At 71.1% G+C, this 57,671-nt stretch carries 46 protein-coding genes (1 of these 46 running past the window's edge); 27 read left to right on the top strand and 19 right to left on the bottom strand.

Annotation, left to right across the window (positions count from 1 at the left end; genetic code table 11):
* The 4 genes in view from tsaB to ACZ60E_RS29265 are tightly spaced (at most 20 nt apart) and all read left to right on the top strand, a layout consistent with a single transcriptional unit that may run on beyond the window.
* Positions 1–24, top strand: the end of a protein-coding gene (tsaB, locus tag ACZ60E_RS29280; protein ID WP_385832589.1) for a tRNA (adenosine(37)-N6)-threonylcarbamoyltransferase complex dimerization subunit type 1 TsaB. The gene continues 636 nt to the left of window position 1, outside the view; 24 of the gene's 660 nt are visible here — the last part of the coding sequence; the start codon falls outside the window, past its left edge; the stop codon is at positions 22–24.
* A gap of 20 nt (positions 25–44) precedes the next feature.
* Complete coding sequence (gene rimI, locus ACZ60E_RS29275; protein WP_469444638.1) at positions 45–518, top strand: ribosomal protein S18-alanine N-acetyltransferase; 474 nt, start codon at positions 45–47, stop codon at positions 516–518.
* Complete coding sequence (gene tsaD / locus ACZ60E_RS29270) at positions 511–1,638, top strand: tRNA (adenosine(37)-N6)-threonylcarbamoyltransferase complex transferase subunit TsaD (protein WP_469444342.1); 1,128 nt, start codon at positions 511–513, stop codon at positions 1,636–1,638. Before rimI ends, tsaD begins: the two co-directional genes overlap by 8 nt.
* Entirely contained in the window at positions 1,635–1,889 is a 255-nt protein-coding gene (locus ACZ60E_RS29265) for a hypothetical protein (RefSeq protein ID WP_385832591.1), read from the top strand. Before tsaD ends, ACZ60E_RS29265 begins: the two co-directional genes overlap by 4 nt.
* Before the next feature lie 123 nt (positions 1,890–2,012).
* Here ACZ60E_RS29265 and ACZ60E_RS29260 read toward each other — a convergent pair whose 3' ends face one another.
* The 4 genes from ACZ60E_RS29260 to ACZ60E_RS29245 all read right to left on the bottom strand — a co-directional run bounded on the left by ACZ60E_RS29260 (position 2,013) and on the right by ACZ60E_RS29245 (position 7,582).
* Positions 2,013–4,310, bottom strand: coding sequence for a beta-xylosidase/alpha-l-arabinosidase (locus ACZ60E_RS29260; protein WP_469444340.1), 2,298 nt, complete (start codon positions 4,308–4,310; stop codon positions 2,013–2,015).
* A 26-nt stretch (positions 4,311–4,336) separates the two neighbouring features.
* A complete protein-coding gene (locus ACZ60E_RS29255; RefSeq protein ID WP_469444338.1) occupies positions 4,337–5,242 on the bottom strand; it encodes a carbohydrate ABC transporter permease in 906 nt (301 codons plus the stop codon).
* A gap of 4 nt (positions 5,243–5,246) precedes the next feature.
* Positions 5,247–6,062, bottom strand: a complete 816-nt coding sequence (locus ACZ60E_RS29250; protein WP_384801407.1) for a carbohydrate ABC transporter permease — start codon at positions 6,060–6,062, stop codon at positions 5,247–5,249.
* A 128-nt stretch (positions 6,063–6,190) separates the two neighbouring features.
* Positions 6,191–7,582 (bottom strand): ABC transporter substrate-binding protein, encoded by a 1,392-nt coding sequence (locus ACZ60E_RS29245; protein WP_469444336.1) that lies wholly within the window; start codon positions 7,580–7,582, stop codon positions 6,191–6,193.
* Between the two features lie 163 nt (positions 7,583–7,745).
* On the opposite strand from ACZ60E_RS29245, the gene ACZ60E_RS29240 reads away from it, so the two are divergent.
* The 5 genes from ACZ60E_RS29240 to ACZ60E_RS29220 all read left to right on the top strand — a co-directional run bounded on the left by ACZ60E_RS29240 (position 7,746) and on the right by ACZ60E_RS29220 (position 13,697).
* Positions 7,746–8,774 carry a LacI family DNA-binding transcriptional regulator gene (locus tag ACZ60E_RS29240; protein WP_210882078.1) on the top strand — a complete coding sequence of 343 codons (1,029 nt, stop codon included), beginning with the start codon at positions 7,746–7,748 and terminating at the stop codon, positions 8,772–8,774.
* Between the two features lie 205 nt (positions 8,775–8,979).
* Entirely contained in the window at positions 8,980–10,101 is a 1,122-nt protein-coding gene (locus ACZ60E_RS29235) for an LCP family protein (protein ID WP_469444333.1), read from the top strand.
* A gap of 173 nt (positions 10,102–10,274) precedes the next feature.
* A complete protein-coding gene (locus tag ACZ60E_RS29230; RefSeq protein WP_384801344.1) occupies positions 10,275–10,631 on the top strand; it encodes a YciI family protein in 357 nt (118 codons plus the stop codon).
* Positions 10,632–10,746: 115 nt separating this feature from the next.
* A complete protein-coding gene (locus tag ACZ60E_RS29225) occupies positions 10,747–11,973 on the top strand; it encodes an RNA polymerase sigma factor (protein WP_469444636.1) in 1,227 nt (408 codons plus the stop codon).
* Positions 11,974–12,557: 584 nt separating this feature from the next.
* The gene (locus tag ACZ60E_RS29220; RefSeq protein WP_469444330.1) at positions 12,558–13,697 is read left to right on the top strand and encodes a dipeptidase; all 1,140 of its coding nucleotides are present in this window, start codon (positions 12,558–12,560) and stop codon (positions 13,695–13,697) included.
* 46 nt (positions 13,698–13,743) lie between these two features.
* Here ACZ60E_RS29220 and ACZ60E_RS29215 read toward each other — a convergent pair whose 3' ends face one another.
* Entirely contained in the window at positions 13,744–15,087 is a 1,344-nt protein-coding gene (locus ACZ60E_RS29215) for a UDP-glucose dehydrogenase family protein (RefSeq protein ID WP_453791327.1), read from the bottom strand.
* 187 nt (positions 15,088–15,274) lie between these two features.
* On the opposite strand from ACZ60E_RS29215, the gene ACZ60E_RS29210 reads away from it, so the two are divergent.
* The gene (locus ACZ60E_RS29210) at positions 15,275–16,447 is read left to right on the top strand and encodes an acyl-CoA dehydrogenase family protein (RefSeq protein WP_453791326.1); all 1,173 of its coding nucleotides are present in this window, start codon (positions 15,275–15,277) and stop codon (positions 16,445–16,447) included.
* A 75-nt stretch (positions 16,448–16,522) separates the two neighbouring features.
* Here the strand turns inward: ACZ60E_RS29210 and ACZ60E_RS29205 are convergent, their stop codons facing one another.
* Positions 16,523–17,794: an LCP family protein gene (locus ACZ60E_RS29205; RefSeq protein WP_384801356.1), complete on the bottom strand. Its 1,272-nt coding sequence runs from the start codon at positions 17,792–17,794 to the stop codon at positions 16,523–16,525.
* 119 nt (positions 17,795–17,913) lie between these two features.
* On the opposite strand from ACZ60E_RS29205, the gene ACZ60E_RS29200 reads away from it, so the two are divergent.
* Entirely contained in the window at positions 17,914–18,459 is a 546-nt protein-coding gene (locus tag ACZ60E_RS29200; protein ID WP_384801359.1) for an acyl-CoA thioesterase, read from the top strand.
* 340 nt (positions 18,460–18,799) lie between these two features.
* On the opposite strand, the gene ACZ60E_RS29195 is transcribed toward ACZ60E_RS29200, so the two are convergent.
* On the bottom strand, positions 18,800–20,254 hold the full coding sequence (locus ACZ60E_RS29195; RefSeq protein WP_469444326.1) for an LCP family protein: 1,455 nt from the start codon (positions 20,252–20,254) through the stop codon (positions 18,800–18,802).
* 127 nt (positions 20,255–20,381) lie between these two features.
* Here ACZ60E_RS29195 and ACZ60E_RS29190 point away from each other — a divergent pair, with 127 nt between their 5' ends.
* The gene (locus tag ACZ60E_RS29190; protein WP_469444324.1) at positions 20,382–21,410 is read left to right on the top strand and encodes a glycosyltransferase family 2 protein; all 1,029 of its coding nucleotides are present in this window, start codon (positions 20,382–20,384) and stop codon (positions 21,408–21,410) included.
* A gap of 102 nt (positions 21,411–21,512) precedes the next feature.
* Here the strand turns inward: ACZ60E_RS29190 and ACZ60E_RS29185 are convergent, their stop codons facing one another.
* The 4 genes from ACZ60E_RS29185 to ACZ60E_RS29170 form a co-directional block, all read right to left on the bottom strand.
* Complete coding sequence (locus ACZ60E_RS29185; RefSeq protein ID WP_469444322.1) at positions 21,513–23,246, bottom strand: LCP family protein; 1,734 nt, start codon at positions 23,244–23,246, stop codon at positions 21,513–21,515.
* A 74-nt stretch (positions 23,247–23,320) separates the two neighbouring features.
* A complete protein-coding gene (locus tag ACZ60E_RS29180; RefSeq protein WP_469444320.1) occupies positions 23,321–25,066 on the bottom strand; it encodes an LCP family protein in 1,746 nt (581 codons plus the stop codon).
* Positions 25,067–25,326: 260 nt separating this feature from the next.
* Positions 25,327–26,655, bottom strand: coding sequence for an LCP family protein (locus ACZ60E_RS29175; RefSeq protein WP_384801375.1), 1,329 nt, complete (start codon positions 26,653–26,655; stop codon positions 25,327–25,329).
* A 240-nt stretch (positions 26,656–26,895) separates the two neighbouring features.
* Complete coding sequence (locus ACZ60E_RS29170) at positions 26,896–27,651, bottom strand: TIGR03089 family protein (RefSeq protein ID WP_469444318.1); 756 nt, start codon at positions 27,649–27,651, stop codon at positions 26,896–26,898.
* A gap of 110 nt (positions 27,652–27,761) precedes the next feature.
* Here ACZ60E_RS29170 and ACZ60E_RS29165 point away from each other — a divergent pair, with 110 nt between their 5' ends.
* A complete protein-coding gene (locus tag ACZ60E_RS29165) occupies positions 27,762–29,294 on the top strand; it encodes a peptidoglycan recognition protein family protein (protein ID WP_469444316.1) in 1,533 nt (510 codons plus the stop codon).
* A 165-nt stretch (positions 29,295–29,459) separates the two neighbouring features.
* Positions 29,460–30,542 (top strand): mannose-1-phosphate guanylyltransferase, encoded by a 1,083-nt coding sequence (gene manB / locus ACZ60E_RS29160; RefSeq protein ID WP_469444314.1) that lies wholly within the window; start codon positions 29,460–29,462, stop codon positions 30,540–30,542.
* 146 nt (positions 30,543–30,688) lie between these two features.
* Here the strand turns inward: manB and ACZ60E_RS29155 are convergent, their stop codons facing one another.
* The 4 genes from ACZ60E_RS29155 to ACZ60E_RS29140 form a co-directional block, all read right to left on the bottom strand.
* Positions 30,689–31,705 (bottom strand): DNA-3-methyladenine glycosylase family protein, encoded by a 1,017-nt coding sequence (locus ACZ60E_RS29155; protein WP_469444311.1) that lies wholly within the window; start codon positions 31,703–31,705, stop codon positions 30,689–30,691.
* A gap of 94 nt (positions 31,706–31,799) precedes the next feature.
* Positions 31,800–33,188, bottom strand: a complete 1,389-nt coding sequence (locus ACZ60E_RS29150; RefSeq protein ID WP_469444635.1) for a coenzyme F420-0:L-glutamate ligase — start codon at positions 33,186–33,188, stop codon at positions 31,800–31,802.
* Positions 33,189–33,202: 14 nt separating this feature from the next.
* Positions 33,203–34,162, bottom strand: a complete 960-nt coding sequence (cofD, locus tag ACZ60E_RS29145; RefSeq protein WP_469444309.1) for a 2-phospho-L-lactate transferase — start codon at positions 34,160–34,162, stop codon at positions 33,203–33,205.
* Positions 34,163–34,290: 128 nt separating this feature from the next.
* Positions 34,291–34,815, bottom strand: a complete 525-nt coding sequence (locus ACZ60E_RS29140; RefSeq protein ID WP_384815125.1) for a cysteine dioxygenase — start codon at positions 34,813–34,815, stop codon at positions 34,291–34,293.
* 749 nt (positions 34,816–35,564) lie between these two features.
* On the opposite strand from ACZ60E_RS29140, the gene ACZ60E_RS29135 reads away from it, so the two are divergent.
* The 3 genes from ACZ60E_RS29135 (at position 35,565) to ACZ60E_RS29125 (ending at position 41,380) form a co-directional block, all read left to right on the top strand.
* Positions 35,565–35,828: a WhiB family transcriptional regulator gene (locus ACZ60E_RS29135; protein ID WP_107022476.1), complete on the top strand. Its 264-nt coding sequence runs from the start codon at positions 35,565–35,567 to the stop codon at positions 35,826–35,828.
* A 258-nt stretch (positions 35,829–36,086) separates the two neighbouring features.
* A complete protein-coding gene (locus tag ACZ60E_RS29130) occupies positions 36,087–39,845 on the top strand; it encodes a glycosyltransferase family 2 protein (protein WP_469444307.1) in 3,759 nt (1,252 codons plus the stop codon).
* A complete protein-coding gene (locus tag ACZ60E_RS29125; RefSeq protein ID WP_469444305.1) occupies positions 39,842–41,380 on the top strand; it encodes a DUF5719 family protein in 1,539 nt (512 codons plus the stop codon). The genes ACZ60E_RS29130 and ACZ60E_RS29125 overlap by 4 nt, the downstream gene beginning before the upstream one ends.
* A 41-nt stretch (positions 41,381–41,421) precedes the next feature.
* On the opposite strand, the gene ACZ60E_RS29120 is transcribed toward ACZ60E_RS29125, so the two are convergent.
* The gene (locus ACZ60E_RS29120; RefSeq protein WP_210890115.1) at positions 41,422–41,874 is read right to left on the bottom strand and encodes a metallopeptidase family protein; all 453 of its coding nucleotides are present in this window, start codon (positions 41,872–41,874) and stop codon (positions 41,422–41,424) included.
* Positions 41,875–42,254: 380 nt separating this feature from the next.
* Here ACZ60E_RS29120 and ACZ60E_RS29115 point away from each other — a divergent pair, with 380 nt between their 5' ends.
* From ACZ60E_RS29115 to ACZ60E_RS29085, 7 genes are all read left to right on the top strand, one after another.
* Positions 42,255–42,632 carry a DUF3499 domain-containing protein gene (locus tag ACZ60E_RS29115; protein ID WP_199855081.1) on the top strand — a complete coding sequence of 126 codons (378 nt, stop codon included), beginning with the start codon at positions 42,255–42,257 and terminating at the stop codon, positions 42,630–42,632.
* A gap of 179 nt (positions 42,633–42,811) precedes the next feature.
* Positions 42,812–44,428, top strand: coding sequence for an L-lactate permease (locus tag ACZ60E_RS29110; protein WP_469444303.1), 1,617 nt, complete (start codon positions 42,812–42,814; stop codon positions 44,426–44,428).
* A 102-nt stretch (positions 44,429–44,530) separates the two neighbouring features.
* The gene (locus ACZ60E_RS29105) at positions 44,531–45,940 is read left to right on the top strand and encodes a phosphomannomutase/phosphoglucomutase (RefSeq protein ID WP_469444300.1); all 1,410 of its coding nucleotides are present in this window, start codon (positions 44,531–44,533) and stop codon (positions 45,938–45,940) included.
* Positions 45,941–46,167: 227 nt separating this feature from the next.
* The gene (locus ACZ60E_RS29100) at positions 46,168–46,353 is read left to right on the top strand and encodes a Trm112 family protein (RefSeq protein WP_107022483.1); all 186 of its coding nucleotides are present in this window, start codon (positions 46,168–46,170) and stop codon (positions 46,351–46,353) included.
* A gap of 80 nt (positions 46,354–46,433) precedes the next feature.
* Complete coding sequence (locus ACZ60E_RS29095) at positions 46,434–47,561, top strand: SIS domain-containing protein (protein ID WP_384815113.1); 1,128 nt, start codon at positions 46,434–46,436, stop codon at positions 47,559–47,561.
* A 106-nt stretch (positions 47,562–47,667) separates the two neighbouring features.
* Positions 47,668–48,819, top strand: coding sequence for a mannose-6-phosphate isomerase, class I (manA, locus tag ACZ60E_RS29090; RefSeq protein WP_469444298.1), 1,152 nt, complete (start codon positions 47,668–47,670; stop codon positions 48,817–48,819).
* A gap of 189 nt (positions 48,820–49,008) precedes the next feature.
* A complete protein-coding gene (locus tag ACZ60E_RS29085; RefSeq protein ID WP_469444296.1) occupies positions 49,009–49,986 on the top strand; it encodes a cation diffusion facilitator family transporter in 978 nt (325 codons plus the stop codon).
* Positions 49,987–50,096: 110 nt separating this feature from the next.
* On the opposite strand, the gene ACZ60E_RS29080 is transcribed toward ACZ60E_RS29085, so the two are convergent.
* Positions 50,097–52,214 (bottom strand): fructose-specific PTS transporter subunit EIIC, encoded by a 2,118-nt coding sequence (locus ACZ60E_RS29080; RefSeq protein WP_469444294.1) that lies wholly within the window; start codon positions 52,212–52,214, stop codon positions 50,097–50,099.
* A gap of 492 nt (positions 52,215–52,706) precedes the next feature.
* On the opposite strand from ACZ60E_RS29080, the gene ahcY reads away from it, so the two are divergent.
* Together ahcY and ACZ60E_RS29070 are read left to right on the top strand one after the other, a co-directional pair.
* Entirely contained in the window at positions 52,707–54,164 is a 1,458-nt protein-coding gene (gene ahcY / locus ACZ60E_RS29075; RefSeq protein WP_398291626.1) for an adenosylhomocysteinase, read from the top strand.
* A gap of 97 nt (positions 54,165–54,261) precedes the next feature.
* Positions 54,262–54,921, top strand: coding sequence for a hypothetical protein (locus ACZ60E_RS29070; protein WP_469444292.1), 660 nt, complete (start codon positions 54,262–54,264; stop codon positions 54,919–54,921).
* Positions 54,922–54,946: 25 nt separating this feature from the next.
* Here the strand turns inward: ACZ60E_RS29070 and ACZ60E_RS29065 are convergent, their stop codons facing one another.
* Complete coding sequence (locus tag ACZ60E_RS29065; protein WP_469444290.1) at positions 54,947–56,098, bottom strand: RDD family protein; 1,152 nt, start codon at positions 56,096–56,098, stop codon at positions 54,947–54,949.
* 127 nt (positions 56,099–56,225) lie between these two features.
* Between ACZ60E_RS29065 and ACZ60E_RS29060 the strand changes: the two genes are divergently transcribed.
* Positions 56,226–57,233, top strand: a complete 1,008-nt coding sequence (locus tag ACZ60E_RS29060) for a stage II sporulation protein M (protein ID WP_469444289.1) — start codon at positions 56,226–56,228, stop codon at positions 57,231–57,233.
* A 195-nt stretch (positions 57,234–57,428) separates the two neighbouring features.
* On the opposite strand, the gene ACZ60E_RS29055 is transcribed toward ACZ60E_RS29060, so the two are convergent.
* The coding region (locus ACZ60E_RS29055) for a hypothetical protein (RefSeq protein ID WP_469444286.1) at positions 57,429–57,671 on the bottom strand (243 nt) is incomplete at its 5' end.

The raw sequence follows: 57,671 nt of genomic DNA, 5'->3' as shown, positions 1-57,671 counted from the left end.
TACAAGGTGGTCACACCCAAGTGACGACCGCGGTGCTGCGTGAGATGCGCTGGTGGGACATCGAGCCCGTACTGGATCTTGAGAAGGACCTCTTCCCCGAGGACGCCTGGTCACGGGGCATGTTCTGGTCCGACCTCGCCCACGCGCGGGGACCCGAGGCGACCCGGCGGTACGTGGTGGCGGAGGACGGCGGGGTGATCGTCGGGTACGGGGGTCTGGCCGCCGCCGGTGACGCCGGTGAGGTACAGACCATCGCCGTCGCCCGCGAGCACTGGGGCACCGGGCTCGGCGCGCTGCTCCTGACCGAACTGCTGCGGGCCGCGACCGCCTTCGAGTGCGCCGAGGTGCTGCTCGAATGCCGGGTCGACAACATCCGCGCCCAGAAGCTCTACGAGCGCTTCGGCTTCGAGGCGATCGGCTTCCGGCGCGGCTACTACCAGCCGGGGAACGTGGACGCTCTCGTGATGCGCCTCAACGACCCGTCAACTTCCGTACAAGGAACCGAGATCAATGGCTGACGAACCTCTCGTCCTCGGCATCGAGACCTCCTGCGACGAGACCGGCGTCGGCATCGTCCGCGGGACGACCCTCCTCGCGGACGCGATCGCCTCCAGCGTCGACGAGCACGCGCGCTTCGGCGGGGTCGTGCCCGAGGTCGCCTCCCGCGCGCACCTGGAGGCGATGGTGCCGACCATCGAGCGGGCGCTGAAGGAGGCCGGGGTCAGCGCGCGCGACCTCGACGGCATCTCCGTCACCGCCGGTCCCGGACTCGCGGGCGCGCTGCTCGTCGGGGTCTCGGCGGCGAAGGCGTACGCGTACGCGCTGGGGAAGCCGCTGTACGGGGTGAACCATCTGGCGTCCCACATCTGTGTGGACCAGCTGGAGCACGGGCCGCTGCCCGAGCCGACGATGGCCCTCCTCGTCTCCGGCGGCCACTCCTCGCTGCTGCTGTCCTCGGACATCACCAGTGACGTACGGCCGATGGGCGCGACGATCGACGACGCGGCGGGCGAGGCCTTCGACAAGATCGCCCGGGTTCTCAACCTCGGGTTCCCGGGCGGGCCCGTCATCGACCGGTACGCGAAGGAGGGCGACCCGAACGCGATCTCCTTCCCGCGCGGGCTCACCGGGCCGCGCGACGCCGCGTACGACTTCTCCTTCTCCGGGCTGAAGACCGCCGTGGCCCGGTGGATCGAGGCGAAGCGGGCGGCCGGCGAGGACGTGCCCGTGCGGGACGTGTCCGCGTCCTTCCAGGAGGCCGTGGTGGACGTGCTGACCCGCAAGGCCGTACGGGCCTGTCGTGACGAGGGCGTCGACCATCTGATGATCGGTGGCGGCGTCGCGGCGAACTCGCGGTTGCGGGCGCTCGCGCAGGAGCGGTGCGAGGCCGCGGGGATCACGCTGCGGGTGCCGCGGCCGAAGCTGTGCACGGACAACGGGGCGATGGTCGCCGCGCTAGGGGCGGAGATGGTGGCTCGGGGGCGGGCCGCCTCCGACTGGGATCTGTCGGCGGATTCGTCGTTGCCCGTGACCGATCCGCATGTGCCGGGGCGTTCCCACGCGCAGGGGCATGCGCACGGTCACTCTCACTCGCACGATCATGTGCATGAGGTCAGCAAGGGCAATCTGTACTCATGAGCGTCGCGTTGATGTGGGAGGCGCGGGCCGCCGAGGGGCGGGGCGAGGAACTGCTCGCGTGGGTGCGGGAGCAGGACCTCCCGGCGCGGCCCCTTCGGCGGGAGGTCCTGCGGGCTCCGGGGGAGCGGGTGCTTGTCATCACGTGGTGGGATGCCGCGTATGACGACGCGCTTCCTGAGCTTCCGGAGCCGGCTGGTGGGTTGGTTGCTCGGGCCGTTCATCGGTGGCGGTTCGAGTCCGTCGAGGGGTAGGGGTTGCCTCCGGCGTGTGTTCTTCGGGTGCGGGTCCGGTGGGGGCTGGTCGCGCAGTTCCCCGCGCCCCTTCAGGGGCTGCGCCCCTCCGAAGACACAAGATTGCGCCGTTCCCCGCGCCCCTTAGAGGGCCGTTGTCCTGCATGTCAGTTGGCGGGTCGGGCCCGGTTGGCGTTCTGGGCCTGTCAGGGTCAGGTGGGTGGTGTGGACCACGTCCGTGCTGGACCTGGACACGCGGAGTTCCAGGGCGCCTGGTTCGACCACGCGTCGGCCCTTGCCGTTCGTGAACGCCGACAGGTCCGGGTGGAAGTGGAACGTGACCTGCCGGGTCTCTCCGGGGGACAGGGACAGGCGGTGGTAGCCGATCAGGCGGACGTCGGGGCGGGTCACGGACGCCACCGGGTCGTGCAGGTACAGCTGGACGACCTCCGTGCCCTCCCGCGCGCCCGTGTTGCGGACCGTGACCGAGACGTCGTGCCCCTCGTCCGTGGTGGTCTGCGCGTGCGCGTCGGCCGTGTTTTCCCACGTGAAGTCCGTGTAGCCCAGGCCGTGGCCGAAGGGGTGGAGCGGGGTCGGGTCCAGGTTGCTGACCTCGCCCGCCAGGCCCAGCGGGGGCTGGAGGTAGGTCCACGGCTGGCCGCCGGGGGTCTGCGGGACGCTGACCGGGAGCCTGCCCGAGGGGTTCACCCGGCCCGACAGGACGCCCGCCACCGCCGGGCCGCCCTCCTCGCCCGGGAAGAACGCCTGGACCGTGGCGGCCAGCCGGTCGTGCCAGCGGCCCAGCGCGTACGGCCGGCCGGTGAGCAGGATCAGGACGACGGGGGTGTCGGCGGCGGTCAGGGCGTCCAGCAACTGCGCCTGGACCCCCGGTAGTTGCAGGTCCGCCACGTCGCAGCCCTCGCCCGACGTGCCCCGGCCGAAGAGGCCCGCCCGGTCACCGAGCACCGCCACGCAGACGTCCGCCTCCGTGGAGCGTGCGACGGCCTCCTCGAAGCCGGACGTGTCCGGGTCGGTCGTGTCGCAGCCCTCGGTGAACGTGATCTTCGCGTCGGGGAGTTCCGTGCGCAGGGACTCCAGGAGCGTGGGGATCTCGACGCCCATCGGCAGGGCCGGGTGGTTGACGCCCACATGCGACGGGAACGAGTAGCAGCCCAGCATCGCCAGGGCGTCCGCAGCCCGCGGGCCCACCACGGAGATACGGGTGTCGGGGGCCAGCGGGAGCAGGCCCTCCGGGTTGGAGAGCAGGACCACGGACTCCTCGGCCAGGCGGCGGGCCAGGACGCGGTTCGCGGTCGAGTCCAGGTCGACGGGGCCGGTCGGCTCGGGGGACCAGGTCTCGTCCAGCAGGCCCAGTTCGCACTTCTGGCGGAGCACCCGCGCCGCCGCCCGGTCCACCAGGGACTCGGGGACGTCACCGGCCCGTACCGCCTCGGCCAGCGGGTCGCCGTTGCAGTGGACCGTCGGCAGTTCGACGTCCACGCCCGCCGCGAGGGCCGCGTGGGCGGCCTGGGCCTCGGTGCCCGCGACCCGGTGCAGGGTCTTCAGGAAGCCGATGCCGAAGTAGTCGCTGACGACCGTGCCGGTGAACCCCCATTGCTCACGCAGGAGTTCGGTCAGCAGGTACGGGTCCGCGGTCGCGGGCACGCCGTCCGTGTCCGTGTACGCGGCCATCACCGAACGGGCCCCGCCCTCGCGCAGCGCGAACTCGAACGGCGGCAGCGTGATGTCGGCGAACTCGCGCACACCGGCCCGTACGGGGGCGAGGTTGCGGGCGCCCGCGGAGGACGCGTACCCGGCGAAGTGCTTGAGCGTGGCGACGATTCCGGCGGACTCGAGCCCGCGGACGTACGCCGCGCCGATCGTGCCGACGAGGTACGGGTCCTCGCCGATCGTCTCCTCGACCCTGCCCCACCGCGGGTCCCGTACGACGTCCAGGACCGGGGCGAGGCCCTGGTGGACGCCGACGGAGGCGAGGTCCCGGCCGATGCGGTGGGCCATCTCCTCGACCAGCGCCGCGTCGAACGAGGCACCCCAGGCGAGCGGGACCGGATACGCGGTGGCGCCCCAGGCCGTGAAGCCCGCCAGGCACTCCTCGTGCGCCACGGCCGGGATGCCGAAGCGGCCCGCCCCGCTGATCCTGCGCTGGGCGCGGGCCAGTGCCTGCGCGCCCAGCGCGGGGTCCACGGGGGCCGTACCGAACGAGCGGGTGAGCTGGCCCAGACCGTGGGTGATCAGCTCGTCCCAGTCGAAGTCCGAGGTCATCTCGTCCTGGTGCGGGGCCACTCCGTCGCCGTCCGTGGCGGCTCCCACCCACACGCCGTACAGCTGGGCGGTCTTCTCCTCCAGGGTCATCCGGGCGAGCAGGTCGTCGACCCGGGCCTCGGCGGGCAGCGCGGGATCACGCCACGGGGCGTTGGTCATGGAACTCCTGTCAGAGTCGAGTGGGTTCACTTTCCGCCCACGCCCATCAGGCCGCCGACCAGCGCGCGGCGGGCCACCAGGTAGACGGCGAAGATCGGGACGCCGGAGAGGACGACCGAGGCCAGCAGGGCGGGGATGTTGACGCCGAACTGGCTGACGTAGTTGAAGAGGCCGAGGGTCAGGACACGCGGTTCGTCGGACTGGGTGAAGATCAGTGGGAAGAGGAAGCCGTTCCAGGCCTGCAGCGCCGCGTAGATGACGACCGTGCTGATACCGCCCTTGGCCATCGGGACCGCCAGCTGGAACAGCATCCGCTGCGGTGAGGCGCCGTCCAGGGCCATCGCCTCGTACAGCTCCTCCGAGACGTCCCGCAGGGTGCCCACGAGGACGAGGACGGAGACCGGCATCGCGAAGGCCGCCGTCGGCAGGATGACCGCGAGCAGGCTGTCGTACAGGTCGAGCTTGGCGATCAGGAGGTAGAGGGGGACCACGACCGCCTGGGCCGGGATCGCGACGCCGAGCAGGAACAGCCGGAAGGCCAGGCCCGACCAGCGGTCGCGGGTGCGGACGGCCACGTACGCGAGCGGGACCGAGAGGCCGAGGACGATCGCGACGACCGCGACGGCCACGATCGCCGTGTTGGCCAACAGATGACCGAAGCCGCTGTTCAGCACGGTGTTGTAGTTGTCGAGCGTCGGACTCGTGGGCGGGGTCAGCGGGTTGCCGGTGAGTGCCTTGTCCTGGCTGGTGAGCGAGGCCGACAGCATCGCGTAGATCGGGACGACGACGATCACGAGCCAGACGACCGCGCCGAGCCCGGCGACGGGGTTGGCGCGCTTCGTCCAGTGCCGGCGGCGGCGGGACGGGGACGGTCGCGTGTCGCGCTCCTCGGTCTTCACGGGACGCGGACGCGGCAAGGTGTCGTGTGACACTGCGTCACATCCCTTCGCGGGTACTGCGCATGCCGCCGAAGCCGGTCAGCCGCACGAGGATCAGGGACAGGCCGGTGGCGACCAGCACCAGGAAGGACGCGATGGCGCTCGCGTAACCGAAGTCGTAGCTCTTGAAGCCCGCCTCGTACATCAGGTACGGCAGGATCGCGGTGTCCGTGCCCGGACCGCCCTTGGTGAGGATCAGCACGGTCTCGAAGTACGTGAGCGAGCCGACGACCATCAGGACCGTGGACGTCGTGACGGTGTGGCGCAGCTGCGGCAGCGTGATCGAGAAGAACTGGCGGTAGCGGCCCGCCCCGTCGATCGCCGCGGCCTGGTAGAGGACTTCGGGTATCTGGCGGGCGCCGCCCTGGTAGATCAGCGTGTGGAAGGGGATGAACTGCCAGCCGCCGACGAACACGATCGCCAGGAACGCGCCGCCGGACGAGCCGAGGATGTTCTCCCGGATGATGCCGAAGTTCGGGTCGAGCAGGGCGTAGAAGAGCAGCGCGATCGCCGTCGAGGACAGCAGGAACGGGACGAAGAAGATCGCGGACAGCACCGCCCGGTTGCGCTGGCGGCCCGCCGCCCAGACACCGAGCAGCAGCGCGATCACCGTCTGGAAGACCCAGCTCGCGGCCGTCAGCAGGACCGTGAGCCACAGCGACTGGACCATCCGGTCGTCGTCGATCAGCTTCCGCCAGTTGTCGAGGCCGACGGGCGTCGGGTCGCCCAGGCCGTCCCAGCTGGTGAAGGAGAGATAGAAGGCGAGTCCCATCGGGACCACGGCGAAGAACGCGAAGAACAGCACACCGGGCAGTGCCCAGACGGCGTGCGGCCGGCCGGCCGTCGAGGCCCCGGACCGCTTGTGCGGCCCGCGGGGCACCTCGGGCCCGCCGCGCTCGGCGACCGGGCGTCCCACCGGGGCCTCGGTGGGGGTGGGTGCGCTCACTTCAGCTCCTTGAGCGCCGACACGAACGCGCTCGGCGAGGACTTCCCGACGAACAGCTTGTTGATCTCGGTGAGCATCGGGGTCGCGATGTCCGCGTCGACCGCCTGGTCCCAGGAGAGCGTGAAGGCCGGCGCCTTCTCGACCATCTCGTACTGGAACTTCGCGAACTCCGGATTGGGCGAGGCGTCCAGCAGCTTCGCCGCGTTGGAGGTCGTCGGGATGTCACCGTTGGCGACCAGCGCCTTCGCGTACGTCTCGGAGGCGCAGTCCTTCAGGAAGGCGATCGCCGCGTCCTTGTTGCCCGCCCGGGAGTTGACCGACCAGTAGTTGGTGGGGTTGCCGACGACGTTGCGGATGTCGCCGGTGCCGCCCTCGACCGTGGGGAACGGACACCAGCCCAGGTCGTTCTTCGCGAACGACGGGAACTTGCCGAGCTGCGTCGAGTACTCCCACGAACCCATCAGGTGCATCGCCGCCTTGCCCTTGGCGAAGACCGCGGGCGCGCCGCCGTTGACGTACGACACCGAGCTGAACTTCGACCCGAACGCGCCGTCGTCGATGAGTTCCTTCACCCTCTCCGCGGCCTTGAGGACGGCCGGGTCGCCCCAGGCGGACGCGTCGCCGCCCTGGATCTTCGCGAAGACCTCCGGGCCGCCGATCCGGTCGACCAGGTACTCCAGCCACATCAGCTCGGTCCAGGTGTCCGCCCCGCCGAGCGCGAACGGGGTGATCTTCGCGGCCTTCAGCTTGGCGTTGACGTCCTTCAGCTCCGCCCAGGTGGCGGGCGGCTGGAGCTTGTGCTCGGCGAAGACCGACTTGTTGTAGAAGAGGATCACCGGCTGCATGCCGCGCATCGGTATCCCGTAGTTGCGGCCGCCGAGCGCGCCCGCCGCGAGCACCGCGGGCAGGAACCCCGACTTCAGGACCGGGTCGCCCGCGATGGTGTCGGTCAGGTCGACGAGCTGCTTCGCCTCCTGGTAGGCCCTGATCGAGCCGCCGCCCCAGTTGAAGAAGACGTCCGGGGCGCTCGGCGAACCCATCGCCGTACGGAGCTTGGAGGTGTAGTCCGCGCCCGGGACCTTGACCAGCTTCACCGTGCCCTTGGCCGACTTGCTCGCGGCGGACTTGTTGAAGCGTTCGACGGCCGTCTGCTGGACCTTCACCGCGTCGTCCCCGTACACGAAGGCGTCGATCGTGCCGCCGCCCCCGCCGGGGCCGTCGTCGGAGCCGCAGGCGGTGAGGCCGGTGGTGAGCAGGGTGGTGGCACCGGCGCCCAGCACCCAGCGCCTGCTGAACGCGCGGCCGCTCAGGCTGCTGCCGCCCGCACTTCCGCCCGGGCCCGCGCCCGTGGGCCGCCCGCTGTTGGACCGCCCGCTGATCGACTCCATGACAGCACCTCTTCTTGTCCGGCTCGTCCGCTCACCAGCGCGCTCGCGGCACGCATACGCATCGAACATGCACGAATGTTTCGGGTGGTACTTCGAATGTTCCGGGAACGTATGGCGGTCGAAGGTCTTCGTCAAGAGGTTGCGCAGGGATACGATCCCGTTCATGACTCGCCCGAATCCCGCCGTAGCCCAGTCAGCGACGCTCGCCGAGATCGCCCGCGAGGCGGGAGTCTCGGCCCCGACTGTTTCGAAGGTGCTCAACGGCCGCGCCGATGTGGCCCCCTCGACCCGCACCCGGGTCGAGGAACTGCTGCGCAACCACGGCTACCGGCGCCGCCGGGCCGAGGCGTCCCGGTCGCCGCTCATCGACCTCGTCTTCCACGAACTGGAGAGCGCGTGGGCGATGGAGGTCATCCGGGGCGTGGAGAACGTGGCGCGGGACGAGGGGCTGAGCGTCGTCCTGTCCGAGAGCGCGGGACGGCTCACCCCCGGGCGCACCTGGGCCGACCAGGTCGCCGCCCGCCGCCCGCACGGCGTCGTGCTCGTCCTCAACGGGCTCGACGAGTCCCAGCGGGCACTGCTGACCAGCCGTTCCATCCCGTTCGTGGTGGTCGACCCGGCCGGCGACCCCGGTGACGACGTGCCCTCGGTGGGCGCCACCAACTGGCAGGGCGGGCTCGCCGCGACCCGGCACCTGGCCGACCTCGGCCACCGACGCATCGGCGTGATCAGCGGGCCCTCGCGGATGATGTGCAGCCGGGCCCGGCTCGACGGGTACCGGGCGGCACTCGACACGGCCGGGCTGCCGGTCGACCCGGCGCTCGTGCGCACCGGCGACTTCCACCACGACAGCGGCTACCGCGCCGGGCTCGAACTGCTCAAGCTCCCCGACCGCCCGACGGCCGTCTTCGCGGGCAACGACCTCCAGGCCCTCGGCCTGTACGAGGCGGCCCGCGAGCTGGGCCTGCGGGTGCCGGAGGACCTCAGCATCGTCGGCTTCGACGACCTGCCGGTGGCCCGCTGGGTCGGCCCGCCGCTCACCACCGTGCGCCAGCCGCTCACGGAGATGGCCGAGGCGGCGGCCCGGCTCGTCCTGGACCTCGGCCGCTCGGAGCGGCCCTCGACCGCCACGAGGGTGGAGCTCGCGACGAGCCTGGTGGTCAGGAGCAGTACGGCGCCGCCGTCGGCGTGATCGACGCCACGGTCGTGCCACGGTCGCCGTGAGCGGTATCGGCACGTCGAAAGTTTCGAGGACTTTCCGGGTGCCCGCCGACCCGGGCGCGGGCGGTGTCTGAGAAAACTCAACGAAACCTGAGAGTTTCCGAAGGAAAGCCGGGAAGTGGTTCCTTGTTGAAATAATTCGGACTTATGTTCTTCCTGTGAGCGGGAGTGTGGGCGTGAGCGGAGAAGACGGGTCCGGGGGCGAGGACGCCGCGATACCCGACGGCGGCGGTGACGGCGGTAACGGTGAGGGCGCAGGCGTCGCAGGTGCCGGGGGACGGTCGTGGTGGTCCGGCCGGTCACGGCTGTTCAAGGTGACGGGCATCGCCCTCAGCTGCGTACTCGTCGCCTCGATGGCCGGGGCCGCGTGGGTGTACTGGCACCTGAACCACAACATCAAGAGCGTCGACATCGACAGCGCGCTCGGCGACAACCGGCCGGCGCGGGCCGTGACGACCCCGACGGGCCCCGAGTCCGCCACCCCGCTGCCCAGCAGCGCGCTCAACATCCTGGTCCTCGGCTCGGACTCGCGCAGCGGCAAGCGCAACAAAGCGCTCGGCGGCGGCAGCAGCGAGGGCGCCCGCTCCGACACGGCGATGATCATCCATGTCGACGAGGGCCGCTCGGAGGCGACCGTCGTGAGCATCCCGCGCGACACCCTCGTCACCCGCCCCTCCTGCCCGCTGGAGTCGGGCGGCTCGACGGCGGAGGCGTACGGCGTGATGTTCAACAGCGCGTACTCGCTCGGCGGGCCCGTCTGCGCGGTCAAGACCGTGGAGACCCTGACGAACGTCCGCATGGACCACTACATCGAGATCGACTTCGCCGGCTTCGCCGATCTGGTGGACGCGCTCGGCGGGGTCACGGTGACGACCGACGACGACATCTCCGACGAGGACAGCCACCTCGAACTGGAGGCGGGCACCCACCACCTCGACGGCGCGGACGCCCTGGCCCTGGCCCGTACCCGGCACGGCATAGGCGACGGCAGCGACCTCGGTCGCATCGGCCTCCAGCAGAAACTGGTGAAAGGGCTCCTCGACCAGGTCTCCACCAGCAACCTCCTCACCAACCCCACCCGGCTGTACAGCGTCGCCGACGCCCTCACCGGCAGCCTCACCACCGACACGGGGCTGAACTCCCTCACCGAACTCATGAGCCTCGGCCAGAGCCTGAAATCCCTCTCCTCCACGTACACCGAGACCGTGACGATGCCGGTGGTGCCCGCGCCCTCCAACCCCAACCGGGTGGTGGCGGAGGAGCCGGAGGCGGGGAAGCTGTGGGAGTCACTGAAGTGACCTGAGCGACTTGAGCGACCGGACGTGGCTGAGGTCGCCGAGGCCGGTTGAAGAAATTTCTGAGAAGTCCGGCGGGTGTGTCGATCCCCGTGCCGGTCGTTCGACGCATGGGTGAGAGGCGATGAGAGACGGGGACCGGCCCCGGCTCCGCGCCGAGGACTCAGGGAGTCACCATGCCGCGCTACCTGTCCATGATCCGTATCGACGAGCAGACCGCCCCCGCCGAGGGACCGAGCGACGCGCTCATGGAACGCATGGGTGAGCTGATCGAGGAGATGACGAAGGCCGGCGTACTGCTGGACACCTCCGGGCTGACGCCGACCGCGCAGGGCACACGGGTGCGCTGGGAGGGCGGCGAACTGTCCGTCACCGACGGGCCGTTCACCGAGGCCAAAGAGGTCGTCGGCGGGTACGCGATGCTCCAGGCCAAGGACCGGGCCGAGGCGGTCGAATGGACCAAGCGGTTCCTGCAGATCCACGAGGCCCACTGGACGGTGACCTGCGAGGTGCGGGAGATCGTCGAAGGCTGAGCCTTGGCCGTACGGGTCCGGGGGTGTCTGATGGTGGACCGTGACACCAGACACCCCCGCCCACGGCCAGGCCTCCCCCCAGGCTCCTGACCGCACCATCGAAACCGTCTTCCGCATGGAGTCGCCCCGCATCATCGCCGGGGTCGCACGCATCGTGCGGGACGTCGGGATCGCGGAGGAACTGGCGCAGGACGCGCTGGTCGCCGCACTGGAACAGTGGCCCCGGGACGGAGTGCCGGGCAACCCCGGGGCCTGGCTCATGGCCACCGCCAAGCACCGGGCGATCGACCTCGTACGGCGGCGCGAGCGGTACGCCCGCAAGCTGGTGGAGATGGGGCGCGACCTGGAGATGTCCGGGCCGCAGAGCCATCTCGACGAGCCCGCCGACCCCGACGACATCGACGACGATCTGCTGCGGCTCGTCTTCACCGCCTGCCACCCCGTCCTGTCCGCCGAGGCCCGGATCGCCCTCACCCTGCGGCTGCTCGGCGGGCTGACCACCGCCGAGATCGCCCGCGCCTTCCTCACGCCCGAGAAGACCCTCGCCCAGCGCATCGTGCGCGCCAAGCGGACGCTCGCCGCGAAGGGCGTTCCCTTCGAGGTGCCGTACGGGCCCGAACGCGAGGCCCGGCTCGGTTCCGTACTGGAGGTCATCTACCTGATCTTCAACGAGGGGTACGCCGCCACGGCCGGGGACGACTGGCTGCGGCCCGCGCTCTGTGAGGACGCGCTGCGGCTCGCGCGGGTGCTCGCCGAGCTGATGCCCAAGGAACCCGAAGTGCACGGGCTGGCCGCGCTGCTGGAACTGCAGGCGTCGCGGTCGGCCGCGCGGACCGGGCCCGCGGGGGAGCCCGTGCTGCTCAAGGACCAGAGCCGGGCGCGGTGGAACCGGGTGCTCATCCGGCGCGGGTTCGCCGCGCTGGCGCGGGCGGAGGCCGTGTCCTCCGGGGGTGGGCCGGGGCCGTACGTGCTGCAGGCCGCCATCGCCGCGTGCCACGCGCACGCGCTCACGTACGCCGAGACCGACTGGGGGCGGATCGTCACGCTCTACGGGATGCTCGCCGTGCGGGTGCCGTCGCCGGTCGTCGAACTGAACCGGGCCGTCGCCGTGTCCATGGCCGAGGGGCCGGGGGCGGCGCTGGTCCTGGTGGACGCGCTGGTGGGGGAGCCTGCGTTGCGCGAATACCACTTGCTGCCGAGTGTCCGGGGGGACCTGTTGGTGCGGCTCGGTCGTACGGAGGAAGCGGCGCGGGAGTTCACCCGGGCGGCTGGCCTCGCCGGCAACGAGCGGGAACGGACGCTCCTGCTGACCCGAGCGCAAGAGTGCGCTCCGCCGCACTGAGACCACGGCTCCCGTCCGGTCCGGCTCGCACGAGTGCGCAGTTCCCCGCGCCCCTGGGGAAGCAGGGCCGTCTTGCGGGTGCGGCCCGGTGGGGGCTTGCCGCGCAGTTCCCCGCGCCCCTTAAGGGGTGGGGGTCTGCCGTGTACGTCGGGTGGCCGGCCGGTGGGGGTTGCCCGCGCAGTTCCCCGCGCCCCTAAGGGCTCGGCTGCGCCCTCGCCCCCTAAGGGGCGCGAGGAACGGCGCGATCAGCCACGACGCACCCGCACTCACAAGACGCCCGGTCCCCCTCCCCCCTCAGGGGCGCGGGGAACGGCGCGATCAGCCACGACGCTCCCGCACTCACAAGACGGCGGGTCCCCCTTCCCCCTCAGGGGCGCGGGGAACGGCGCGATCAGCCACGGCGTGCCCGCACCCGCGAGACGGACCGCGTGGGCAACCCCCGCCGGGCCGCACCCGCGAGACGGACGGTGCAGGCGGCCCCGACGGGCCCCGGGTCGCCCGAACGGCTCTTCTGTCGTGAAGGTGGGCCCGGGGCGTGGCACGGTGGAGCCACCTGTTGGCACCACCGGACCCCGGAGCCTCACATGGCTGATCTGCAGGACGAACTGCACTCCACCGCAGAGGTCGGGGAACTGGACCTGGATCACCCCGAGCCGCTGAGCGCGTTCGAGCCCCCGGCCGTCGAGCCAGGGCCCGGCGCGGAGAGCGAGCGCGGTACCGACCCCCTGGCCCGCGCCCACACCCTCCTCGCCGCCCACCCCGTCGCGGACGGCTACAGCGGCCTCCCCTGGGCCCTGCGCCGCCTGTCCTGGTACGACCTCGAACTGGGCGAGAGCGCGGTCGACACGGACGTGCCCCGGCTCCGCGAGGGACACGTGGGAGCGTTGTTCTGGTCGCTGCACCTGCCCGGAGGCCTCGCCGGCGAACGGGCCGTCGGCGCCACGCTGGAACAGCTCGACCTCGTGCAGACCGTGGTCGCCGCGCATCCGGAGGGCCTGCGCATGGCCCACAGCGCGGCCCAGGTCACGGATGCCAGGAACTGCGGGCGGGTCGCCGTGCTGCTCGGCCCCGCGGGCGCCGCCGCACTGGACGACTCGCTGGGCATCCTGCGGGCGCTGCACGCCCTCGGCCTGCGCGTCCTCACCCTCTCGGGCGCCTCCTGGGCCGGCGAGAACGGGCTGACCCGGTTCGGCGAGGAGGTCGTGCGCGAGATGAACCGCCTCGGCGTGCTCGCCGACCTCTCAGGCGCCTCGGACGCCACCGTCCGCCGTGCCCTGACCATCTCCAAGGCGCCGGTGATGTGCACCCGCTCCGCGGCCCGCGCCCTGCGCCCGCACCCGTCGAACCTCCCCGACGACGTGCTCGTCGAACTCGGCGCCAACGACGGCCTGTGCCTGGTTCCGCTGACCGCCGAGCAGACCGGCCCGACGGTCCGGGACGTCGCCGACCACCTGGACCACGTACGGGATCTCGCGGGGCCCGAGTGTGTGGGCCTCTCGGGGACGTACGACTCCGGGGCCGCGCACCCGCAGGACCTCTCCGACGCCTCGGGTTATCCGCGGCTGGTCGCCGAACTCCTCGGCCGCGGCTGGTCCGAGACCGATCTGGCCCTGCTCACCTGGGGCAATGTCCAACGCGTCCTGCGTACCGCGGACTTCACCTCCCGCGCCGCCCGGCAGCGCCGCGAGCCGTCCATGGCACGGATCGCCGAACTCGACGGCTGACCCGGCGGGCGCGGAGGCAGAACGGGAGGGAGCCGCCGCGGGGGTCTCAGGCCGTCGGACGGCCCATCGCGCGGTACGTCCAGCCCGCCGCCCGCCACACCGCCGGGTCGAGCGCGTTGCGGCCGTCCAGTACGACCCGGTCCGTGGCGACCTCGCCCAGCGCCGCCGGGTCCAGCTCGCGGAACTCGCGCCACTCGGTGAGGTGCAGGACGGCGTGCGCCCCGCGGACGGCGTCCACGGCCGTCTCCGCGTAGCCGAGGGTCGGGAAGAGGCGGCGGGCGTTGTCCATACCCTTGGGGTCGTAGACCGTGACCTGGCCGCCCTGGAGGTGGATCTGGCCCGCGACGTTCAGCGCGGGGGAGTCCCGGACGTCGTCCGAGTCGGGCTTGAAGGTCGCGCCGAGCACCGCGATCCGCTTGCCGAGGAAGGAGCTGCCGCCCAGCGCCTCCCGCGTCATCTCCACCATCTGGCCGCGGCGCCGCATGTTGATGGAGTCGATCTCGCGCAGGAAGGTGAGCGCCTGGTCGGCGCCCAGCTCGCCGGCGCGGGCCATGAACGCGCGGATGTCCTTGGGCAGGCAGCCGCCGCCGAAGCCGATGCCCGCGCGCAGGAACTTCTTGCCGATCCGGTCGTCGTGCCCGATCGCCTCGGCGAGCTTGACGACGTCGCCGCCGCCGGCCTCGCAGACCTCGGCCATCGCGTTGATGAACGAGATCTTGGTGGCGAGGAAGGAGTTCGCGGCGGTCTTCACCAGTTCGGCGGTCGGGAAGTCGGTCACCACGAAGGGCGTGCCCTCGGACAGCGGTGTCGCGTACACCTCGCGCAGCAGCTTCTCGGCGCGCTCGCTGCGGATTCCGGCGACGATCCGGTCGGGGTGCAGGGTGTCCTGGACGGCGAAGCCCTCGCGCAGGAACTCCGGGTTCCAGGCCAGTTCGACCTCCTCGCCCGCGGGTGCCAGTTCGGTGAGTATGCGGGCCAGCCGGTCGGCCGATCCGACGGGCACGGTGGACTTGCCGACGACCAGGGCGGGCCCGGTGAGGTGCGGGGCGAGCGAGGCGAAGGCGGCGTCGACGTACGACATGTCGCAGGCGTACTCGCCGTGCTTCTGCGGGGTGTTCACGCAGACGAAGTGGATGTCGCCGAACTCCGCGACCTCGGCGAAGTCCATGGTGAACCGCAGCCGCCCGCTGGACCCCTCGATCCCGGCGACATGCTTGCGCAGCAGTTCCTCAAGACCGGGCTCGTACATCGGGACCTCGCCCCGCTGGAGCATCTCGATCTTCTCGGGCACCACGTCCAGACCCAGCACCTCGAAACCGAGCTCGGCCATGGCGGCGGCATGCGTGGCGCCGAGATAGCCGGTACCGATCACGGTGATCTTGAGGGCCATGGGTGCTCCAGGAGGTAGCCGTCAGGTGCGCGGACAGAGCATAGTCGGGGCGTGCCGGAGCCCTTCACCGGGCAGATCCCCCCTGTCGGCAAGCTCACGTATCACTCACGAGGGCGGGCGCATAAAATTTGGGTTACTTAACGGTAGTTAGCTCGGCGTCACTGCATCTTTGGGAGCGTGAGAGACCTTGGCCGGATCGGCTGATTTCGACCTGTACCGCCCGTCCGAGGAGCACGACATGCTCCGGGACGCGATCCGCTCACTGGCCGAGGCGAAGATCGCGCCGCATGCCGCGGCGGTGGACGAGGAGGCCCGCTTCCCCCGGGAGGCCCTGGACGCGCTGGTCGCGGCCGACCTGCACGCCGTGCACGTACCGGAGTCGTACGGCGGCACCGGCGCGGACGCGCTGGCCACGGTCATCGTGATCGAGGAGGTGGCGCGGGTCTGCGCGTCCTCGTCCCTGATCCCCGCGGTGAACAAGCTCGGCTCGCTGCCCGTCATCCTCTCGGGCTCCGAGGACCTGAAGAAGAAGTACATGACACCGCTGGCCAAGGGCGACGCGATGTTCTCGTACGCCCTCTCCGAGCCGGACGCGGGCTCCGACGCGGCCGGTATGAAGACGAAGGCGGTCCGTGACGGCGACTTCTACGTCCTGGACGGCGTGAAGCGCTGGATCACCAACGCCGGCGAGTCCGAGTACTACACGGTGATGGCCGTGACCGACCCCACCAAGCGCTCGAAGGGCATTTCCGCCTTCGTCGTCGAGAAGTCCGACGAGGGCGTCTCCTTCGGCGCGCCGGAGCGCAAGCTCGGCATCAAGGGCAGCCCGACCCGCGAGGTCTACCTCGACAACGTCCGCATCCCCGCCGACCGCATGATCGGCGAGGAGGGCACGGGCTTCGCCACCGCGATGAAGACCCTGGACCACACCCGCATCACGATCGCCGCGCAGGCGCTCGGCATCGCCCAGGGCGCGCTCGACTACGCCAAGGGGTACGTCCAGGAGCGCAAGCAGTTCGGCAAGCCGATCGCCGACTTCCAGGGCATCCAGTTCATGCTCGCCGACATGGCCATGAAGATCGAGGCGGCCCGCCAGCTCACGTACGCGGCCGCCGCCAAGTCCGAGCGCGTCTCCGCCGGCGGTGGAGAAAGAGGCCTCACCTTCCAGGGCGCGGCGGCCAAGTGCTTCGCCTCCGACGTCGCCATGGAGGTCACCACGGACGCCGTCCAGCTCCTCGGCGGCTACGGCTACACCCGTGACTACCCGGTCGAGCGCATGATGCGCGACGCCAAGATCACGCAGATCTACGAGGGCACGAACCAGGTCCAGCGGATCGTGATGGCCCGCAACCTGCCGTAGGCCGCCTCCAGGACGTGTACGAGGGCCCCGGCAGCCACTGGCTGCCGGGGCCCTCGTACATGTGTCAGGTGTGGCCTACCGGTCGCTCGTCACCGTGACCTTCTCGTCGTTCTTCAGCTGCTCGACCAGCTGCTTGACCTTGGCGGTGTCCCACTGGAGGTTGCCGTTTCCGGTGTTGCCCGAGATCGGCATGTTCATGGACTTGCCGTCGCCGCTGGTGACGCCCTTCATGGCCAGGAACATCGAGCCGAGGTCCCACAGCGACATGTCCTTGTCGACGGTGAGGGTGTCGAGGCCGGAGCTGAGCGTCGGGTACAGCTTGAAGGGGTTCAGGACCGTGGACGGGGTCGCCGTCTGGTTGGCGAGCGCCGAGAGGAACTTCTGCTGGTTCTTCGTACGGTCCAGGTCGCTGCCCGCGAGCGCGTACCGGGTCCGGACGAACGCCAGGGACTGCTCGCCGTTGAGGGTCTGCTTGCCCGCCTCGAAGTCGGCACCGGACTTGGTGTCCTTCATGCCGCCCTTGGGGATCTCGATCTCCACGCCGCCGACGGAGTCGACGATCTTGGCGAAGCCGGCGAAGCCGATCTCCGCGTAGTGGTCGATGCGCAGTCCCGTGTTGGCCTCGACGGTCCGTACGAGCAGCTCGGGGCCGTCCTCCGCGTACGCCGCGTTCAGCTTCACCTGGCGGCCGGTGCCCTGGAACGTCTTGCCGGACTCGGAGCCCTTGAAGGTGGGGATCGTCACGTTCGAGTCGCGGGGGAGCGACACCATCGTGTTCCCGTTGTCACCGACGTGCAGGATCATCATCGAGTCCGTGCGCTTGCCGTCGGCGGAGCCCGTGTGGAGCTTCTTCTTCTCCTCGGCGGACATGCCCTCGCGGCTGTCGGAGCCGACGATCAGGTAGTTCGTGCCCTCGCCCCCGTCGGGACGGTCGATGACCTTCGACAGGTCGACGTCCCGGTTGAGCTTGGAGTCGGCCCAGAAGTACGTGCCCACGGTCACCACGACGAGCACGGTGACCACGGAGATCGAGATCCACTTGATCCGCTTGCGCCAGTTCGGCGCGGGGCGGCCGGGCCGGCCGTCGGGGCCGGGGCCCTGCGGACCGCCGCCGCCCCCGTAGACCTGCCCCGTGTTGTATCCGTCGTAGCCGTTGTCACCGTGACCGTCGGTGTACGACTGCTGCGGCGGGACCCCGTGAGGAGGCGCCGAGGAGTGCGGGGCGCCTGCGGGGCCGCGCTGCACCTGTCGCATCACGCGGGCACCCTCGGGCTGGGCGCTCGCGCTGCCACGGCCTTGGCGGTCGCCGCCGTTGTTTCCGGACCATCCCTGGGGCCAATCGTTCATGCGACCCAGTGTGCAGTGCCCGAGGGTGTGGCATACAAGGGTCTTCGGAAAATCGGATCAGGGCTGTTGCCAAGCTGATGCAAAGCGACCCTTGCGCGCCCCGGCATAGGGTGGGCGGCATGACAGACCAGGCCACCACCCCGGAATCCGATATTCCGGGCAAGCCGACCTCGGCGTCCCGGACCACGCTCAGCCACATCATGAGCCACAACGACACCAACCTGCTGGGGACGGTGCACGGTGGGGTGATCATGAAACTGGTCGACGACGCGGCGGGGGCCGTGGCGGGGCGGCACTCGGGTGGGCCCGCCGTCACCGCGTCCATGGACGAGATGGCGTTCCTGGAACCCGTACGCGTAGGTGACCTGGTCCATGTGAAGGCACAGGTCAACTGGACCGGGCGTACGTCCATGGAGGTCGGCGTCCGGGTGCTCGCCGAGCGGTGGAACGAGTCGACGCCGCCGCAGCAGGTGGGGTCCGCGTATCTCGTGTTCGCGGCGGTGGACTCCGACGGGAAGCCGCGGCCGGTGCCGCCTGTGTGTCCGGAGACCGAGCGGGACGAGCGGCGGTATCAGGAGGCGCAGATCCGGCGCCAGCACCGGCTGGCTCGCCGCCGCGCGATCCTGGACCTCCGCGAACGCCGCGCAGCGGAGGGCTTGGACTGACGCCCCGTCCCACGCGGACGCACCCAAAAGACTGCGCAGTTCCCCGCGCCCCTGAAAACCGTCCGGCCGTCTCGCACCTGCGGGTCCACGGTGGCCGGCCGCGCAGTTCCCCGCGCCCCTTAAGGGCTCGGCTGCGCCCTCGCCCCCTCAGGGGCGCGGGGAACTGCGCAATCTTTTGTCTTTGGCATGAGGGGCGCGGGGAACGGCGCAGTCTTTTGGCTTTTGAGGGGCGCGGGGAACTGCGCGGCCAGCCACGGCGGACCCGCAGGTGTCGTCTTCAGGGGCGCGGGGAACTGCGCGATCTTTTGGGCGCGCCCCCTCGGGGCCGCAGGCGGCGGCGCTAGGACGGGGGGCAGATCACCTGGTCGCCGGTGACCGCGTCGAACTCCCCCTGCGTCGGATCGTCCGCACGGACCTTGCGGACCCCCGAGAAGTCCGCCCCCGCCACCACCTTCATCAACGGCCCCTGCCCCGTCACGGCATGCAGTTCACTGCCGGGCAACGCCGCCGCGAGCGACTTCGCGGACCGGTCCCAGCGCGGGTCGTACCGCACGACGGTCCGCCGCAGCGTCCGGTCCTGCGCGTTCACCGGCGCCCGGGTGGTCCGGAACCCCGTCCCCGCAAGGCCGCTGTCGACCCGCAGCCCCAGCCCGGAGGTCATGGTCCCGTTCTCCACCTGCACCCGGATCTGCTGCGGAGCCACGTCGACGCTCAGCACCTTGGACCGCACCCGGTGCGGAGCGAGCGGCTTGTCGTCGCGCAGGGTGGCGAAGAGCCGCCCCGCTTTCTTCGCGTCCCACTTCAGCGTCGAGCCGATGCCCTTGACGGCGTACCCCATCTGTCCGATCGGGACGGTCGTGAACTCCGAGGACGACGGGGAGAAGCCCCGCATCGCCCGCCCCAGGTCGATGAGTTCGTTGGTTCCGAAGCCCTTGTCCGCCCGCACGGAGCCGAGCACGGACTGTGTCACGTCGCGGAACCTGATCGGGTTGAGCAGCACCCCGGACGACGTGGCCCGTGCGATCAGCGCCGCCAGGAACCGCTGCTGACGCTGCATCCGGCCGAGGTCGGAGGCTCCGTCGACGTGCCGCGAACGCACGTACTGCAGTGCCTGTCCGCCGTTGAGGTCGTGCGTCCCGGTCGCGAGGTCGAGGCCGGTGACCGTGTCCTTCAGCGGCCGGACCGTGCAGATCCGCACCCCGCCGAGCACGTCCACGGTCTTCATGAAGCTGATGAAGTCGACCTCCAGATAGTGGTCGATCTTGACGTCGGTCATCTTCTCGACGGTGCGCACGGTCAGCTGCGGCCCGCCCTCCGCGTACGCGGCGTTCAGCTTGACCGGGTGCGCCTTGTGCCGGTCGCCGGTGGTCCGGTCGATGTGCGGGGGCGTCTCGGCGTACGAGTCGCGGGGCAGGCTCACCACGCTGGCCCGCCGCCGGTCCTCGGAGACGTGCACGATCATGACCGTGTCCGTGCAGTGGCAGGGGGCGCCGCCGAGCCGGTACTCCTCCTTCTCCCGCGCCGTGATCCGGTCCCGTCCGTCGGTGCCGACCAGGAGCACGTTCATGCCGTGGCCGCGGGCGGGCCGGTTCTTCATGTCCTTGAAGGGGTCGATCCGGTGGATGTCGGAGTCGAGACCGGTGACCACCGCGTGTCCGACGCCGGCCGCCGCGAGCACCGCGACGGACAGCGCGGTCGCCACCCGCGTGGCCCACTGCGGCCGGCCGCCCCGTACGGGCTGCCGTACCGGACGCTGTCGCGGGGGAGGAGCGGGAGAGCTGGGCGGGGTGGGCAAAGCGGACACCTCCGCGTAGGCCGGGTGTGGGGGTCCGTGAGCACCGTAGGCCCATACGATCTGCTGCCCGGTGCAGGGGCCGGGCGGCGCGCGTCGGTGTCCCCCGTTCGCGGTAACGTAATCCGCGATGAACGCCGAACCCGCCGTGCAGCTTCCCGCCGTGTCCGTGATCATGCCCGTCCTCAATGAGGAACGGCATCTGCGCGGAGCCGTCCAAGCGATCCTCGCCCAGGAGTACGGGGGCGAGATGGAGGTCGTGATCGCCATCGGTCCCTCGACGGACCGTACGGAGGAGATCGCGGCCGAACTCGTACGCGAGGACCCCCGGGTGCACACGGTCCCGAACCCGACCGGCCGCACCCCCGCCGCACTGAACGCCGCGATCAAGGCGTCCCGCCACCCGGTCGTCGTACGCGTCGACGGGCACGGCATGCTCTCGCCGAACTACATCGCGACCGCCGTACGGCTCCTGGAGGAGACCGGCGCGCAGAACGTCGGCGGCATCATGCACGCCGAGGGCGAGAACGACTGGGAGCACGCGGTCGCCGCCGCCATGACCTCGAAGATCGGCGTGGGCAACGCGGCCTTCCACACGGGAGGCCAGGCCGGTCCCGCGGACACGGTCTACCTCGGCGTCTTCCGGCGGGCGGCGCTGGAGCAACAGGGCGGCTACAACGAGGAGTTCATACGCGCCCAGGACTGGGAGCTGAACTTCCGGATCAGGGAGGCGGGCGGCCTCATCTGGTTCTCGCCCGAGCTGCGGGTCTCGTACCGTCCGCGCCCCTCGATGCAGGCCCTGGCCAAGCAGTACAAGGACTACGGCCGTTGGCGTCATGTCGTGGCCCGCTACCACTCCGGCTCGATCAACCTGCGCTATCTGGCGCCGCCGACGGCGGTCGTCGCGATCGTCCTCGGTCTCGTGGTGGGCGCGGCGGTGACCCCCTGGGGCTTCCTGGTCCCCCTCGGCTACCTCGTCGCCATCGCGCTGGGCTCGCTGCCCGCGGGCAAGGGGCTGCCCCTGAAGGCGCGGCTGCGGATCCCGGTGGCGCTGGCGACCATGCACATGTCGTGGGGCTGGGGCTTCCTCACCAGCCCGAAGGCGCTGGCCAGGAAGGTCATCGCGTCCCGCCGTCCCGCGGTGCCGAGCGAGACCTGAGCGCCGGGAGCCCGAACGGCCGAGGGGCCGGAACCACTGTCGTCGTGACAGCGGTTCCGGCCCCTCACCGGTTGGTGGCCCCTCGCCGGTCCGGCGCCGGACTCAGTACCGGTACGGCTTGTACACGGGCATGCAGGCGTCCTCCTTGGAGCCGCTGAGGGCGTCCGCGCTCTCGGGCAGGTCACCCGCGTCCGGAGTGGACTGCTTCGGGTAGGCGTTGCCCTCCCGCCAGTCACTGCCGACGGTCAGCGTGGTGGTGACGGCGTCGGCCGTGGCGCGTACCTGACCGCTCGGCACACCGACGGCCTCGGCCACGGACAGCGCGTTCGCCCGGCCCTGCGCCCCCGAGGTCTTCGGGTACGTGATCTGCGTCCGCGAGCTGGGATCGGCCTGCGCGCTCGCGGTGGCCTTGGTGAACCCCTTGCCCTGCAGGGCGCCCGCTATCGCCGTGGCCCGGCTGCCCACCGGCGCCAGTTCGCTGTCGTCGCCCGCCGTGCCGTTGACGACCGTGACGGCCAGCCCCTCGGCGGGCGCGGCGGCAGGCCCGGTCGCCGCCGGGCTCGCGGACGCACCGCTCTTGCCCTTTCCGTCCTTGCCGCTCCTGCCGCCCTTGTCGAAGGAGACGTCGCTGCGGATCATCGACCACACCTTGTCCGCGTCCGTGGGCTTGGGGACCAGGTGGTTGGCGTTCAGCGGGTCCGGCACCGTGGGCATGGTCGTCATCGTGAACCGGTCCATCGGCACGGACTTGAGCTTCATCCCCAGGTCGTACAGCTTCTTGACCGTACCGATCTCCTCGGAGACCTCGAGGGAGTCGGTGGCCGCCTCGGCCAGACCCATCAGCCTGCCGCTGTCGGTGAAGACGTTCTGGCCCTTCAGCGTGCGGATCATCGAGTTCATGTACATGTGCTGGGCCTTGGCGCGGCCCAGGTCGCTCTCGAAGGCGTGCCGGGTGCGCAGCCACTGAAGGGCCTGCTTCCCCTTGACCTTGTGGCTGCCCGCCTTCAGCTTCAGACCGGAACCGCCCGGGACGCCCGGCAGCGGACGGTCCCACACGTTCTGCTCCACGCACACCTCGACACCGCCGATGGCGTCCGCCATCTTCACCACACCGCCGAAGTCGACCATCATCCAGTGGTCGATGTAGACACCGGTGAGGTTCTGCCAGGTCGCCAGCGTGCAGCCGGCCCCGCCGCGCTGCAGCGACATGTTGATGATGTTGTTCGTCTCCGGGTACGTCTCCCCGGTCTCGGGGTCCTCGCACTCGGGGATCTTCACCCGGGTGTCGCGCGGGATGCTCACGACGGAGGCGCTCTTGCGGTCCGCGGAGACGTGCACCAGCATCTGGACGTCGGCCAGCGGCTTGCTGCCCACCTGGTCCTTGCTGCCGCCGAGCTTCACGTTCTCTTTCGAGTTGCGGCTGTCGGAGCCGAGCAACAGGATGTTCAGCGGCGTCTGACCGGCCGCGTTGGGCTCCGTCTTCTTGACGTCGGACTCACCGTTGTTGCGCTTGCCCTTGGATATGTTGCCGTTCAGATGGCGGTAGTAGAGGTATCCGGCGCCGGCCGTCCCGAGTATCAGCACCGCGAGGACCAGCGCGAACCACCGGAGTATGCGCCGGGGTTTGCCGCCCTGCCGTCTCGCCCGTCTGCCGCCGTCCCCGCCGTCGTCGCCGTTCCCGCCCGTCGCGGTCCGCGCCCGCGGTACCCGCGACGCCTGCGCGGTGCCGCCGCCACCTGCTTCCCCCGTCTGCGAGGAGCCGTCACCGCGACCGCCTTCCTCCGCATGCGAGGCGCGTGGACGAGCCCCCTCCCCACGCACACTGCTCTGCGCCATGTTCCTGCCTCCCCACCCTGCGCCTGACACAGGTCCGTCCTACGCCCTGTGAGACGTAGGACGGACCTGTTAGGTCACTTGGCGCACTCGACCTTGTCCGCCGTGGACTTCTCGACGTCCTCCGGCGCCGTCGACGGAGTGGTCAGAGAGACCCCGGCCCCCTTGAAGTCCTCACCGAGGGTCAGCGTGATCGCAGGGAGACCCTGGGAGTTGGTCACGCTCTTGCCCGGCTTCATGGCCGATCCGGACAGGCCCATGAGATCGGCGAGCCTGCGTGCCTGATCGGCCTGGTCGGGAGCGTACTCGACGGTTGTCTTCTTCAGCGTCGCCCCGGCGTTGCCCGCGTTCTCGGACTTCGTGACGCCCTCTTCGAGCTGCAGCCAGTTGAGGGTCTCCTGCGCGGAACCGGCGACCGCGCCGCCGTTGAGGACCCGCACACGGACCTCGGCGGGGTCGGCCTTGCTGCCCTTGAGGCGGGCGGCCTCGGCGGCCTTCTCCTTCTTCTTCTCCTGCTTGACCGCGGTGAGCGAGACGTCGTCCTTGATCAGGGCGAACATCTCCTTGGCCTTGGCCTCCTGGAGGACCACCGTGGCCTTGACCTTCTCAGTGGGGTTGTCGGCCACCGGCACGGTGGTGAAGGACAGGTTCTTGGTGGGGAACTTGCCCAACTCGGTGCCCAGGTCGCGCAGTTTGGTGATGCTGCTGATCTTCGAGTCGACGGTCAGCGCCTTGGTGCCCGCCTCCGCCAGCTTGAGCAGCTTGGTGGGGCTGGTGAGCGTGTCGTTCGACTTCAGCTTGCGCATCAGGGAGCTGAGGAACTGCTGCTGGATCTCGATCCGGCTGAGGTCGCCGCCGAAGCCCACCGAGTGGCGGGTACGGACGAAGGCGAGTGCCTCCTCGCCCTGGATGCTGTGCTCGCCCTTGGACAGCTTGAGCTTGGAGTCCGGGTCGTCGATGTCCTTGGCGAGACACACGTCCACGCCGTCGACCGCCGTCGTCAGTGTCTTGACCGCGTTGAAGTCGGCGATCATGAAGTGGTCCATCTTGACGCCGGTGAGCGCGGTGACGGTCCGCATCGTGCAGCTCGGCGTCCGGCCCTCCTGGCCCAGGCTCTCGTTGAAGCGCGTGTTCAGCGTGCCCGGGATGACCTTGGTGGAGCCGTCCTCCTGCGTCGTCGGGCAGTCCGGGATGTCGGTGATCAGGTCACGCGGGATGCTCATCGCGGTGGCGTTCGTACGGTCCCTGGAGACATGCAGCAACACCGTGGTGTCGGCATGGCCGGGACTGTCCGAGTCGCCGTAGCCGTCGTTCCCGTCACCGGTGCGCTTGTCCGTGCCCACCAGGAGGACGTTGATCGCCCGGTCCTTGCTGAAGCCGCCGGTACCCGCGCCGTCGTCGGAGACGGACGTGATGTTGCCGTTTAGATGCTTCCAATAGAGGTACCCGGCGGTACTGGTACCGACGAGCAGGAAGGCCATCGTGCCGCCCGTCCAGAGCAGTATTTTCTTGCCCCGCGACTTCTTGGGCCGGCCCTTGCGCCGGCCGGCCGGCGGCGGGCTCTCGGGCGCACGGCGTCTGCGCGGCCCGGGCACGCCGGGCTCCGGCGCCTCCTCCGGTGTCCCCTTCCGCTCCCGGCCGGGAGCGGTGCGCCCGGCCGGCGGCGCGGCGGCGCCCGCCGCTCTGCGGGAACGGGGACCTGGGACCGCCGACTGCGGTGCGGAATTCTGCAGTCGCAGTTCGTAGTCGCCTGTGTTCGGGTTGAGTACCCACTGGTCTGCGGGGTCGATATCGTCCGCCCGCCCACGGCCTTGCGCGTCCACGGTTGCTTGAGTCCTCCGTCGGGGCCACGCGGCGTCTTTTCCCCCTCAAAAAGACGCTCGGTCAGTCGGTCCAACCAGTGCGCGACTCCCAGGACAGGCCTCGGGCCGGGTGCACCGGATCGCTCACACTATCCGGCCGGATCAGCCACGAGCGACGACGGTGACGAATTCCACGTCCCTACAACCGGGCAATCCGCCCAATTCCTTGAACGTACGTTCCCGCTCTTGGTTTGCCCTTTACTCGGAGGGCTGTTCGGGCGTTAACCGCACACGTCCTCGGCGGCGGTGTTTCCCCGGAAAGTCGGCGCGGGGCTCGGTGTGGACGAAGTCCCGTCGGCCCGCTTTCCGCCCGATTTGCCGTCGTCCGCACCCGACTCGGCCCCGAAGTGCCCGTCCTCGCCCCCGTCACCCGGCCGATAGCGCTCGAAGTCGTACGAATAGCCGCGCCTGGCCGGCTCGTCGACCGGCTCGGGTGTACTCCTCTTTGCACCGGAATCCTCCGGAACTTCCTTCGCGACCTCCAGCGGCGCGTCCCTGCGCAGCCGCTCGAAAAGCTTCTGCGCCTCGGGTTCCACCAGCTGGTCGCGATTGGCGTCGAGGGCGTACGACTCCCTCGGCACGGTAAGGAATTGCACCCGTTCGGTGGGGATGTTGCGCATACCGCGGACCAGGTCGTACAGCCCCCGCAGGTTCGCCAGCCCGGGGTCGGTCGTGAGGGACGACGTCGCCGCGTCCAGCACGGGATAGAGCTTCGCGGGATTCAGCAGTACGTCGTTGCTGCGCACCTTGTTGACGAGCGCGCCCAGGAAACGCTGCTGGCGGTCCATCCGGTCGGTGTCGCTGCCGTCGCCGATGGTCTTGCGGGCCCGCACATAGCCGAGGGCCTGCTCGCCGTCGAGCCGCACCTTGCCCGCGGGCAGCCGCAGTTTCGCGGCGGGGTCGTCGATCGGCTCCTTCAGACACACCTCGACGCCGTCGACCGCCTCGACCATGTCCTTGAACCCGTGGAAGTCCACCACCATGTGATGGTCCACGCGCACCCCGGTCAGCTTCTCGACGGTACGGATCGTGCAGGCCGGACCGCCCTTCTGGAAGGCGTAGTTGAACATCGAGAACACGGGTGCGCCGCGGGAGCCGTCCGACCGCAGGCAGCTCGGTATGTCGACCATGAGGTCGCGCGGGAGCGAGACGGCGGTCGCGCTGCGCCGGTTCGCCGCGAGGTGCAGCAGGATCGTGGTGTCGGAGCGCTCGGTGCCGGAGTCCCTGCCGTACTTGCGGTTCCCGTCCCCGGAACGCGAGTCCGAGCCGATCAGCAGGATGTTCTGCGCGGCGCGTACGAGCGCGGTGGGCCGTTCCTTCTCGTAGCGGGCGAGTTCGGCGGCCGTGTCGTCGTCCGAGGTGATGTTGGCGTTCAGCTTCTCGTACACCGCCCAGCCGGCTCCCGCGGCGCCGACGAGGGTCACGGCGACGCCGATGCCCGTCCACCGCAGCCATCGTCTGCGGCGCCGGGCGACGCCGGTTCCCGTGGCGGCGGAGCCCACACCGGGCCCGACCGCCCCGTCACGACGCGTCCCTCCGGTGCCGCTCACCACCCTGTACGCCTCCTCCCACCGGCCGTGCGTGCCCTCTACGACCATGACTGGTCTTGGGGCGCGGGGGCCTCGGGTAGTGGGCCGAACGGGGGATGGGGGCGGGCCCAAAGGATTGCGCAGTTCCCCGCGCCCCTATAGGTACCTAGGGGCGCGGGGAACTGCGCAAAGGGGGGCGAGGGGGCGGAGCCCCCCTGCGTGGACGGGAATGGGAAGGGGCGGCGGGGGCGAGGAAACGCCTCAGCGGGCCGTGGACGTGACCCGTTCGCTCTCGATCCGCTTCGCGAGCGCGTCCTCCCCGAGCTGATCAAGATGACGGCACAACACCACGGACCCCCCGGCGGCCAACGCGCCGTACAACCCCGCGCTCAACCCCTCCCACGTGTCGTACGACAACCCGGACAACACCCGCCCCCCGGGCCCCGCCAGCCCGAGCACCCCCGCATCCCCCCGAGCCCGCTCGACAACCTCCGCCCCCGAAAACTCCGCCCCCGCGACCACCAGCGCAGCGGACTCCGGGTCCACGGGCCCGTACGGCCGGAACACGTCCCCCTGCCCGGGCACCTCGACCGCGTAGTCCGCGTACCCGGCCGGCACCTGCGCGAAGCGACGCCCCAGCGGCGCGAGCGACAGTGCCACCCGCTCCCCGGAACACGCGAGCCCGGCCTCGAACTGCCCGGGCCCGGCGACCACATGGTCGGCGTCGCCCGCGTCACCCCCGACCTGCGCCACGACCCCCACAGAGGAACACGCGAGCAGCCACACCGCGGTCTGCCAGTGCGCGGGCAGCAGCAGCGCCACCCGCTCGCCGGGCTCGGCGCCCAGTTCGCCCTGGAGCAGATTGGCGGTCTTGGCCACCCAATTGGCGAAGGTGGCCACGGACAGTTCGACCCGTTCGCCGGTGGCGTCGTCGTAGAAGGTCACCAGGGGGCGCGCGGGATCCGTGGCGAGCGCGGATCGCAGCAGGTCGGCAGGGGTGCGGTCGATGGCGGTCACGGGACGCAAGCGTACGCGGACGGCTGCCCGGGCGGGGGAGACGGGGACACCGGTTCGGCGGAGTGCGACCGACGGTCCGTCATATCCCGGATGGACAGATAAGTCTGACTATGTCCAGGATCAGGGGCATGCGCGCACATCTAGCTTCCTCGATCGCCGTCACCTGTGCGGCCGCCCTGGCCCTCCCGCTGGCCCTGTCCTCGAACGCCACGGCCACCCCCTCGACGACCCCCGCGGCGGCCGAGAGACGGTCCACCGGCACTTCGACCGCCGGCGGCACGACTCCCGGCAGCACCCAGTCCCTCCCGCTCACCCCTCTCACGCCCAGCACCCCCCGCACCCCGCCCTCGCCCCCGCCCTCCTCCTCGTCCTCGGGCGACCGCACCCTGCCGCCTCCCGTGCTCGCGCCCGCCCCGGCCCAGGGCCTGGCCCGCCGGGACGTCCGCCACTTCTCCCTCGTGGGTGTCGTCTGGGACAACCCGGACAGCGAACTCCACGGCCGGGTCCAGGTCCGTACCCGCGCGACCGGCACCACGAAGTGGTCCGCCTGGCAGGACGTCGACACCCACAACCACGAGCACGCGGCCGACCCGGACACCGCGGAGCGCGCCTCCGGCCGGGTTCGGGGCTCCACGGCACCCCTGTGGGTGGGCGACTCGGACGGTGTGGAGGTCAGGGTCCAGGGCGAGGCGGACGGCCGGACGGGCGCCGACGGAAGAGCCGTCACCGCCGAGCCCCTCCCCAAGGGCCTGCACGTCGAACTGGTCGACCCCGGCGCCGAACCCCCGCCCCAGGGGCCCGAACTGAACGCCCCGCCTCCGGGAGCCCTGACCGCCGAGTCCGCGGCGGCGGCCTCCGCCGTCAACGCCGAGCTCGCACCCATCGGCGCCACCGTGATCCCGGCCCTGAGCCAGAAGGAGACCCGGGCAGACCTGCTGGAGACCCGCGGCGAGGAGACGGACCAGACCGGTACGACAGGCACGGCGAACGCGACGGGCACGGTCGTCGCCGGGGCCGCGAACCAGCGCGCGAAGCCGTACATCGGCGCCCGTCCGCGCATCGTCACCCGCCGGGGCTGGGGCGCCGACGAAGGGCTGCGGGAGTCGAACTTCAGCTACACGAAGAGGGTGAAGGCCGTCTTCGTCCACCACAGCGCCTCGGGCAACAACTACCGCTGTGCGCAAGCGCCTTCAGTCATCCGCAGTATCTACCGCTACCACGTGAAGAGCAGCGGCTGGCGCGACATCGGCTACAACTTCCTCGTCGACAAGTGCGGAAACATCTACGAGGGCAGGGCCGGTGGCGTGGCCAAGGCCGTGATGGGCGCACACACGCTCGGTTTCAACAGCAAGAGCATGGGGATCGCCGTCCTCGGAAGTTTCGGCACCGCGAACCCGCCCGCCGCCGCGGTGAAGGCCGTCGCGAAGCTCACGGCATGGAAGCTCGGCCTCTACGGGGCGAACCCGCGCGGCAAGACCTACCTCAAGTCGGGGGGCGGAAATCTGTACCGAAAAGGAAAGAACGTACGACTCAATGTAATCTCCGGTCACCGGGACGGATTCGCCACCGAATGCCCGGGCGGCCGGCTCTACGCGAAGCTCGGCAAGACCCGGACGACTTCGGCCCGCTACCAGGGACGATGACGTCCGGCCGGCGGGAACGGTGCGGCCCGGTACGCCGGGTCGCCCGCGCCCGGCGGCTCCCCACGGCCCCCTCCCAGAGGCGCCCCACAGCCATCGAAACGGTCTGCATACACCGGCCGGTCGAATGACCGTTCCACCGGCCCCAGCAGGAAGCAGAGACGACAGGTGACAGAAGCGATCCTCCTGGTCGGCGGCAAGGGCACCCGGTTGCGCCCCCTCACGGTGCACACGCCGAAGCCGATGGTCCCGGCGGCCGGCGTACCGTTCCTCACGCACCAGCTGGCCCGGGCGAGAGCGGCCGGGGTCGAGCACATAGTGCTCGCCACGTCCTACCTGGCCGAGGTCTTCCAGCCCTACTTCGGCGACGGCTCGTCGCTGGGGCTCCACATCGAGTACGTCACCGAGGAGGAACCCCTCGGCACCGGCGGCGCCATCCGCAACGTGGCCGCCCGGCTGAGATCGGCCCCCGACGACCCGGTCCTGATCTTCAACGGGGACATCCTGACCGGCCTGGACATCCCGGCCCTGGTCGACACCCACCGCTCCTCGGGCGCGGACGTCTCGCTGCACCTGACCCGCGTGACGGACCCGCGGGCGTACGGGCTGGTCCCGACCGACGCCTCGGGCCGCGTCCAGGCGTTCCTCGAAAAGCCCCAGACGCCCGAGGAGATCGTCACCGACCAGATCAACGCGGGCGCGTACGTCTTCCGCCGGTCGGTCATCGACTCGATCCCCGTCGGCCGGCCCGTCTCGGTCGAACGGGAGACGTTCCCGGACCTGCTGGCCGCCGGGGCCCACCTCCAGGGCATGGTCGACTCCACGTACTGGCTGGACCTGGGCACTCCGCAGGCCTTCGTCCGCGGCTCGGCCGACCTGGTCCTCGGCAGGGCGCCGTCCCCGGCCGTCCCGGGCCGCTGCGGAGACCGCCTGGTCCTGCCGGAGGCCACCGTCGCGCCGGACGCCAAGCTCACCGGCGGCACGGTCGTCGGACACGGCGCGACCGTGGGGGAGGGGGCGCGCGTCGTCGGCAGCGCGATCCTGGCGGGCGCCGTCGTCGAGCCGGGCGCGGTCGTCACGGACTCCCTGATCGGCGCCCGCGCCCGGGTGGGCGCCCGCTCGATCCTCACGGGGGTGGTGGTGGGCGACGGAGCGATCGTGGGCCCGGACAACGAACTCCGGACAGGCGTCCGAGTCTGGTGCGACGCCCACATCCCCCAGTCCTCCCTCCGCTTCTCCTCGGACCAGTAGAGCTGCACCCAAAGGACTGCGCAGTTCCCCGCGCCCCTGAGCCCCTCAGGGGCGCGGGGAACTGCGCGAAGGGGGGCGAGGGGGCGGAGCCCCCATGCAGTGACGGGACGGGTAGGGGCGGCGGGGGCGAAAAAAGCCCGCCGACCTCACAGCAGCCCGATGTCCCCGCGGGGCATCTTCGGATGCCGCCGAGCCGGCGTACGCCCACTCAACAAGATCAACCGAGCAGCCCGATGCCGCTGCCCCGCATAAGGCTCCAACAACCCCAACATCACGGAGTCGTCCGCCTCCCGATCCCCCGCCAACGCAAACCCCACGATCCCCGGCAGATGAAGGTCCCCGACCGTCACCGCATCCGCCGCCCCATGACTCCGCTGCACCACCTCCGCCGAGGTCCACGGCCCCACCCCGGCCACCACCTCAAGCCGCTCCCGCGCGGCGACCGGATCGAGGGCCACGGCCTCCTCCATCCGCCGAGCCACCCGCACGGCCCGCAGAATCGTCGACGCCCGCTTGTTGTCGACCCCGGCCCGGTGCCACTCCCACGAGGGGATCAGCGACCAGACCCGCGGCTCGGGCATGACGAACATGCGCCCCTCCACGGGCCCGGGCGCGGGCACGCCGTACTTCCGCACGAGCAGCCGCCACGCCCGGTACGCCTCGTCGGTGGTGACCTTCTGCTCCAGCACCGACGGAATCAGCGACTCCAGCACCAGCCCGGTACGCGTCAGCCGCAGCCCGGGCCGCCGATGCCGGGTGAGCGCGACCAGCCGGTGCCGGGGCTCGAACGCGTCGGGATCGTCGGCCTCCCCGAGCAGCAGGGGGAGCCGGTCGAGCAGCCACTCGGCCCCGGGCCCCCACGCCTGTCCGCGCACCACGCCCGCGCGCAGGGACACGCGCAGGGTGCCGGGCCCGACGGGGGTGAGACTGGCCCGCCACACGGACCCGTCCGGAGTCGCACGGAAGGTGGGATCGGCGGGCCCCCGCCGCAACGGCCCGAGCACGAGCCCCAGATCGAGCGGCCACGGCGGCACCCATTCCCGCGTCAGCCCGCCACCGGCACCGCCGGCCGCAGCCCGTGGCTCGGGCACGGACCCGGGCACCACGACATGCCCGCCGCGCACGGTCGTACGCGTGGGCCGCTGTTCGAAGCGTCCGGCCACGGATGGGTCCTTCGGTAAAGAAGCTGCTCGGGATGGTCGAGGGATACCCGCACAAGGCTATGCGCCGGTCACCGGCCTCCAGGTCGTCCAAAGGTCACCGCACCTCGATGAACGCCCCCGCGTCCCGCCCGGCCCGGGCCGTCGGCTCCGCCGCCGCGTGCCCGACGGCGACGGCCCCCATGGGATCCCAGTTCTCCGGCAGCGCGAGCACGTCCCGGACGACGTCCCGGCAGAACATCGTCGACGACACCCAGGCGGACCCGAGCCGCTCCCCGGCGAGCGCGACCAGGAAGTTCTGCACCCCTGCGCCGGTGGCGACCACGAACATCTCCCGCTCGGCCCCGTCGCGCCGGGCGTCGCCGTACGTGTGGGACCCGTCCATGACGAGACACGGCACGACGAGATACGGGGCCCGGCGCAGCACGTCCCCGCGGCGCACCCGCTTGGCGATGGACTCCGCGCTCTTCCCATCCCGTTCCAGGTCGGCGATCCAGGCGTCCCGCATGGCGTCCAGCAGCCGCGTCCGCGAATCGGCGCTCTCCAGGAGGACGAATCGCCACGGTGTGGTGTGATGCGGGGCGGGCGCGGTCACCGCCGCGGCCACCGCACGCCGTACGGCACCGGGGTCGACGGGCTCGTCGGTGAAGGCCCGTACGGTACGCCGCTGGGTGACGGCCTCCCGTACGGCCTCGGAGGTGCCGAGCCGGAACATGTCGTCGCGCGCGCCCCGGACCATGCCCCTGGTCCCTTCGTCCTCGTCGCCGTCCGTGCCCACCACGTGGGACAGCCCGCGCACGACGGCGACGGGCAGCCCGGCGGCCTTGCCCTTGACCAGGTCCCCGGCGGCGGCCAGCTCGTCGGCGGTGGCGACGACGGTGGCGCCCAGCGGATTCCCGTGCGCGTCCGTGCCGCCCCGCAGATCGTCGAGCACGCGCACTCCGGCGGCCCCGATGGCGACATCGGTGAGCCCGGTCCGCCAGGGCCTGCCGAAGGTGTCCGTGACGAGGACGCCGACCTCGACACCGAGCGCGTCCCGCAGGCCGTCCCGGATGGTGCGGGCGGAGGCGTCGGGGTCCTCGGGCAGCAGCAGTACGGTCCCGGCGGGGGTGTTGGAGGCGTCGACCCCGGCGGCGGCCATCACGAGCCCCTGCCGGTTCTCCACGATGCGCAGCGGTCCGCGCCGGGCCACGACCCGTACGGTCTCGGCGTCGATGGCGGCCTCGCGGTCCAGCGCCTCCACGACGCGGCCCTCAGCCTTGGACACGATCTTGGACGTGACCAGCAGCACATCCCCGTCCACGAGCCCCGGCCCGTCCACGAGCCCCGGCCCGGCGGCGGCACCGGTACCGGCGACCGCACTGGCGATCAGCTTGGCGAGGTCGTCCCCGGGCCGTACCTCGGGCAGTCCTGGGAGCGCCCACACCCGGTAGCCGGGCGCGTCCGGCGGGAACCCGCTCACCGGCACCCCCGTACCCCGGGACATCTTGTCGCCGTCGCTCAAGCGCCCCGCACCTCCTCGGCCAGAGTCAGTGCCTCGCGGGCCATCTCGGCCGTCGCGTCGAGGTCGGTCATCATCAGCGGGACGGCACGGCACCGGATGCCCGCCCCGGTGACCCGCTCGACGACGTCGGCGTCCACCGTGTCGACCAGCCAGCCGTCGAGGAGCCCCGAGCCGTAGTGCTCGGCGACCGCCGCCGCGCTGGACTCGACGCCGACGGCCGCCAGGACCTTGTCGGCCATGCCGCGCACGGGCGCGTCCCCGACGATGGGGGACAGGCCGACCACCGGGACCCCGGCCTCGGCGATGGCCTCGCGGATGCCCGGCACGGCGAGGATCGTGCCGACGGACACGACGGGGTTGGACGGCGGGAAGAGGATGACGTCCGCGGAGGCGATGGCCTCCAGCACCCCGGGCGCCGGCTTGGCCTGGTCGGCTCCCACGGGCACCACCGCGTGCGCGTCCACGGAGGCCCGCAGCCGTACCCAGTACTCCTGGAAGTGGACGGCCTTGCGCTCGCCGTCGATCTCGACGGCCACATGCGTCTCGACGCGGTCGTCGGACATGGGGATCAGCCGGACGCCCGGCTTCCAGCGGTCGCACAGCGCCTCGGTGACGGCGCTGAGCGGATATCCGGCGCTCAGCATCTGCGTACGCACGATGTGCGTCGCGAAGTCCCGGTCGCCCAGTCCGAACCAGGAGGGCCCGGCACCGTAGGCCGCCAGCTCCTCCTTGAGGTGGAACGTCTCGTCGGCCCGCCCCCAGCCCTGTTCCTCGTTGATACCGCCGCCGAGCGTGTACATCACCGTGTCGAGGTCCGGGCAGACCTTCAGCCCGAAGAGGTGGATGTCGTCCCCGGTGTTGCCGATGACGGTGATGTCCGCGTCCGGCGCGGCCTGCTGGAGACCACGCAGGAACCGGGCACCGCCGATGCCGCCTGCCAGAACCACAATGCGCATGGCATGCAGTCTTGCAGGCGGCTACGACAACGCGTCAGCCGGTTACGACAACGCGTCACCGATGACCCCGCCACCGACGACGGCGCCACCGACGACGGCGACACGGACGACCGCGACGTGTCGGCCGGTCACAGGGCCTCGGCCATCGAGCACCGGGCGTTGGGTGTTCCCCCGGCCGAACGCAGGTGCGACTGGGGGAGCATCGGCATCTCCGTCAACCCGGGGTGGTAGACGTGCAGGCTCATGGCCGGTTCGAGCGAGTCGTTGACGACCTCGTGCGCGTAGCCGGGCGCGAACACCCGCTGGCTTCCCGCGGTCAGCGCGCGCGTGCCCCGCTCGGTGCGCTCGGTCAGCGCCCCCTCCAGGACGGTGAGCACACCGGAGGAGGGGCCGTGGTCGTGCAGCCCGCTGCCCTGCCCGGGGACCCAGGACAGCAGCCACACCTCGTAGCCGGGGCCGGTGCGCAGCCGGTGGTACCAGCGGGAGGCCGCGTCGTAGCGGACGAGGTGCTCCCACTGGGAGCGGTCGGCGGCGATGGAGCGGGCGAGGCCGACGAACTCGGCCACGGTGGACGGGTGTTCGCGCGGCGGCTGGAGGAGGTGCGGTACTTCGAGGATGTCGCCGGCGATCTGGAGGTCGCTGTCGCTGTTCATGGGGTGCGGTGGTTTCCTCGGCGGAAGAGAGTGCTGGAGGTCTGGGGTGTCACGTACCGGCCGCCCGGATCGCGGGCGTGAGGTGTGCCCCGGTGGGGGCGGGCCCTGGTACGGGCGGGAGGGACCAGCGGCCGGTCTCAGTGGACTCGGCGGCAGCGGGAGCGCGGTGAGCTCAACAGCTGCGACAGCAACAGCTACAGCGAGCGTGGACAGCACCGAGGGACCCGGCGGTGCGGGTCGAGGTGAGTGCCAAGTTCGCGAGCATGCCCACCAGCACACCGGTTCACACCCGCACTGTCAACTTGACGTCCGATATGTGGGAGATCTTTCACCTCTTCCGGGCCACCTCGGAGGTGAAAGGTTTGTGCAGGAGGTTGCCGGGACACATGGCGCACAACCGGGCGCACGAACCTCGGCGCGACCCCACGATCCCTGTGCGATCCCAGTGATCCACATGTGATCCGGTTCGCTTCGTCGATCGTGTCGGAACGAGATCGAACTCCTGGGCGTCTTCCTCTGTACAAGTCATGTGCGGAGACGGCGTCCCACTGGCTCCCTTTCGGCTGTCAGGGTTTATGCCGATTTGAACACTTTCCGCATAGCCTTGGTTCCGCAGAGTGAATAAGGGGCCCAATAGCAGATCTCGGCTTGACTGGGCCGGAGCAGCGCAATTGTAATTTCACTCGTGTCGTTCAGCCGAAATCGGTAGCGGCAGCATCACGGGGACGCGAGACGGACGAGGGGCGCACATGACCGAGCTGTTTCAGGAACTGCTGGTCGACGAGGCCGAAGAGGAGATCGGCTGGCAGGAGCGGGCGCTCTGCGCGCAGACCGACCCCGAGTCCTTTTTCCCCGAGAAGGGCGGCTCCACCCGCGAGGCGAAGAAGGTCTGCCTCGCCTGTGAGGTCCGCTCGGAATGCCTTGAATACGCCCTCGCCAACGACGAGCGCTTCGGTATCTGGGGCGGTCTGTCCGAGCGTGAGCGGCGTCGTCTGAAGAAGGCCGCCGTCTGACCGTGACTCGACAGGGGCGAGAAGTGACCTGATCGCATCCGGTCGCACTTCGGTCAAACTCTGATCGTGTTCCGATCGAACGGCGCACACCCCTACGTAGTGATACGTAACGCACGGCCCGTCGCGGGTGGCTTGTCCACAGGCGGCGGGCCGCGCCGTTGTGCAGCCGTTAGTGTGGGCCTCCGTCCGAGACGCCCCGTGATCCCCTCAAGGACACAGGCGTCCACCGCAGTCCAGCGAACCGGGGCCCGTACCTCGATGTCCGTGCACAGCCATTCGGCAGGTCAGTACGACACTGCCCCCGCAGCGTTCGACCCGGCCGGCCCGATGGTGTCCGATCCCGGTCGCCCGCCCGAGTTCCCGAGGCACGTGGTCACCGCCGTGCTCGTCTCGCACGACGGCGCCCGCTGGCTGCCCGACGCCCTCTCCGGGCTGCTCGGCCAGGAGCGCCCCGTGCAGAACGCCGTGGCGGCCGACACCGGCAGCGCGGACGCCTCCGCCCAGCTGGTCACCGACGCCCTCGGCGCCGACCGGGTGCTCCACCTCGCCCGGCGCACGGGCTTCGGCCAGGCCGTCGAGGAGGCCGTCCGCATCGCGGGCGTACTGACCCCGGAAGAACTTCCGTACCTGAAGCGCCCCAGCGGCTGGGACCCCGTCACCCGCACCTGGCGCGACGACGCGTACGACATGCCGGAGCTGCCGCACGGCGAGCCCGAGCAGTGGCTGTGGCTCCTGCACGACGACTGCGCCCCGGAACCCGACGCCCTGGCCCAGCTGCTGCGCGTCGTGGAGAACGAACGGGAACTGGGCAAGGACGTCGCCGTCATCGGCCCCAAGCTCCGCGGCTGGTACGACCGCAGGCAGCTCCTCGAAGTCGGCGTGACCATCGCCCACAGCGGCCGCCGCTGGACCGGCCTCGACCGGCGCGAGCAGGACCAGGGCCAGCACGACCACGTGACCCCCGTACTGGCCGTCTCCACCGCGGGCATGCTGATCCGCCGCGAGGTCTACGAGGAGCTGGGCGGCTTCGACCGCAGGCTGCCCCTGATGCGTGACGACATCGACCTCTGCTGGCGCGCCCAGTCCGCGGGCCACCGCGTCCTGGTCGCCCCCGAGGCGGTCGTACGGCACGCCGAGGCGTCCTCCCGCGAGCGCCGCACCGTCGACTGCGTGGGCCGCACCTCCGCCTCCCCGCACAAGGTCGACAAGGCGGGCGCCGCCTACACCCTCCTCGTCAACGCCCGCACCGCGGTCCTTCCCTGGATCCTCGTGCGGCTCGTGCTCGGCACCCTGCTGCGCACGGTCGCCTACCTCGTCGGCAAGGTCCCCGGGCAGGCGGTCGACGAGATCCGCGGCCTCCTGGGCACCCTGCTGCGCCCCGAGCGCATCATCGCGGGCCGCCGCAGGCGCGGCACCCCGCAGGTCGACAAGGACGAACTGCGCGCGCTGTTCCCGCCCCCCGGCGCCACCGTCCGGGCCACCGTCGAACAGGCCGCGGGCAACCTCGTGGGCCGCTCCGACCCCGAACTGAACGCGGCGGGACGCCACGGCAGCGCGGTCGAGTCCGGACCGGGCGGCGACGACGCCGACTTCCTCCAGGTCGAGCAGTTCGCCCGCCTCAAGCGCGTCGCGCGCAAGCCCGGGCCGATGGTCTTCGTGGTCCTCCTCTTCTTCACCCTCATCGCCTGCCGTGAACTCCTCGGCGGCGGTGCGCTCGCGGGCGGCGCGCTGCTGCCCGCCCCCGCGGACTCCTCCGAGCTGTGGGCGCGCTACCTGGACGGCTGGCACCCCGTCGGCGCCGGCGGCACCCAGTCCGCGCCGCCCTACCTCGCGCTCGTCGCCATGCTCGCGAGCGTGCTGTTCGGCTCCGCCGGACTCGCGGTCACCGTCCTGCTGATCGGCTCGGTGCCGCTGGCCGGTTTCGCCGCCTACTTCGTCTCCCGGCCGCTCGTCGAGTCGCGCCTGCTGCGCGCCTGGGCGTCCGTCGCGTACGCCTTCCTGCCCGCCGCCACCGGCGCGCTCGCCGGCGGCCGTCTCGGCACGGCCGTGCTCGCCGTCCTGCTGCCCCTCATCGCACGCGCGGGCATCGCGGCGAGCGGTCTCGCCTCGGAGTCCGGCCGCGGCAGCTGGCGTGCCACCTGGGCGTACGCGCTCCTGCTGACGCTGGCCACCGCGTTCACGCCGATCGTGTGGCCCATCGCGCTGGTGCTCGGCGTCGCCCTGGCGGTCGTGCGCCGCGGTGACATCGCCGCCTACGGACTGCGCTTCCTGGTCCAGCTCGGCACCCCGCTGCTGGTCCTCGCCCCCTGGTCGCTCACCCTGCTCCCGTTCGGCTTCTTCCAGGAGGCCGGCATGGAGTACGAGGCGGGGGCGGCCTCCGCGCTCGACCTGCTGGGCGCGAGCCCCGGCGGACCCGGCACGGTCAGCGGGCTGATGCTCATCGGCATCGTGTGCGCCGCCGTGGCCGCCCTGATGCGCGCGGAACGGCAACTGGGCATCTGGGCCGCCTGGACGGCCGCCCTGGTGGCGCTCGTCTTCGCCGCCCTCTCGAACGGCTCCACCTGGGCCGGACCCGCCACTCTCGTCTACGGCCTCGCCTTCCTCGCCGCCGCCGCGCTCGGCGCCGACGGGGCACGCTCGCGCGTGGCCGAGCAGAGCTTCGGCTGGCGTCAGCCGGTCGCCGTCCTCATCGCCTTCGCCTCGGCCGCCGGGCCCCTGCTCATCGCCGCCGGCTGGATGATCCGCGGCGCGGACGGTCCCCTGGAGCGACGCGATCCCGTCCAGGTGCCCGCGTTCGTCGCCGAGGAGAGCGGCACCCGCGACCAGGCCCGCACGCTCGTCCTCGGCAGCGACACGGAGTCCAAGGTCGGCTACACCCTCGTCCGCGGCTCCGGCGCCCGCCTCGGCGACGCCGAACTGGCCGCGGCGGACGGCGAGAACAAGATCCTCGACAAGGTCGTCGCCAACCTCGTGGCGGGCTCCGGCGCCGACCAGGCCGACCAGCTCGGCGGCTTCGCCGTGCGGTACGTCCTGGTGCGCGACGGCGCGCCCCGCGAGGTCGGCCGCGTCCTGGACGCCACCCCGGGCCTGAGCCGGCTCAGCCAGCAGGACGGCAGCGCCCTGTGGCGTGTCGACCGGCAGGTCGCGCGCGCGGCCGTCGTGCCCGCTTCCGGCGACCCGCAGCCCATCGCCGCGGGCCCCGTCGAACTGCACACCAAGATCTCCGCCGGTGCCGAGGGCCGCGTCCTGCGTCTCGCGGACACCGCCGACGAGGGCTGGACGGCCACCCTCGACGGGAAGCCGCTCACCAGGACCACGGTCGACGGCTGGGCCCAGGGCTTCGAACTGCCCGCCACCGGGGGCCGCCTCGACGTCACCTTCGAGGCACCGTTCGGCCACACCGGCTGGCTGTGGGCCCAGGGCGCGCTCGCCCTCGTCCTCGTGGTGCTCGCACTGCCGGGCCGCCGCCGCGACGTCGACGACGACCTCCCCGAGGAGGACGTCGTACCCGTCGAGTCCGCGTCCGGCGAGGGCCGCAGGGCCCGCCGTCTGCGCGCCCAGGCGGAGGCCGAACAGACGGAGCAGGCCGAACAGGGCACCCAGGCCGAGCAACCGGAGCAGCCCGACGGGTTCCCGCCCGGCGCCCCGCCCGCTCCGGGGGAGGCCCCCGTGGTCGCCCCGGTCCCGCAGCAGCAGTCCTACGACGAGTGGGACGCGACGACGTACGGTGCCGAGTACGGCAGCTACGAGCAGCAGCAGTACCAGGGCGCCCAGCAGTACCCCGCGGGCACCTACGAACAGCAGCAGCAGTACCAGGCGGACCCGTACCAGGCGGACCAGTACGACCCGTACGCGGCGTACGGCACGGGGAACGGGGGGTACGACCCGGCGCAGACGTACGGCCAGGGCTACGACCCCGCGTACGACCAGCAACAACAGCAACAGCAGCAGCAACAACAGCGACAGCAACCGCCGCACGGCACCGACAGTGAGCGCCCCGACGGGAGCCAGCAGTGAACCGCACCACCGTGTCCCTGATCGCCGGCGTGACCGCGCTCGCCGCCGTCACCGGCTTCGCCTCGATGTCCGAGCCGCAGGCCGCCGGGGAGGATACGGCCAAGGCGGCCGCCCAGCTGCCCGTGGAGCGCACCAGCCTGCTCTGTCCCGCTCCCAGCACCTCGGACCTCGCCGAGACCGCGTACACGTCCTTCACGCCCGTCACCAAGGGCACCGGTACGGGCGGCAAGGCCGAGCTGGTGGCCGCGGGCGCGCAGTCGGCCGACGGGGCCGCCGACGAGGACGAGCAGCAGGACGGCGAAGAGGGCGACAAGAAGGACGGTGAGAAGGACGGCAAGAAGGAGAAGCCCGTCCTGACGCCCGAGGAGCCCGGCAAGCCGGTCACGGGCAAGGCCTCCGGCGCCGAGTCGCCCGCGCTGGTCGGCACCGCCGAGGGCAGGTTCGCACCCGGCTGGGCCGTCCAGCAGACCACCGAGGTCGAGGCGGGCACCGGCCGCGGCCTGCTCGGCACCAGCTGCTCGGCGCCGGACACCGACTTCTGGTTCCCTGGCGCCAGCACCGCCAAGGAGCGCACGGACTACGCGCACCTGACCAACCCCGACGACTCCGCCGCCGTCGCCGACATCGAGCTGTACGGCAAGGACGGCGTTCTGAAGTCGACGGTCGGAGAGGGCATCAAGATCCCGCCGCACTCCAGCGAGTCGGTGCTCCTGTCGACCCTCATCGACAAGCCGGAGACCAACCTCACCGTGCACGTCACGGTCCGCAGCGGCCGGGTGGCCGCCGCCGTCCAGGCCCTGGACGACACGCTCGGCGGCGACTGGCTCGCCCCCTCGGCCGCTCCGGCGGACAGCCTCGTCCTGCCGGGCATCCCGAAGGACGCCACCTCCGTACGGCTGGTCGTGTTCGCGCCCGGTGAGGCCGACGCCGACCTGAAGGTGCGGCTCGCCTCGCCGACCGGCACGATCACCCCCGCCGGGCACGAGACGCTGCACGTGAAGGCCGGTATGACGGCCGCCGTCGACCTCGGCGACGTCACGCGCGGCGAGGCGGGTTCCCTGCTGCTGGCGCCGACCGGGAAGGCCACCCCCGTCGTCGCGGCCCTGAGGGTCGTACGCGGCAAGGGCGACAACCAGGAGACGGCGTTCATCCCGGCCACGGGCCCGGTGGGCGCGCGGGCGACGGCCGCCGACAACCGTGCCAAGGGCTCCACGCTCTCCCTGGTCGCCCCGGGACGCGGCGCGAAGGTCAAGGTCACGGCCTCCGCGGGCAGCGAGGGAGGGACGGCCGCCTCGAAGACGTACACGGTCAAGGCCGGCACCACGCAGAACGTCGAGCCGCCCGTGCCCGCCGGCCTCAAGGGCACCTACGCGCTCACGGTGGAGCCGCTGTCCGGCGGGCCCGTCCACGCGTCGCGCATGCTCGAAGCGGCCGAGGGGGACGTGCCGATGTTCACCGTGCAGACCCTCCCGGACGACCGGGGGACGGTGAAGGTGCCGGAAGCCGAGCAGGACCTCTCGGTGCTGCAGAAGTAGGGCGACGCCCGGGGGAGGAGCCCGGACCGGACCGTCCGGGCTCAGTCCTCGCCGTAGCGGGGGTCGACGGTCTCCGGTGTCAGGCCCAGCACCTCGGCGACCTGTTCCACCACGACCTCGTGCACCAGCGCGGCCCGCTCGTCGCGGCTCTTGGTACGGATCTCCACGGGGCGCCGGTAGACGATGACCCGGGCGGGCCGGCCCTCGTGCGCCGGAGTCGTACCGCCCAGGGGCACGGCCTCGTCGCCCCAGCCCTCGTCACCCGCCGGATCGAACCGGGGCACCTCCAGCACCATGAACTCGATGTCGGAGAGCTGCGGCCACCGCCGCTCCAGCCGCTCCACGGAGTCCTGGACCAGATCCGCGAACACCTCGGCGCGACTGGCCGAGAGGGGCACCTGCGGCGGCGCCACGGGCCCACGCATCCCGCGCCCGTGTCGATCACGACGACGGGGCCTGGGTTCGGCGGGAGGGGGCGGTACGGGGTTGTCCATCACTGACGAAGAGTAGTCCCCGCGCCCTGCCGCCGCCCGCACACGGCACGCGCCCCGACCTCGGCCACGGACCGCCGCCCCGTACGCCTCCGGGGCCCCGCGTCCGGGAGGTCGCAGGAGCAGGTCGCAGGCTGAGCATTCCAGCCAAGCCCGGGCTGGATTCCGTATTCTCCAGGACCGCATATTGTGCGGAGATCGACAGCTTTTGAGCGGTCTCGTGACCACTCGCGGGTCCGTCCGACACCTCGTCAACACCCGTACCAGCAGGTCGAACAGGCTCGCCGGACACCTCCTGTGTCAGGCGTCACAGCGCGACACGGGGGAGTGGGCCGGGGAGGAGTCGTCGCGGCCCGCTCAAGAGTGCGGTACCGTCCAACATCGTGAGCCCTGTACGTCGCTGTTCGCGCACCGCTTGCGGCCGTCCCGCCGTAGCGACGCTGACGTACGTCTACGCCGACTCGACCGCGGTCCTCGGCCCGCTCGCCACCTACGCCGAACCCCACTGCTACGACCTGTGCGCCGAGCACTCCGAGCGCCTCACCGCGCCGCGTGGCTGGGAGGTCGTCCGGCTCGCCGACGCCTCCGCCCCCTCGCGCCCCAGCGGTGACGACCTGGAGGCGCTCGCCAACGCGGTCCGCGAGGCGGCCCGCCCGCAGGAGCGGCCCACCCGCGCGGGCGGCAGCAACGCCCGGGGCGCCGATCCGATGGAGGTCGCCCGCCGCGGCCACCTCCGGGTCCTGCGCTCGCCGGACTCCTGAACCCTCCCTCTTCGCGGGGGACTTCCCCTGGGTCCCCGGTGTCCCCTGTGCCCGGTGTGCATTCGGTGCACGTTTCGCTCAGTGACGCACGACCATTGACGTGCGCTTGTCGCGGACACGACCATTTTCCCCGGCCCATGAGAAATTGATTTCCGCATAGCGGAATCGGGGGAGGCTCCGTGTACGTCCAGGAACTTGAGCCCTTGGCCGACTCGCTCGGTCTGTCCGCGCTCGTCGCGACCCTGCCCCTCGTCCTCGTCCTCGTCCTGCTGGGCGGGGTCCGCATGAAGGCGCACCTGGCCGGCCTCATCGGTCTCGCGGCAGCGGCCCTGGTCGCCACGCTCGCGTACGGCATGCCCGTGGGTCAGACCCTCTCCAGCGCCGCCCAGGGAGCGGTGTTCGGCCTCTTCCCCATCCTGTGGATCGTCGTCAACGCCCTCTGGGTCTACCGGATGACCGTCCGTACCCGGCACTTCGACATCCTGCGCCGCTCCTTCGGAAGGCTCTCCGACGACCCGCGCATCCAGGCGCTCGTCGTCGCGTTCTGCTTCGGCGCGCTCCTGGAGGCCCTCGCGGGCTTCGGCGCGCCCGTCGCGATCTGCTCCGTGATGCTCGTCGCGCTCGGCTTCGACCCCGTCCGCGCCGCGGTGGTCGCGCTGGTCGCCAACACCGCGCCGGTCGCCTTCGGGGCGATGGGCACACCGGTCGTGACGCTCGCCCAGGTCACCGACCTGCCGCTGGACACCGTCGCCTCCGTGGTGGGCCGCCAGACCCCGCTGCTCGCCCTGGTGGTGCCCCTGGTGCTGGTCTTCCTGGTGGACGGCCGACGCGGCCTGCGCGAGACCTGGGTACCCGCGCTGGCCTGCGGAGTCGCCTTCGCCGTCGCCCAGTTCGCCGCCTCCAACTACGTCTCCGCGCAACTCGCCGACATCGGGGCCGCCTTGGCCGGCGCGGGCGCGCTGATGGCGGTGCCGCACGCGCGCAGGCCCGCCGCCGAACCCGTACGGGCCGCCGTCCTGACGGGCACCCGCAGCGAGGGCCTGGACGAGGAGGACCCGCGCCGGGAAGTACTGCGCGCGTACGCCCCGTACGCACTGATCGTCGTGATCTTCTCCATCGCCCAGATCCCGCCCGTCAAGGACCAGTTGGCGAAGGCGACCCGGGTCTTCGACTGGCCCTTCCTGAACGTCGTGAACCCGGACGGCGACCCGGTCGGCGGCAATGTCTTCACCTGGCCGATCGTGTCGACCGGAGGCACGCTGGTGCTGCTCGCCGGCGTGTGCACGGCGGCCGTTCTCGGGGTGCACGCGCGCGTGGCGCTCAAGGAATGGGTGGCCACCGTGCACGAGTTGCGGTTCGCGATCCTCACCGTCACCTCCGTGCTGGCGCTCGCCTACGTCATGAACCTGTCCGGACAGGCGGCCACGATCGGCCACTTCGTGGCGGCGGCCGGCGCCGGACTCGCCTTCCTGTCACCCGTCCTCGGCTGGTTCGGCGTGGCCGTCTCCGGTTCGGACACCTCGGCCAACGCGCTCTTCGGCGCCCTCCAGGTGACCGCGGCGAGGGAGTCGGGACTGTCCCCGGAACTCCTCGCCGCCGCCAACAGCTCGGGCGGTGTCCTGGGCAAGATGATCTCCCCGCAGAACCTCACCATCGCCTGCGCGGCGGTCGGCCTCGCGGGCCGGGAGGGCGACCTGCTGCGCAAGGTGCTGCCGTGGAGCCTCGGACTTCTGCTGGTCATGTGCCTGATCGTCGTCGGACAGAGCTCCCCGGTCCTGGAATGGATGCTTCCGTAGGTCCGCCCGAGGACCGCATGGGCGTACGGGTAGTTTTGGGACCTCTGCAGAGGACTGGGTCGCGTACTCGGTCGAGGACCCAAGGCTCAAGGAAGGCTGGCCGTGACCGCTGATCTGTCGCAGCTCGTGAAGGCGTACGACGTACGCGGGGTGGTCCCGGACCAGTGGGACGAGACGCTGGCCGAGCTGTTCGGTGCCGCCTTCGTGCAGGTGACGGGAGCGGACGCGATCGTGACCGGTCACGACATGCGCCCCTCGTCACCCGGTCTGTCCCGGGCCTTCGCACGCGGCGCGGCGGCACGCGGCGTCGACGTCACCGAGATCGGGCTCTGCTCCACGGACCAGCTGTACTACGCGTCGGGGGCGTTCGGCCTGGCGGGCGCGATGTTCACGGCCTCGCACAACCCGGCCCGGTACAACGGCATCAAGATGTGCCGGGCGGGCGCGGCCCCCGTCGGCCAGGACACCGGCCTCACGCAGATCCGCGAGCTGGTCGAGTCGTGGCTCGACGCGGAAGCCCGGACCTCGCAGGAGCAGACCTCACAGGCCCCGACCTCCGCAGCCGCCGCCCCGGACGCGGCACCCGGCACGATCACGGGGCGCGACACGCTGGAGGACTACGCGGCGCACCTGCGCGGCCTCGTCGACCTGACCTCGATCCGCCCCCTCAAGGTCGTGGTGGACGCGGGCAACGGCATGGGCGGACACACGGTCCCGACGGTCTTCGCCGGCCTGCCCCTGACCCTCGTCCCCATGTACTTCGAGCTGGACGGCACCTTCCCGAACCACGAGGCGAACCCGCTGGACCCGGCGAACATCGTCGACCTCCAGAAGCGCGTCCGCGAGGAGGCGGCCGACCTCGGCATCGCCTTCGACGGCGACGCCGACCGCTGCTTCGTCGTCGACGAGCGCGGCGAGCCGGTCTCCCCGTCCGCGATCACGGCCCTGGTCGCCGCCCGCGAGCTGGCCAGGAACGGCGGCAAGGGCACGGTCATCCACAACCTGATCACCTCCTGGTCGGTCCCGGAGGTCGTCCGCGAGCACGGCGGCACTCCGGTACGCACCCGGGTGGGCCACTCCTTCATCAAGGCCGAGATGGCCGCGTCCGGGGCGATCTTCGGCGGCGAGCACTCCGCGCACTACTACTTCAAGGACTTCTGGAACGCGGACACGGGCATGCTCGCCGCGCTCCACGTCCTGGCGGCCCTGGGCGGCCAACAGGGCACCCTGTCCGCCCTCGTCGCCCAGTACGACCGCTACGCCGGATCGGGCGAGATCAACTCCACGGTCGACGACCAGACGGCCCGCCTCGCCGCGGTCCGGGCGGCGTACGAGGGCCAGGAGGACATCACCCTCGACGAACTCGACGGCCTCACCGTCACGGCGCCCGACTGGTGGTTCAACGTCCGCCCCTCCAACACGGAACCGCTGCTGCGCCTCAACGCGGAGGCGCGGGACGGGGAGACGATGACGCGGGTGCGGGACGAGGTACTGGCGATCATCAGGGGCTGAGGGCGTCGTGTGTCTGCTGTGCCCCTACTTCCAGCCCGTCCGCTGTCTTTCAGCCTGTCCGGCGTTTGAGGACCGGGGGTTCGGGGGCGGAGCCCCTGAGTTCGTGACGGGACGGGCAGGGGCGGCGGGGGCGAAGACCCTCCGCGCCCACCCCCACGCAGCGGTACCCTGACCAGGCCACATCCCACCACCCGCCCACCTCGAACCCACCCCCGAAGGGACCCGACATGCCGCTAGAAGCCGGCCTCCTGGAGATCCTCGCCTGCCCGGCCTGCCACGCCCCCCTCAAGGAGGCCTCCTCCGAAGAGCAGGAGGCCGAGCTGATCTGCACGGGCAAGGACTGCGGCCTGGCCTACCCCGTCCGCGACGGCATCCCGGTCCTCCTCGTCGACGAGGCCCGCCGCCCCGCGTAGACCCCCGCCGGTCACAGAGAAGCGACCCGCGGAAGCGACCCCGCAGAAGCAACCCCGCCCGGCGTCCGGAGGCTGCCACCATGTTCGACGAATCACTCCTCGACGACCCGGAGGCGCTGGCCCGCGCGGACCGGCGGGACCTGCTCCGCGGTGCGGCCGAGGCGGGCGCCCGCGTACGCACCGCCGTCCGGCACGCCACCGAGGCCGGCATCGCCGAGCTGAAGCCCGACGGCCGCCCGCGCGCCATCCTGACCGCGGGCCCCGGCCTCGCCGCCACCTGCGTGGCCGACCTCCTCGGCTCGCTCGCCGGCGCCGCCTGCCCCGTCACCCGGCTCACCCCCCGCGGAGTGGCCCCCGCCGCGGGCGCCCTGATCTGGGAACTCCCCGGCTGGGCGGGCCCCGTGGACCTTCTCCTGGTCGCCACCCCGGACGGCAGCGAACCCGGCCTCTCGCTCCTCGTCGAGCAGGCCTACCGGCGCGGCCTCACCGTCGTCGCCGTCTGCCCGCCCCGCACCCCGCTCACCGAGGCGGTCGCGGTCGCCCACGGCCTCTCCGTACCGATGGCGACCGCCCCCTACGAGCCGCAGGCCCCCACCACCGCCTCGGCCCCGGGGTCCCTCTGGGCGCTGCTCACCCCGCTGCTCGCCCTGCTCGACCGCACCGGCCTGCTGTCCGCGCCGCCCGACGCCCTGGAGAAGGTCGCCGACCGTCTCGACCAGGTGGCGGAGCGCTGCGGCCCGGCCATCGCGACGTACAGCAACCCCGCCAAGACGCTCGCGTCCGAACTCGCCGAGGCACTCCCGGTGATCTGGACCGAGGGCGATTCCGCGGGCCCCGCGGGCCGCCGCTTCGTCGGTGCCCTGGCCGAACTCGCGGGGCGCCCCGCCCTCACCGCCGAGCTGCCCGAGGCACTGGCCGCGCACAGCGTCCTCCTCGCGGGCACCCTGGCGGCGGGCGCGGACCCCGACGACTTCTTCCGCGACCGCGTCGAGGAGGCGCAGGTCGTCCACGCGCGCGTGGTCCTGCTGCGCGACCGCCCGGCCGGCGGCCGCACCGCCGCCCCGGCCGCCCGCGAGCTGGCCCTCAGCCACGACACGGCGATCAGCGAACTCGAACCGGAGGAGGGCGGCGACCTGGAAACACTCGCCGAACTGATCGCCGTCACGGATTTCGCCGCCGTTTACCTGGCGCTCGCCTCGACGGCCTGACCTTGAGCCACACCTCCTGAACCTTGAGCCACGCCTTCCGAACTTTGAGCCACGCCTCCTGACCGGAGCACGCGTACCAGCGCACGTACGGAGAAGAAGACAGAGCATGGACCGCCTCGACAACACCGTCCGCCCCTACGCCTGGGGTTCCACCACGGCCATCCCGCGGCTCCTCGGCACCGAGCCGACCGGCGAACCGCAGGCGGAGATGTGGATGGGCGCCCACCCGGGCGCGCCCTCACGCACCCCCCGCGGCCCCCTCACCGAGGTGATCGCCGCGGCCCCCGAGCGTGAACTGGGCACCGGGGCGGTAGCGAAGTTCGGCCCGCGCCTCCCCTTCCTGCTCAAGATCCTTGCCGCGGGCGCCCCCCTCTCGCTCCAGGTGCACCCCGACCTGACGCAGGCCAAGGAGGGGTACGAGGACGAGGAGCGCCGCGGTGTCCCGATCGACGCGCCGCACCGCAACTACAAGGACGCCAACCACAAGCCCGAACTGATCTGCGCGCTCACGGAGTTCGACGGCCTGTGCGGCTTCCGCACCCCGCTGGAGGCCGCCGGACTGCTGTCGGCCCTGGAGGTCGACTCCCTCAAGCCGTACGTCGACCTGCTGCACGCGCACCCCGAAGAGGCAGCGCTGCGCGAGGTGCTGACCGCAGTACTTACTGCCGATCCCGAGCTGATGGCCACCACGGTCACCGAAGCCGCCGCGGCCTGCGCCCGGCTCGGCGGCGCCCACGCCCCGTACGCCTCGATCGCGCACCACTACCCCGGCGACCCGGGTGTCATCGCCGCGATGCTCCTCAATTACGTACAACTGCAGCCCGGTGAGGCCCTGTTCCTCGGCGCCGGTGTGCCGCACGCGTACCTGAACGGCCTCGGCGTCGAGATCATGGCCAACTCCGACAACGTGCTGCGCTGCGGACTCACCCCCAAGCACGTCGACGTCCCCGAACTCCTGCGCATCGTCCGCTTCGAGGCGGGCGACGCGGGCGTCCTGCGCCCCGAGGCCTCCCCGGACGGCGAGGAGGTCTACGAGACCCCCATCGACGAGTTCCGCCTCTCCCGGTACGTCCTCCCGGCGGGCGGACCCGACCGCGACCTCACCCGCGGCACCCCGCAGATCCTGCTGTGCACCGCGGGCTCCGTACGGACGGGCGACGTCACGCTCGTCCCCGGCGGATCCGTGTTCGTACCCGCGGACGAAAAGGCGGAAGTCTCCGGAAGCGGGACGATTTTCCGGGCCACGGTCGTCGTCTGAGGGAATCACCGGGCCTCACTGCGGCGGCCCGGCGTTCCGGGGCCGGTCCGGGCTGCAACAATGGCCCACCGCAAAGGGCAGGCAAAGCGCGGGACGGCGGCCTGACGGCGGCCGGCCGGGGCAGCCGGGTGACAGACGAGTGCCAGTCGAGCGGCAGTCGAGTGGCGGACGAAGGGACATCGGGAGCACATGAGCGCGTCAGGCGGCACCAAGGCGATCGTGGCGGCACTCGCCGCCAACCTCGCGATCGCGGTAGCGAAGTTCGTGGCGTTCCTCTTCAGTGGTTCGTCGTCGATGCTCGCCGAGTCCGTGCACTCGCTCGCTGACTCCGGCAACCAGGGACTGCTGCTCCTCGGCGGCAAGAAGGCCAAGCGCGAGGCGACCCCGCAACACCCCTTCGGCTACGGCCGCGAGCGCTACATCTACGCCTTCCTCGTCTCGATCGTCCTGTTCTCGGTCGGCGGCATGTTCGCGATCTACGAGGGCTACGAGAAGATCAAGCACCCGCACGAGATCGAGCACTGGTACTGGCCGGTGGGCGTCCTCGTCTTCGCGATCATCGCCGAGTCGTTCTCCTTCCGGACGGCCATCAAGGAGTCCAACCACACGCGCGGCAAGCAGTCCTGGAAGGACTTCGTACGCCACGCCAAGGCGCCCGAGCTGCCGGTCGTCCTCCTGGAGGACCTGGGCGCGCTGGTCGGTCTGGTCCTCGCGCTCGGCGGTGTCGGCATCGCCCTCGCCACCGGTGACGGCGTCTGGGACGGCATCGGCACCCTCTGCATCGGCATCCTGCTCATCGTCATCGCGATCGTCCTGGCCGTCGAGACCAAGTCGCTGCTCCTGGGCGAGGCCGCCGGCATCGAGGCGGTCCACAAGATCGAGGCCGCGATCGTCGACGGCGACACGGTCACCGGCATCATCCACATGCGCACGCTCCACCTCGGCCCCGAGGAACTGCTGGTCGCCGCCAAGATCGCCGTGGAGCACGACGACACCGCCGCCGAGGTCGCCTCGGCGATCAACGCCGCCGAGTCCCGTATCCGCGAGGCCGTCCCGATCGCCCGCGTCATCTACCTCGAACCCGACATCTTCAACGAGTCCGAGGCCGTGAAGGGCCCCGACCCGGAGGCCACACCGGGCGGCCCGTCACCGACCGCCGAACACTGATCTCCGTACGACCGACAGTCGGACACGTGACTGGGGCCCGCTGAATCATCCGGCGGGCCCCAGTCACGTACGGCCGGTCATGTACGGCCGTGGGTGATGTACGGCTGTGGCTACCGGATCTCGCGCAGCACGTCGAGAACGGCCGTCCCGTCGGGAGCCGCCAGCAGCCGCTCACGGAACTCCGCGTCCACCAGCTTCCGCGACAGCAGCGCCAGAATCCGCAGATGCTCGTCGCCCGCGGCGGCCTCCGGTACGGAGATCATGAAGATCAGCCTGGCCTTCGTACCGTCGAGCGAACCCCACTCGACACCCTCCGCCGACCGCGCGAACCCCACGACGGGCCCGGTCACCGCATCGGTCTTGGCATGCGGGATCGCGATCTCCTCGCCGAGCCCGGTCGTGCCCTGCTCCTCGCGCCGCAGGGCCGTCGCCACCAGCTCCTCGACATCGGCGACCTTCCCGGTGGCAGCCAGCAGCCCGGCCATCTCGCGGATCGCGGCCTCCTTGTCACCGGCGTCGAGCCGCACCTTCACGGTCCGGGCGGTGAGGTAGCCGGAGAGGACATCGCCGTCGGAGGCCGGTTCCGCACCCCCGCTTGCGGCGGTGTCCGCCGCGACCGACGGGGCCACTGCCGTTCCGGTGCCGGTGCCGACTCCCGCACCCGCCCCGGCGAGCGCGAACTCGTGCTGCCGCGCCGCCGAACCCCCGGCCGCGTCCGGTGCCCCCGCCGGCGACTGCTCCTTGCGCCTCCGCTCGCCGAGATCGATGAGCGCGACCGTCGTCAGCGCTGTAACCGCCGTTCCGAGGGCCACGGCGACGAAGAACATCGGTACGCCGCTCACGGCGCCCAGCACCGCCACGATGGGCCCGCCGTGCGGCACCGCGTCCTCGACCCCGGCGAGACCCGCGACCGCGCCCGCCACCGCACCGCCCAGCATGTTGGCGGGGATGACCTGCGCGGGCCGGGCCGCCGCGAACGGAATGGCACCCTCGGAGATCCCGAACAGCCCCATGAACAGCGAGGCGAGACCCGTCTCGCGCTCCTGCTCCGTGTAGAGGCGCCGGCGGATCAGCGTGGAGACGCCCTGCCCGAGCGGCATCACCGGGATCGCGGCGGCGCACATGCCCATGACCTCCAGGTTGCCGGTCGCGATGAGCCCCGCGCCGAACAGGAACGCCGTCTTGTTGACCGGCCCGCCCATGTCGAACGCGATCATCAGCCCCAGGATCGCGCCGAGCAGCACGGCACTGGTCCCGGTCATCCCGCCGAGCCAGTCCGTCAGATGCTCGAAGACCCAGGAGATGGGCTTGCCGATCACGTAGATGAAGAACAGCCCGAGCGCCGTCGTCGCCACGATCGGGATCACGATGATCGGCATGATCGGCCGGACGAACTTCGGGACCTCGACCTTCTTGATCCACAGCACCAGATAACCGGCCAGGAACCCGGTCACGATCGCGCCGATGAAGCCCGCGCCCGCCTCGGAGTCGTACAGCGAACCCGTGTTGGCGATCCACCCGCCGATCATCCCGGGCACCAGCGCGGGCCGGTCCCCGATCGCGTACGCGATATAGCCGGACAGGATCGGCACCATCAGCTGGAACCCGATGACGCCGATGTTGTTGACGTCCATCCAGAAGGAGCCCTTCGGGATGACCAGCCCGCCGGACGGATCGGTGTGCCCGCCGAGCGAGAGCGAGATCGCGATCAGCAGCCCGCCGACCACGACGAACGGGATCATGTAACTGACACCGTTCATCAGCGCCTTGTACGCGATCCCGCGCTCCTTGCCCCCGCTGCCGAGGCTGACGTGGCCGGCGGACCCGTTCGCTGCGGCTCCCGTACCGGCCTTCGCGCCGCCGCCGTGGACCGGCGCCGTCCGCACCTGCTCGATGAGCCGCTCGGGATGGTGGATCCCCTCGGCGACCCCTACCTTCACGATCCGCTTCCCGGCGAACCGGCTCAGGTCCACGTCCTTGTCGGCCGCGACGATCACGCCGTCCGCGGTGCTGACATCGTTGTCAGTGAGTACGTTCTCGGACCCGATCGAGCCCTGGGTCTCCACCTTCATGTCGATACCGAGCCGCTCCGCCGCCTGCGAGAGCTTCTCGGCCGCCATATAGGTGTGGGCTATGCCGGTGGGGCACGCGGTCACCGCGAGCAGCCTCAGTCGCTGCTGCTCTCCGGTGCCGCCGCCCGTGGGGGGAATTCCGGCCGGACTGGTCACGTGGATCTCCTAACGCCTTCGTCATGGGGGATCGCGGTCTGTCGTCGCGGTCTGCGGTCTCTCGTCGGGGTTCCGCGGGCGCGATCTTTCGTGGTGGGGGTTCGCGCTCCGCGAGGTCGCGAGGTCGCGCACATGTTCCCGATCTCCGGCATCCTGCAACAGACCCCCGGACGGGACCAAAAGTTCAAAAGTCCCTTGTTGTCCAGGGCTGTTACCTCTGTCCCCGACCTGCCGGACGCTCGAAATCCGCTTGATCTGTTCGCAGGCGGACTGGGGCCCACTGCGCCGATCGGTGTAGATTCGTAACCGAGCCAGACGTCGCTGCTGATGGCGGTCGGGCGGCCCCACGGGCCGGCCGAGGGAGAGAGGGCCTCCGACGGACTGCGCTGCGCAAGGCACCGGGCATTCGTGTGCCCCGTGGGGCGCTCACCGTGCCCGCCGCCGCGCAGACCAGCCGAAACCGACCTCGCCCCAACCCGAGGAGCAGCTCGTATGACCACTGTCGCCAACCGACAGGACTTCAAGGTCGCGGACCTTTCCCTGGCCGACTTCGGTCGCAAGGAGATCACCCTCGCCGAGCACGAGATGCCCGGCCTGATGTCGATCCGCAAGGAGTACGCCGAGGCGCAGCCTCTCGCCGGCGCCCGCGTCACCGGCTCCCTGCACATGACCGTGCAGACCGCCGTACTCATCGAGACCCTGGCCGCCCTGGGCGCCGAGGTCCGCTGGGCCTCCTGCAACATCTTCTCCACCCAGGACCACGCGGCCGCCGCCATCGCGGTCGGCCCGAACGGCACGCCCGACAACCCCCAGGGCATCCCGGTCTTCGCCTGGAAGGGCGAGACCCTGGAGGAGTACTGGTGGTGCACGGAGCAGGCGCTGACCTGGCCGAACACCCCCACCGGCGGCCCGAACATGATCCTGGACGACGGCGGCGACGCCACGATGCTCGTCCACAACGGCGTCCAGTACGAGAAGGACGGCAAGGTCCCCTCCGCCGACACCGCCGAGAACGAAGAGCACCGGGTCGTCCTGGAACTCCTCAACCGCACGATCTCCGGCGGCTCGCAGAAGTGGACCCAGCTCGCCTCGGAGATCCGCGGCGTGACCGAGGAGACCACGACCGGCGTCCACCGTCTCTACGAGATGCACCGCGACGGCACCCTCCTGTTCCCGGCGATCAACGTGAACGACGCCGTCACCAAGTCGAAGTTCGACAACAAGTACGGCTGCCGCCACTCCCTGATCGACGGCATCAACCGCGCCACCGACGTCCTCATCGGCGGCAAGACCGCGGTCGTCCTCGGCTACGGCGACGTGGGCAAGGGCTGCGCGGAGTCCCTGCGCGGTCAGGGCGCCCGCGTGATCGTCACCGAGATCGACCCGATCTGCGCACTGCAGGCGGCGATGGACGGCTTCCAGGTCACCACCCTCGACGAGGTCGTCGACAAGGCCGACATCTTCGTCACCACGACCGGCAACAAGGACATCATCATGGCCGCGGACATGGCCAAGATGAAGCACCAGGCGATCGTGGGCAACATCGGCCACTTCGACAACGAGATCGACATGGCCGGCCTGGCGCAGATCCCCGGCATCGTCAAGGACGAGGTCAAGCCCCAGGTCCACACCTGGAAGTTCCCCGACGGCAAGGTGCTCATCGTCCTCTCCGAGGGCCGCCTGCTGAACCTGGGCAACGCGACCGGCCACCCGTCGTTCGTGATGTCCAACTCGTTCGCGGACCAGACGCTGGCCCAGATCGAGCTGTTCACCAAGCCCGAGGAGTACCCGACCGACGTCTACGTGCTGCCCAAGCACCTCGACGAGAAGGTCGCCCGCCTCCACCTGGACGCGCTCGGCGTGAAGCTCACGACGCTCCGCCCCGAGCAGGCCTCGTACATCGGTGTCGAGGTCGAGGGCCCGTACAAGTCGGACCACTACCGCTACTGAGCCCGGCGCTCACACAGCCCGGAACTCACACAACGGTTGTCAGCAGGCCCTCGCCCTCACCGGCGGGGGCCTGCCCCCTACGAGGACCCGAGCCACCATGCCCCGCGGCCGATATTCGCTCCATGACCCGCACGACCACACCCCTCTCGCCGAAGAACGGTTCCACTGCGCGCCCGGCCCCTCCGGCTGGCGCTACGTATCCCAACTGACGACCCCTTCCGGACCCACCCCTTCCGGCACCGGGCCCGAGGGAGCCGTGCGACAAGGCACCCCCGCCGGTTCCGTCGACCTCGCCCTCGACGACCACGGCCGCCCCATCCGCCTCGAACTCCACGCGTCGGGCTGGCAGGTCCGCGCCGCCGCCCTCGACGGTGTCACCTGGGTCCGCACCGACCCCACGGGAGATCACGCCACCGAAGGCAATGTCCGCGCCCACGCCTGCACCGGTTCGTCCCCCGCCTTCCTCGTCGCCACCGCACGTCTGCTGCGCCTCACCCCCGATGCCTCCGCCACGCGTGTACGCCTCGTCGCCTTCACGGACCCGGTCCTCGCCCCGCGCACCCTCGACCAGTCCTGGGCCCTGATCACGAGAGAAGCACACGCCACTGACAACGGCCCTCTGACAGTGGAGGAATACCAGGTCACAGCGCTGGACACCGGTGAACAGCACGCTGTGCACCTGTCGGGCGACGTGGTGCTCTCGGCCCCCGGCATCGAGCTCGAAGACCTCGAATCACCGCCGTCGGTCTTCGCCTGACCCCGGTGCCGGACGAGCCCGCCGATCAGGCGGGCGGGGCGAACCCGGTGGCGGGTCGCTCAGCGTCCGCCTCCTGCGGCGCGGGCTGAGCCCAGGCGTTCGCGGGGGCCTCGGCGGGCGCCGGGGGAGGGGGAGCCGCCGGGAGACGGGGAGCAGGAGCAGGCGGGAGATAGGGAGCGGGCGGGCGGACGGCGTCCTGGGCAGGGCCCTGCGTCGAACTTCCCACCGCACCCTGCACCGGGCTCCCGACCGGCGCCTGGGGCTGACTCGCTCCGTATCCCGGGCTGTATCCCGAGCCATGCGCCGTCCCATATGGACCGGCGTGCGCTGTGCCGTACGGCATGTTCGATGCGCCCCATCCCGGTACCCCGGGCATCGGCCCGGCCTGGCCGCCGACGAAGCCGCCACCGGCAGCCCCGGCACCGGCGCCGCCACCGAACGCCCGTCGTGCCTCCCGTGCCTGGCGCTCCTGCATCACGGCCGCCAGGAACGCCGCCGGCGGAACACCGGGCGGTGCCGGAGTCCCGGTGCGCTCGGCGACATCCTTCGCGAGCCGCTCAGCCATCGCCCACCCGACCTGCGGGTCCAGCTGCTGCATCCGCGTCAGGTACTGCCGGACGGCCAGCCACAGCCCGTCCGGAACCCCGGACAGATCAAGTTCGGAGAACCGCCCCGACAGCCAGGGCGGCGGGGGAGGCACAAAGGACGTACGGCCCGTTGGAATCCGTTCCCGTACGACGAGGGTTCCGGCGAACACGTCACCGAGCCGCCGCCCCCGCGCCGACACGAGCGACGCGATGCACGCCACGACCCCGAACGTCATCAGGATCTCGACCACACCGACCGCCCCACGCACCAGCGCGTGCCGGAACCGGATGGGCCCGCCGTCGTCCCGCACCACACGCAGTCCGCACGCCATCTTCCCCAGCGAGCGCCCATGACTGAGCGTCTCCACGGCGATCGGCCCGCCCACCAGCAGCAGAAGGAACGCGGCGATCGCCAGGGCCATCTGTGCCGCCTCGTCGAGCGAGGCCGTCGCCAGGGCCAGGGCGATCATCACGACCACATAGGCGGTCACCGCCACCGCCAGGTCGAGCACCACGGCCAACACCCGGCTCGGCAGCTTCGCGGGGCGCAACTCCAGCGCCACCGCCTCGCCCGTCACAAGCTCACTCACGCCCGCCGTCCTTCCCCGAACTGCCCTGAGAACAGCCAGTCTGCCAAGCTGAGGCACATCGCGCCGCAGTGCGACAAGCTGACCACACGACGAGCGCAGGACGAGCAGCCGAGGAGCAGGCAAACCGATGGACCTCGATGTCTTCGTGTCCGCCCACCGGGCGGAGTGGGACCGGCTCGACGCACTCCTCCGACGCCGGCGCCGTCTCACCGGAGCGGAGGCCGACGAACTCGTCGCCCTCTACCAGCGCACGGCGACCCATCTCTCCCTGATCCAGTCCAGCGCCCCGGACCCTCAGCTCACCGGCCGGCTCAGTCAACTGGTGGCCCGCGCGCGCAGTGCCGTGACAGGCACCCGCCGCGCCTCCTGGCGGGACGTCACCCTCTTCCTCACCCACGGCTTCCCCGCGGCGGTCTACCGGTCGCGCCACTGGTGGGTCCCGACCGCGCTCCTCTCCACCGCGCTCGCCGTCCTCCTGGGGTGGTGGATCGGCACCCACCCCGAAGTCCAGTCCTCGATCGCGGCCCCCAGCGAACTACGGGAGCTCACCCGCCCCGGCGGTCAGTACGAGACGTACTACTCCAGCCATCCCGCGGCGTCGTTCGCTGCCCAGGTGTGGACGAACAACGCCCAGGCGGCCGCGATGTGCCTGGTACTCGGCGCCTTCCTGTGCCTGCCGGTCATCTGGATCCTCTTCCAGAACATGCTCAACGTGGGGGTCGGCATCGGCCTGATGTCCTCGGCGGGCCGCCTCGACACCTTCCTCGGGCTGATACTCCCGCACGGCCTCCTGGAGCTGACCGCCGTCTTCGTGGCGGCCGGCACCGGACTGCGCCTGGGCTGGACCGTCATAGACCCGGGCCCGCGCACCCGCCGCGCGGCCCTCGCCGAGGAGGGGCGTGCCGCCCTGGGCATGGCGATAGGCCTCGCCCTGGTCCTCTTCGTCTCCGGCGCCATCGAAGGCTTCGTCACCCCCTCCGGTCTGCCCACCTGGGCACGCATCGGCATAGGGATAGCCGCCGAACTGCTCTTCCTCGCCTACGTCTGGGTCCTGGGCGGCCGGGCCGTGCGGGCCGGCGAGACGGGCGACGTCGAGGAGGCCGAGCGCAGCGCCTCGGTGCCGACCGCGGCCTGATGTGCAGGCACCCCGATCAGGCTGCTAGTCTCCTCTTCGCCCCACAAAAACCGTTGACACGGGACGTGTGGGGAGGTAGATTCGAACAGTTGCCTAGAGCTGGACAAGCTCGGCGGTGGCAGTTAGCATCTGTCAGCTCCCTGGAATTCAATTTCGGTGGAGCACCTCCCGATAATTCGGAAATTGAGCGGCCGGTCAGGCCGGTCGAAAACTTCTGATAAAGTCGGACTCGCCGAAAGAGAGCCGCAAGGCAATCAAATAGGCAAAGGCCTTCCAACTGGCCACTGGAAACAAATTCCGACCGGAAACGGAACGGGAAAAGGATCTGGTAAGGTTGGAAACACGAAGGGAAGCGCCCGGAGGAAAGCCCGAGAGGGTGAGTACAAAGGAAGCGTCCGTTCCTTGAGAACTCAACAGCGTGCCAAAAATCAATGCCAG

It is taken from the genome of Streptomyces sp. NPDC102514 (genome assembly GCF_055584525.1).
The sequence above is the reverse complement of the archived record's forward strand: the minus strand, read 5'-3'. Positions and strand labels throughout refer to the sequence as shown.

Excerpts from the sequence above, each read along its gene's own strand:
- ACZ60E_RS29260 (WP_469444340.1), bottom strand. The coding sequence starts at position 4,310 with ATGACCAACGCCCCGTGGCGTGATCCCGCGCTGCCCGCCGAGGCCCGG.
- tsaD (WP_469444342.1), top strand. The coding sequence starts at position 511 with ATGGCTGACGAACCTCTCGTCCTCGGCATCGAGACCTCCTGCGACGAG.
- ACZ60E_RS29135 (WP_107022476.1), top strand. The coding sequence starts at position 35,565 with ATGACCGAGCTGTTTCAGGAACTGCTGGTCGACGAGGCCGAAGAGGAG.
- ACZ60E_RS29150 (WP_469444635.1), bottom strand. The coding sequence starts at position 33,188 with ATGTCCCGGGGTACGGGGGTGCCGGTGAGCGGGTTCCCGCCGGACGCG.
- ACZ60E_RS29245 (WP_469444336.1), bottom strand. The coding sequence starts at position 7,582 with ATGGAGTCGATCAGCGGGCGGTCCAACAGCGGGCGGCCCACGGGCGCG.
- manA (WP_469444298.1), top strand. The coding sequence starts at position 47,668 with ATGGACCGCCTCGACAACACCGTCCGCCCCTACGCCTGGGGTTCCACC.
- ACZ60E_RS29215 (WP_453791327.1), bottom strand. The coding sequence starts at position 15,087 with ATGGCCCTCAAGATCACCGTGATCGGTACCGGCTATCTCGGCGCCACG.
- ACZ60E_RS29185 (WP_469444322.1), bottom strand. The coding sequence starts at position 23,246 with ATGGCGCAGAGCAGTGTGCGTGGGGAGGGGGCTCGTCCACGCGCCTCG.
- ACZ60E_RS29165 (WP_469444316.1), top strand. The coding sequence starts at position 27,762 with ATGTCCAGGATCAGGGGCATGCGCGCACATCTAGCTTCCTCGATCGCC.
- ACZ60E_RS29070 (WP_469444292.1), top strand. The coding sequence starts at position 54,262 with ATGCCCCGCGGCCGATATTCGCTCCATGACCCGCACGACCACACCCCT.
- ACZ60E_RS29060 (WP_469444289.1), top strand. The coding sequence starts at position 56,226 with ATGGACCTCGATGTCTTCGTGTCCGCCCACCGGGCGGAGTGGGACCGG.
- ACZ60E_RS29205 (WP_384801356.1), bottom strand. The coding sequence starts at position 17,794 with ATGAACGATTGGCCCCAGGGATGGTCCGGAAACAACGGCGGCGACCGC.
- ACZ60E_RS29095 (WP_384815113.1), top strand. The coding sequence starts at position 46,434 with ATGTTCGACGAATCACTCCTCGACGACCCGGAGGCGCTGGCCCGCGCG.
- ACZ60E_RS29200 (WP_384801359.1), top strand. The coding sequence starts at position 17,914 with ATGACAGACCAGGCCACCACCCCGGAATCCGATATTCCGGGCAAGCCG.
- rimI (WP_469444638.1), top strand. The coding sequence starts at position 45 with ATGCGCTGGTGGGACATCGAGCCCGTACTGGATCTTGAGAAGGACCTC.
- ACZ60E_RS29120 (WP_210890115.1), bottom strand. The coding sequence starts at position 41,874 with ATGGACAACCCCGTACCGCCCCCTCCCGCCGAACCCAGGCCCCGTCGT.
- ACZ60E_RS29100 (WP_107022483.1), top strand. The coding sequence starts at position 46,168 with ATGCCGCTAGAAGCCGGCCTCCTGGAGATCCTCGCCTGCCCGGCCTGC.
- cofD (WP_469444309.1), bottom strand. The coding sequence starts at position 34,162 with ATGCGCATTGTGGTTCTGGCAGGCGGCATCGGCGGTGCCCGGTTCCTG.
- ACZ60E_RS29265 (WP_385832591.1), top strand. The coding sequence starts at position 1,635 with ATGAGCGTCGCGTTGATGTGGGAGGCGCGGGCCGCCGAGGGGCGGGGC.
- ACZ60E_RS29230 (WP_384801344.1), top strand. The coding sequence starts at position 10,275 with ATGCCGCGCTACCTGTCCATGATCCGTATCGACGAGCAGACCGCCCCC.
- ACZ60E_RS29085 (WP_469444296.1), top strand. The coding sequence starts at position 49,009 with ATGAGCGCGTCAGGCGGCACCAAGGCGATCGTGGCGGCACTCGCCGCC.
- ACZ60E_RS29140 (WP_384815125.1), bottom strand. The coding sequence starts at position 34,815 with ATGAACAGCGACAGCGACCTCCAGATCGCCGGCGACATCCTCGAAGTA.
- ahcY (WP_398291626.1), top strand. The coding sequence starts at position 52,707 with ATGACCACTGTCGCCAACCGACAGGACTTCAAGGTCGCGGACCTTTCC.
- ACZ60E_RS29240 (WP_210882078.1), top strand. The coding sequence starts at position 7,746 with ATGACTCGCCCGAATCCCGCCGTAGCCCAGTCAGCGACGCTCGCCGAG.
- ACZ60E_RS29220 (WP_469444330.1), top strand. The coding sequence starts at position 12,558 with ATGGCTGATCTGCAGGACGAACTGCACTCCACCGCAGAGGTCGGGGAA.
- ACZ60E_RS29225 (WP_469444636.1), top strand. The coding sequence starts at position 10,747 with ATGGAGTCGCCCCGCATCATCGCCGGGGTCGCACGCATCGTGCGGGAC.
- ACZ60E_RS29130 (WP_469444307.1), top strand. The coding sequence starts at position 36,087 with ATGTCCGTGCACAGCCATTCGGCAGGTCAGTACGACACTGCCCCCGCA.
- ACZ60E_RS29190 (WP_469444324.1), top strand. The coding sequence starts at position 20,382 with ATGAACGCCGAACCCGCCGTGCAGCTTCCCGCCGTGTCCGTGATCATG.